Genomic DNA, 57,671 nt, shown 5'->3' on the forward strand with positions numbered 1-57,671 from the left:
CTACAAACTGTGGATGCGGATGTGACAACGGCTGTGGCTGCGATAATGGATGCGGTGTTTCCAACAACAACCTGTTCGGAAACAATGGCTGCAGTATTATCTGGATTCTGCTTCTCCTCTCCTGCTGCGGCGGATGTGGATGCGGAAACAACAACAATGGCTGCAATTCCGACTGCTGGCTCGTTCTGATTCTTCTGTTCTGCTGCGGCGGATGGAACAACAACGGCTGTGGATGCGGCAACAGCAATAACTGTGGATGCGGCTGCTGACCTTTTTTCAGTCCTCCCAGATGTTCGGGCAGAAAAAGCCCCGGGTGCGGATCAACCGCCCCGGGGCTTTTTTCACCAGAATTCTCTTTCAGCGAAACCGTTTCGGTTTCCGTGCTTCTCTTTCCCGCTTTTCCATCTCTTCTCTTTTTTCTTTTTTTCTCATACATTCCAGATCTATTTCATAAAAGGCATTCCCTTCGAGTACCTGTTTTCTTTTTGCTGTTTCTTTTCCATCCATTTTCCGGCGGTCTCCTTTTTCTTTCTTCCTCTTATCATATGTTTTTTCCCGCCTTCTGTCATTTTTTCCGGCCTGGAACATAAGATAAAGAGAAATAAAAAGACAAATGCAGGAATGCTGCCAGGAAGGATCTTAATTTGAATCAGGAACAGGAACAAAATGTGGAACAGATGACACCGCTGGACCAGATGATCGCACAGGATCAGCTTCAGATGCTGAAGGCTGCCATTCCCTACGCCTCCTTCGGCCTGCAGCCCTCCCTTGCGATTTTGAGCAAATGGCTCGAGCTCCAGCGGACCATTCAGCTTTTTTCCCGTCCGGCCGACCTTTCCATGATGTCTGTTGATGCCCCGCACGTCTCTCCGCTTGAGATGCTGCAGGATATTTCCCGTTTTGCCGCCGGTCCGCAGCGGGATCTTCTCTCCCAGATGTTTCAGACCATGCAGATGGTCCAGATGCTTCAGAATATAAATCCCGGAAATGAGGAGGATCTGCTATGAGTTCGGATGATAAGCAAAACGACTGGTCGCAGGACCCCTCTCTTTCCGGAATTGACTTTGCCCGGCTTCAGGCACTGCAGCAGATGGCCTCTCAGAGCCGTGGAAAATCCCAGGCGGAAATGATGCCGTTTCTTCTCTCCCTGATGCAGGGAAATCAGGGCGGCGCACAGTTTTCCGCCTCCGAGGCGGACCTGATCATCTCTGCCATCAAAGCCGGAAAATCCAAACAGGAAGCGGCAAAAATTGACCAGATGGTACGCCTCTTCCGCTCCGCTGCTTCCGGGAAAAAACGCTGAAAAACTACAAACCAAAAAACGCTGCCGGTCTGGAATCCCAAACCGGTCAGCGTTTTTATTCTGTGCTTTTTCCTGTCTAGTTCTGCATGGAAAGCACGTTTTTATTTTTTACCAGGTAATCAATCAGAGAAACAACGGTCAGAATCAGTGCAACCCAGATCAGCACGGTATTCAGCACGGAAAGTGCCGGAATGTCGGCGATCAGAAGAATGATCATAATCATCTGGCTGATTGTTTTCGATTTTCCCCACCAGCTTGCTGCGATGACAATTCCATTGTCCGAAGCAACCAGGCGGAAACCGCTGATGATAAATTCTCTTGCGATGATAATAATAACCATCCACGCCGGAAGCTTGTCCAGCTCTACAAAGCAGATCAGTGCAGAGCATACCAGCAGCTTATCTGCCAGCGGATCCATAAACTTTCCGAAATCGGTAATCAGATTGTCACGTCTTGCAATGTAGCCGTCCAGCGTATCCGTGATGCTGGCAGCGGCAAAGATTACCAGTGCAATCCATTTGGACGCGCTTCCGCCCACGCCAGACAGCAGGAAGAACACGAAAAACGGAATCATAATTACCCGCAGAATCGTTAATTTGTTTGGTAAATTCATTGGCTTATCTCTCCTATCAGATCATATTCCAGAGCGCCGGTAATTTTCACTCTTACGAAGTCGCCGGATACGAGTGTTTCCGGTGTATTGACAAATACATAGCCGTCTACACCCGGTGCGTCCGCCTGGCTTCTGCCCACATAGGCATCCTCATCCGCCACTTTGCCCTCGATCATAACAAGAAGCTCCTGGCCGATCCTGCGCTCGCCGAGTTCTGCAGAGATATCCTGCTGCAGCTCCATCAGTTCTGCCTGACGGTCCAGTTTTACCTCCTCGTCGATCTGATGCTCCATCGCAGCAGCCGGTGTTCCCTCCTCCGGAGAGTAGGTGAATACGCCGAGACGGTCGAACTCCATGTCGTTGATAAACTCGAGGAGTTCTTTGTGCTGCTCTTTTGTCTCTCCCGGGAATCCTGTGATCAGCGTGGTGCGCAGTGTGATATCCGGCATCTCGCTTCTCAGGAAATCAATTTTGTCGATCAGCTCCTGTTTGGATGTTCTGCGACCCATGCGGCGCAGGATCTCATCGTTGGCATGCTGAATCGGCAGATCCAGGTAGTGACAGACTTTCGGCTCTTCCTTCATCGTCTGAACGAGTTCCGGATAGATGTCCTCCGGATAGCAGTACAGAATCCGGATCCAGTAGAGCTCCTGAATTTTGCAGAGCTCTTTTAACAGAAGGTGGAGAGACGGCTTTCCGTACAGATCGATACCATAAATGGTTGTCTCCTGCGCAACGAGAACGAGCTCTTTGACACCCTGTTCTGCCATCGTCTTCGCTTCTGCTATCAGTTCCTCCATCGGAACGGAGCGGTACGGTCCGCGCAGCTTCGGAATGATGCAGTAGGTACAGTGCTTGTCACAGCCCTCTGCAATTTTCAGATATTCGTAATGGCCGCCTGTCGTTACAACGCGCTGTGCGTCAATTTTCGGCAGTCCTTTCAGATCGGCATACTCCTGGAAGCGGTCGCCGCCGAGGACATCCTGAATGGCATCCAGGATTTTGTCATAGCTGTTCGTTCCAAGTACGGCGTCAACCTCCGGAATCTCCTCAATGATTTCATCGCGGTAGCGCTCTGCCATACAGCCCGTTACCAGAAGAACCTTACAGCTTCCCGCTGTACGGTACTTCGCCATTTCAAGAATATTTTGAATGCTTTCTTCTTTGGCGTCGTGGATAAAGCAGCATGTGTTTATCACGATAACCTCTGCATCTTCCTCGGAATCGGTGATCTCGAAGCCATGCTCTACCAGAAGACCCAGCATATGCTCGGAATCTACCAGGTTTTTATCGCATCCAAGGGAAATAAACAGAATTTTCATATTATTCAATTACTGGCTCCTCTTTTGTTTCCTCTTCCGCTTCAACTTCAGATTCCGGAAGGATTGTAACCTCTCCTTTGTACATCTCCTCTACGGCGATGGAGAGCGGTTTCATGCCTTTTTTCACTTTTACAAGCGGTTCAGCTCCGCCGATGATCTGTCTTGCACGTTTGCTTGTTGCAAGTACCAGAGAGTAACGGCTGCTGACAACCGGTGCCTCGTCCAGATCCTGGCCCTCGTTAATAGTTGCAATCAGTTCCTGATAAGATGGATGAATCATAATAAATGCTCCTTTCTATTTTTCCAGACTTTTTTTCATCTGTTCGATAAAGTCTTTCTGGTTGCTGCTCATGAAATGCTGGCTCTGAATGGTCTCATGCATCTGTTTTACGCAGGTTTCGAGGTCGTCGTTGATCAGGACATAATCGTACTGGTCCATGCCCTGTGCTTCCTCTTTTGCACGCTCCATTCTGCCTTTGATAACTTCTTCTGTTTCCGTTCCGCGTCCCCGGAGGCGTCGTTCCAGCTCCTCGGCGGTCGGCGGTGTGATGAACACAAGAAGGGTGTCCGGACGTTTTTCCTTGACCTGAAGTGCTCCCTGGATTTCAATCTCAAGCAGAACATCTTTTCCGGCATCCAGCTGCTCCTCTACGTATGCCTTCGGCGTTCCGTAGGAATGTTTTACGTAACGCGCATACTCGAGGAAGGCATCCTCTTCTACCATGCGGTCAAACTCTTCTTCTGTACGGAAAAAGTACGATACGCCGTCTTCCTCGCCCGGACGCGGGTCTCTTGTGGTGACGGAGATGGACAGCGCATAGTTGTCGTACTCCTCCATCAGGCGTTTCATCAGTGTTCCTTTTCCTGCTCCGGAAAAACCGGATACTACAGTAAGTATTCCTCTACTCATTTTCAGATTCCCCTCGCTCTTTTTCTGTTTCCCAGCCGCCGTTGAATCTACGGCTGATCGTTTCCGGCTGCAAAGCCGAAAGGATGATAAATTCTTCTCCGGTGATGAGCACTGCTTTCGTGCGTCTTCCCTGCGTCGCATCGATGATGCGGTTGCTTTCCTTTGCACGCTGCACCATACGCTTGACGGGCGCCGCCTCGGGACTCACCACTGCTATTATTTTATCCGAATTTACGACATTGCCGAATCCGATGTTGATCAGTTTTGCCACAATCCGTCCTTTCCTGTACCTTCTGAAGTCTTTTTCAGAAAATACATCTACCCATACGGATTTATTATAATTCATTCAGAAAGCCTAGTCAAATCTTTTTTTCTGTATTATAATGAAAATACTAGAATTTCAAACAAAGGAGATATTTTCTATGGCTTTTGATGGAATTACCATTGCAAATATTGCACAGGAACTGAATCAGACCATCGTCGGCGGAAAGATCAACAAGATCGCACAGCCGGAAAACGACGAGCTGATGATTACAATAAAAAACAACCGTACCGTTTACCGTCTTCTCCTCTCGGCAAGTGCTTCGCTTCCGCTGATCTACCTGACGGACAACAATAAGCCCGGCCCGATGACCGCACCGAATTTCTGTATGCTGCTCCGCAAACACATCGGCAGCGCCCGCATTCTCTCCGTTACCCAGCCGGGACTCGAGCGTATTCTTATTTTTGAGCTCGAGCATTTGAACGAACTCGGCGATATCTGCCGCAAGAAGCTGATTGTGGAGATCATGGGAAAACACAGCAACCTGATCTTCTGTCAGGAGGACAATACGATCCTTGACAGTATCAAACATATTTCCGCCAACATGAGTTCTGTCCGTGAGGTTCTTCCGGGCCGCACCTGGTTCATTCCGCACACGCAGGATAAGAAAGATCCGCTCACGATCACAGAAGAAGAATTTTTCGATTTCGTCTGCACGAAACCGATGGCTGCCGCAAAGGCAATCTACACTTCCCTTACCGGCTTCAGCCCGCTGATGGCGGAGGAAGTCTGCTGCCGCGCCGGCATCGACGGCGGATTTGCGGTCAATGCACTCGAAGAAAATGCGAAGCTTCATCTGTTCCGCACCTTCTCTTATCTGATTGAGGATATCAAAAACGGCGCATTTACGCCGAACATCGTATACCAGGGCGATGAGCCGAAAGAATTTTCCGCACTGAAACTGACGCAGTATCAGGATTTGCGGGAGGAAACATACGATTCGATCTCCGGTGTACTGGAAACATACTATGCCATGAAAAACCGCATCACCCGCATCCGTCAGAAATCTTCCGATCTGCGCCGTGTCGTCAATACCGCACTCGAACGGAATGTCAAAAAATACGACCTGCAGCAGAAACAGTTAAAAGACACCGACAAGCGGGAAAAATACCGGATTTACGGTGAGCTTTTAAATACGTACGGCTACAGCTGCCAGCCGGGCGATACTTCGCTGAACGCCGTCAATTACTATAACGGCGAGGAAATCACGATTCCACTCGACGGAACGCTCTCTGCCGGCGAAAATGCAAAAAAATACTTCGACCGCTACGGAAAGCTGAAGCGGACCCGTGAGGCACTCGAGGAACTTCTTGTCGAGACGAAAGAGGAAATCGACCATCTCGAATCCATCAGCACGGCGCTTGATATTGCGCTCGATGAGGCGGATCTGGTGCAGTTAAAAGAAGAGCTGATCGAGTACGGCTACATCCGCCGCAAGGGACCGACAGGGAAAAAGCAGAAAATCACCTCCCATCCGTTCCACTACCGCTCTTCCGAGGGCTTTGACATTTATGTCGGCAAGAACAACTTCCAGAACGAGGAACTTTCGTTTAAATTCGCCTCCGGCAACGACTGGTGGTTCCACGCGAAAGGCCAGCCGGGCAGCCATGTCATCGTAAAGACGAACGGTAAAGAGCTGCCGGATTCCGTCTACGAAGAGGCCGCTGCTCTCGCCGCCTATTACTCGAAAGGCAGACAGGCACCGAAGGTGGAAATCGACTACACCTTAAAGAAAAACCTGCGCAAACCAAACGGAAGCAAACCGGGCTTCGTTGTTTATTACACCAATTACTCCATGATGGCGGAGCCGAACATCCGCAATCTTCAGGAAGTACAGGACTAAATTCAGAATACAAAAGACTTTTCGCACATTCCTATCTGTTCCTCTTTGCGAAAAGTCTTTTTTTCGTAAAATTTAATACTTCCTTCATTTCTTTTTCGATGCTCTATGGTATACTTCTTAGTATGGAAAAAGATTCCAGACGTGATCTTTTTCAAACAAACCACAGTGAGGCTGTCTCTTCTTTATCAGGACGGCCGGAGAGGAATATAACTGTTATGAACAAAACAATTCCCGAAATCATTCACCGCCGTGTTCCAACGACGCGTTATGAGGCAGACCCTTCCGAAGGCCTTTCCGCCGAGCAGGTTGCCGAGTACCGCGAGAACGGCTGGACCAACCGTGCGGTGGAACCTCCGTCCAAGACAACGGCCGAGATCGTAAAGAGCAATGTCTGTACGTATTTCAACCTGATTTTTCTGATTATTGCCATCTTTCTGATCCTTGCCGGTTCGTTCCGGGATCTTACGTTTCTGCCGGTCATCATCGCGAACACGCTGATCGGTATTGTACAGGAGATCAAGGCGAAAAAGACGCTGGAAAAGCTGTCTGTTTTAAACGCGCCGAAGGCTACTGCGATCCGTGACGGGGCTGAGGTAACACTCGCCGCGGAAGATCTCGTACTCGATGATATTGTTGTATTTACCGCAGGAAAACAGATCTGCGCTGATGCCGTCGTGCTTGAAGGTGAGGTACAGGTCAACGAATCGCTGCTTACCGGTGAATCCGATGAGATTACCAAGCGCCCGGGCGACGAGCTGATGTCCGGAAGTTTTATCGTCTCCGGAAGCTGCAAGAGCCGTCTGACCCAGGTCGGTGAAGATTCCTACATTTCCCGTCTGACCCTCGAGGCAAAGGCCATGAAAGAGGGCGAACAGTCCGAGATGATCCGCTCCCTCAACAAGCTGGTAAAGGTTGTCGGCATTCTGATCATTCCGATCGGTCTTCTGCTCTTCGGCCAGCAGTTTTTCGTCTCCCACGAAACGTTCCGTGAGAGCATTACCTCGATGGTGGCCGCCGTGCTCGGCATGATCCCAGAAGGTCTTTACCTGCTTGCAAGCGTTGCCCTTGCCGTCAGCGTTATGCGGCTGGCTTCGCAGAAGGTTCTCGTGCATGATATGAAATGTATCGAGACGCTGGCTCGCGTCAACGTGCTCTGTGTCGATAAGACGGGAACCATCACCGAGACAAATATGAAAGTACATGATCTGATTCTGGTCGGCTCCAGTTCAGTCCCTGATACAGAATCCGGCAAAAATGCTCCCGCACTGCAGAAAGAAGAGCTTTCCCTTGCGGTCGGTGATTTCGCATCTGCCATGTCAAACGACAACATTACTATGGCGGCACTGAAAGAATATTTTAAAGACAACAACGGCAAAACTGCCGTTTCGATGACTTCGTTCTCCTCGGAATTCAAGTATTCCAGTGTGACATTTTCGGATGTCTCCTACGTGCTCGGTGCCCCGGAGTTCGTTCTCCGCGATGATTTTGCACGCTATCAGAGTGAAATTGAAGCGTATACCTCAAAGGGATTCCGTCTCCTCGTCTTCGGCACATCCGAAACTGTACCGGATGGAAAAGCACTCTCCGGCCGTGTCACGCCGCTTGGCTACGTGCTTCTCTCCAATCCGATCCGAAAAGAAGCACCGGAAACGTTCCGCTACTTCGAAGATCAGGGTGTCCATGTCAAGGTCATCTCCGGTGATACTCCGGTAACGGTATCTGAGGTTGCCCGCCAGGCAGGGATTGCACACGCAGAGGATTATATTGATGCTTCCACTCTAAAGACACCGGAAGAGCTCGAAGAAGCAATCCTGAAATACACCGTGTTCGGCCGTGTCACACCAGACCAAAAACGCCAGTTTGTCCAGGCTTTAAAGAAAAACGGCAAGACCGTTGCGATGACCGGCGATGGTGTCAACGATGTGCTCGCATTAAAGGATGCCGACTGCTCCGTTGCGATGGCATCCGGAAGTGACGCTGCCGCACAGGCTGCACAGCTCGTTCTGCTGGACAACGACTTTTCGAAGATGCCTTCTGTCGTACTGGAAGGCCGCCGCGTTGTCAACAACCTGCAGCGCTCGGGAACGCTGTTCCTGGTAAAGAACATTTTCTCGTTCCTGCTGTCCATCTTCTCACTGATCTCGATGGTGACGTATCCGCTGGAGCCGTCCCAGATCTCGCTGATCAGTATGTTTACGATCGGTATTCCAGGCTTCCTGCTCTCGCTGATGCCGAACAAAAACCGGATCGCGGGCCACTTTATCACGAACATTCTGACACGGGCCCTGCCTGCGGCGCTGACCGACTTTTTGATGGTCGCAACACTCGTCGTCTTCGGCCAGGAATTTGCGGTCGGCTCGGAAGATATTTCGACCGCTTCCACCGTACTGCTCGCCATTGTCGGTTTTATGATTCTCTACCGGATCAGCAAGCCGCTCAACTGGATGCGCTGGACGATCCTGATCGGCTCGATTATTGCCTTCATTTTCTGCAGTACCTATCTGAACCAACTGTTCGCCATTTCTGATATGTCCAGAAAATGTATCATGCTGCTGGTCGTATTCTCTGTCGCAACAGAGCCGGTTCTGCGATATTTGAGCATCCTCGTGGATTCCATTTCCTCTTTTTACCGGAAGCAGAAAATTTTCTTCCTGCGAAAACGGGAAGCGAGAAAAGCGAAATAAAACGTAAAACCAACCATCAAAAATGCCGTACAGCGTTGGAAATTTTTCCTCCGCCTGTACGGCATTTTTTGATTTACAAATCACAGTTTCTTACTTTCTCATCTCCGGATCTTCCGCGTAATGCGTCCGCTCGCCGCCGATGTATTTCGGTCTTGTCCGCGCGCAGACAACGTGCGCATCTCCGATCGTTTTCTGCGATACCCGGACCGGAACGGCTACTGCCTTCAGCTGCATGCCGATCAGCACATCACCGATATCAATACCTGCATGCGCCTGCACACGCTCTACGGTGACAGCGTCCTCCAATCCATAGTATGCCGCCATCGCAAACGATCCGCCGCCATGCAGCCACGGTACCGCGCAGACCGGCTCGTAACCGTATTTTTCTGCCGCCGCACGCTCCAGAACAACCGCGCGGTTCAGATGCTCACAGCACTGCGCCGCCAGATACAGCCCATGCTCCTTCGTACACGCATACAGCGCCTCAAACACCGCCTGCCCGATCTCCTGGCTGGAATCCGTTCCAAGCTTACTGTTGTGAATTTCACTCGAAGAACATCCCACTACCAGAGTCTGTCCCGGTTTCATCTGCGCCGTCGTAATCAGCTCCTCTGCGACGGCACGCGCTTCCTGTCTGATTGTTTTAAGATCCATTTTGTATCCCTCCTTGCTAAACAGCAATATTTATGCAAAAGGAGACTGACTCTTTTTCCAAGAATCAGCCTCCTTTCTTCAGCTTACATAATTATTATTTCTGAACGATATTCACAATTCTTCCCGGTACGTAAATTTCTTTTACGATGTTTCCGGTCAGTTTGTCTGCAACTGCCTCTTTTGCAGCGGCGATTGCGGTCTCTTTATCTGCATCTTTGGCGATTTTGATCGTTCCGCGCATTTTACCGTTGATCTGAACAGCGATCTCGGCTACTGCCTCTACCGTCTTCTCCTCGTCAAACTCCGGCCATGCGGTCTGATACAGACGGCCTTCGTATCCAAGGTCTGCCCACAGTTCCTCGGTCATATGCGGTGCAACCGGATTCAGCAGGATCAGAAGGGTTTCGAACTCTTTTCTCGTTACTTTTCCGGCTTTGTAGAACTCGTTGACCAGGGTCATCATGGCTGCGATCGCTGTGTTGTATTTCAGGGACTCATAGTCGCTGGATACTTTCTTGATGGTCTGGTGCATTTTGGACTCCAGCTCTTTGGAGTAGGAATCTCCGTCTACCAGGCTGTCCTGCAGTTTCCATACACGCTCGAGGAAACGACGGCATCCTTTTACGCCTTCCTGAGACCAGGATGCACTTAAGTCGAAGGCACCGATGAACATCTCGTACGTACGCAGGGTATCTGCACCGAACTCAGCTACGATATCATCCGGGTTGACAACGTTTCCACGGGATTTACTCATCTTCTCGCCGTTCTCGCCGAGGATCATTCCGTGGGAAGTACGTTTCTGATACGGTTCCGGGCAGGTAACTACGCCCTGATCGTACAGGAATTTATGCCAGAAACGGGAATACAGAAGGTGAAGGGTGGTGTGCTCCATTCCTCCGTTGTACCAGTCAACCGGCAGCCAGTATTTCATAGCTTCTTTGCTTGCCAGAGCCTCTTTGTTCTTCGGATCGGTATAGCGGATGTAATACCAGGAAGAACCAGCCCACTGCGGCATGGTATCGGTCTCACGTTTTGCAGGTCCTCCGCAGCACGGGCAGGTGGTGTTGACCCAGTCTGTCATGGCAGCCAGCGGAGACTCGCCGTTATCGGTCGGCATGTAGCTCTCTACATCCGGCAGCTCCAGCGGAAGGGATTCTTCCGGAACCGGAACGTAACCGCATTTGTCGCAGTGTACGATCGGAATCGGCTCACCCCAGTAACGCTGACGGGAGAATACCCAGTCACGCAGCTTATAGTTTGTTTTTGCTTTTCCAACGTGGTTCTCTTCGAGCCACTCAAGAATTTTCTTTTTTGCTTCCGCAACGGAAAGTCCGTTCAGGAAACCGGAGTTGACAAGAGTTCCCTCTGCAACGTCGGTGTAAACTTCGTTCTGTACGTCGCCGCCTGCAACAACCTCGATGATCGGCATGTTGAATTTCTTTGCGAACTCCCAGTCACGCTCATCGTGTGCCGGTACTGCCATGATGGCGCCGGTGCCGTAGCTCATCAGTACATAATCGGAAATCCAGATCGGGATCTCTTTTCCATTAACCGGGTTGACTGCGGAAAGTCCGTCGATCATGACACCGGTCTTGTCTTTTGCAAGCTCGGAACGCTCGAAATCGGATTTTCTGGCTGCCATCTCACGGTATGCGCAGACCTCATCCCAGTTCTTGATCTCATCTTTGTACTGGTCGATGTACGGATGCTCCGGGGAGAGTACCATGTACGTAACACCGAACAGGGTATCCGGGCGTGTGGTATAGATAGTCAGCTTCTCCGGTTTATCTTTCAGGGAGAAATCAACCTCTGCTCCGTGGGAACGTCCGATCCAGTTTTTCTGGGAAGTTTTGACACGCTCAATATAGTCAACGCCGTCCAGACCGTCGATCAGCTTGTCTGCATACTCGGTGATCTTCAGCATCCACTCGCTCTTTACTTTGCGGACAACCGGGCTTCCGCAGCGCTCGCACACGCCGTTTACAACTTCCTCGTTTGCAAGACCTACCTTACAGGAAGTACACCAGTTGATCGGCATTTCTTTTTTATATGCCAGTCCGGCTTTGAAAAGTTTCAGGAAAATCCACTGGGTCCAGTGATAGTATTCCGGATCCGTCGTGTTGATCTCTCTGTCCCAGTCGAAGGAATATCCAAGAGACTGAAGCTGGTCTTTGAAGTGATGTACGTTGTTTTTGGTAACGATCTTCGGATGAATGTGGTTTTTGATCGCATAGTTCTCCGTTGGAAGACCAAATGCATCCCAGCCCATCGGATACAGAACGTTGTAACCCTGCATTCTGCGCTTTCTGGCTACAATGTCCAGTGCGGTGTACGGACGCGGATGACCTACGTGAAGTCCCTGTCCTGACGGATACGGGAACTCAACGAGTGCATAGTATTTTGGTTTTGTATAATCATCTGTGGCGGCAAAGGCTTTCTCGTCCTGCCAGATCTTCTGCCACTTTTTCTCAATGTTCTGTGGCTCATATCTTTTACTCATAGGTAACCTCCTGCATGTTCAAGTTCAAAGTTCTTTTTTCTCACACTGCCGCATAGGACAGCATGCACATTTGAACATATAGCTGTATTCTATCACTCTTTCCCTGTTTTTACAATTTATTTTTTCCTATATCCTCCGTTTTTCTTCAAAAACCGCAGAAAAATCCGGTTTCCGGGCAATTCTGCTCCCGAAACCGGATTTTCTCTGTTTTATCACACTATTTTATAAAGCTTTATTCTTCTGCTTTTTCAACCTTCGAAGCTCTTGCTTCAATCTCTTTTGCCTGGATATCGGACGGAGCCTGCTCATATCTCGCAAACTCATAGGAGAAATCACCGCTTCCGCCTGTCATGGAGCGGAGTGTTGTGCCGTATCCGTAGATCTCAAGTTCCGGAACATCAGCCTCGATAATCGTATGGCCCTTGTGATCCGGGTTCATGCCGAGCACACGGCCGCGGCGTTTGTTGAGATCGCCCATGATATCGCCGGTGTATTTATCGTCTACAGTGATCTTCATCGAAACGATCGGCTCAAGGAGAACCGGGGATGCTTCCATAAAGCCTTTCTTGAACGCCTGGATCGCTGCGGTCTTGAATGCCATCTCGGAGGAGTCTACCGGATGATAAGAACCATCATACAGAACGGCTTTGACGCCGACTACCGGATAAGCAGCCAGAGGGCCTTTCTGTACGGCTTCCTGGATACCTTTTTCAACAGCCGGGAAATAGTTCTTCGGAACGGCGCCGCCGACAACTTCCTGCTCGAAAACGTATGGTTTTTCGAGATCTCCGGAAGCGGAGAAGCGCATTTTTACATGACCGTACTGGCCGTGGCCGCCGGACTGTTTTTTGTATTTTGCTTCTACATCCGAATTTTTGCGGATCGTCTCGCGGAAGGCTACCTTCGGACGGGACAGCTCTACTTCTACTTTGTAGCGCTCCAGCAGCTTGCTAACGATAATATCGATGTGCTGGTCGCCCATGCCGTACAGCAATGTCTGATGGTTTGCAGAATCATTGACTGCCTTCATAGTCAGGTCTTCCTGCATCATCTTGGCAAAGGCCTGGGAGATCTTATCTACATCGGCTTTGTTCTTCGGTTTATATCGTTTTGCGGTGTACGGAGTCGAAACATCCGGTTTTCCGTAGCGGACCTGATTGTTCTTTGTCGCAAGGGAATCGCCTGTTCTTGCATCGCCGAGTTTTGCGATGGCACCGATATCTCCTGCATGAAGCTCCGGTACTTCGATCGGCTTGGAGCCTTCGAGCACGTACAGCTTGCTCAGTTTTTCTTCGGATTCCTGATCTACATTATAGAGCACATCATCGCTTTTAATAACGCCGGAGCAAACCTTAATCATTGAATATTTTCCAAGGAACGGATCCACGATCGTCTTGAAAATGGTCGCGCTCTTCGGTTTCGCGAAGTCGTAATTTGCCTCGAAAATTTCGTTCGTATTGAGATTGATGCCGGCACACGGACGGGTGGACGGATCCGGGAAGTATCCGCAGATATCATCCAGAAGGTTCGATACGCCCTGCAGATTGACCGGGGAGCCCATGCATACCGGAACGATGGTGCCGTCTCCTACGTTCATGGCAAGCGCTGCGGAAATCTCTGCTACCGAGAACTCTTCTCCGCCAAAGTAGCGGTCCATAAACTCTTCACTTGTTTCTGCCACGGATTCCATCAGGGTTTCACGGTACTTCTCCAGATATTCTACGGAGTAATCCGGAATCGGGCATTCTTCTTTTTTATCTTTTTCGATATATCTGCGGCCTTTGTTCTTTACAATATTGATATATCCTACAAATTTACCGTTTTCACGCAGAGGCATATGAAGCGGTGCGATTCGTTTTCCGTACAGTTCGGTGAGCTGCTCAACGACTTCTCGGTAGCTGACATCGTCCTGATCCATTTCCGTTACGAAGATCATACGCGGAAGATTGTATTTCTCGCAGAGTTCCCATGCTTTCTGGGTTCCGACCTGCACGCCGGCCTTTCCGGATACCACGATTACAGCGGCATCTGCTGCGGAAGCGGCTTCCTGTGCTTCTCCTACGAAATCAAACATTCCAGGAGTATCCAGAACATTGATCTTATTTTTTCCCCATACGACCGGGACAAGCGTTGTGGAAATAGAGCATTTGCGCTTGATTTCTTCTTTGTCAAAATCGCTGACGGTATTTCCGTCTGTCACTTTTCCGAGACGGTTTGTCATACCGGAAAGATAAGCCATAGCTTCGGTCAGACTTGTCTTTCCGGAGCCGCTGTGCCCCAGCAGCACCACATTTCTGATTCGGTCAGTTCTAAAAACGTCCATATGTAATACCTCCCATGTAAGTAAATTTGCAGATTGCAAGGCCGCTCTTATTCGCCTTTCTGCTTTTTATCAAGATTCACGTCTTCCGTTCCTCTTATCATAGTCACTATTCTACTAAAGTTTTTGCTTTTTTGCAAGTATATTATTCATATTTCACAATATATTTCTGAATTTTTAAATTTTGTATGTATTTTAGCTGGTTATTCTGCCCTTCTTCCGCTTTTCTATCTGGCTTTTCTGTGGAATCTGCCGGATTTTGCAAAACAAGCAAAATTGCTGCCTTTCAAAAATGCTTTGTCGCTTTAAAGCAAGAAATCTTTGACATTTGATTTCAGATGCTTTACAATGTCTTTTATACGATTTACCTACGAAAATTGTCAGAAAGGACTACTTGAATTATGTGTGATACATCCGAAAAAATCTGTATCGGCTTTATCGGCCTTGGCCTCATCGGCGGCTCCATTGCAAAAACCCTCAGAAAGGTTCACCCGGAGTATAAACTGATGGCCTACTGCCGCACCAAAGCGACGATCGAAGAGGCAATTCAGGAAGGCGTGATTGATATCGCGCTGGAAGAACGGGACGACCGCTTTGCCGACTGTGACTATATCTTCTTATGTGCTCCTGTCAGCACCAACATCTCCTATCTTCCGTTCGTAAAAGGCATCGCAAAACCGGGCTGTATCATCACAGACGTCGGAAGTGTAAAAGGAGAAATCCATCAGGCGGTTGAGACCCTCGGCATGACGCACCAGTTTATCGGCGGCCATCCGATGGCAGGCTCCGAAAAGACGGGATATTCCAGCGCCACCGATTACCTGCTGGAAAATGCTTACTATATGATTACACCCGGACCAGATGTTGAGATCGCGACAGTTTCCGCTTTCGTTGATCTTGTCCAGTCCTTAAAGGCGATCCCGATGGTTTTAACATACGAAGAGCACGACTACATCACCGCAGGTGTCAGTCATCTGCCGCATATCGTTGCCGCTACCCTGGTCAATGCACTCGCATCCCTGGACACACCGGAAGAGCAGATGAAAACCGTTGCTGCAGGCGGCTTCAAGGACATCACCCGCATCGCTTCCTCCTCCCCGGAGGTATGGCAGCAGATCTGTCTCTCAAACCAGAAGCAGCTCTCGAATGTGCTGGATTCCTATATCCGCCTTCTCGTCCAGGCAAAGTATCTGGTCGATAACAAAAAGGGGCACGAGCTCTACAATATGTTTGAAAATTCCCGCGAATACCGGAATTCCATGGAAGATTCTTCCTATGGACCGACAAAGAAAGAATACGTCGTTTACTGCGACCTGCTCGATGAAGCCGGCGGAATCGCAGCCGTTACAACAATTCTTGCCATCAACCAGATCAGTATTAAAAATATCGGCATTACGCATAACCGCGAGTTCGAAGAGGGTGCTCTCCGCATTGAATTTTATGAAGAGCAGGCAGGCATTCTTGCCCGGAAGGTCTTAAAAGACCATGGCTATACCATTCATATCCGCAATTAAAAGCGCGTATATCTTGACAGGAGGAAGTTACGTTATGCAGTTCCAGAAAGCAGTACGTCCTCTGCGCGGAGAAATCTCCGTGCCGGGCGATAAATCCATTTCCCACCGCGCCGTCATGTTCGGTGCCATTTCAGAGGGAACCACAGAAGTCACAAACTTTTTACAGGGTGCCGACTGTCTCTCCACCATCTCCTGCTTCCGCAGTATGGGCATTGAGATCGAGAACACGCCGGAGCGCATCCTCGTTCATGGAAAAGGCCTGCACGGGCTTTCGGCTCCGTCCGCCGTTCTCGACTGCGGAAACAGCGGAACAACGACACGCCTGATCTCCGGCATTCTTTCCGGCCAGAACTTTTCCAGTACACTGACCGGTGACACCTCCATTCAGAAACGGCCGATGGGACGCATCATCAATCCGCTGACCCAGATGGGCGCTTCCATCCGCAGTATTCTGGAAAACGGCTGTGCGCCGCTTGCGATCAACGGCCATCCGCTCCACGCCATCTCCTATCTTTCGCCGGTCGCATCCGCACAGGTCAAATCGTGTGTCCTGCTTGCCGGACTGTATGCTGACGGAAAAACAAGCGTTACCGAACCGGCTCTTTCCAGAAACCATACGGAGCTGATGCTGAAATTCTTCGGCGCCGACGTTGCCTCCGAAGGGCTGACCGCATCGGTTCTGCCGGACCCGGATCTCCATGGAAATCTCGTCCGTGTGCCGGGAGATATTTCCTCCGCCGCCTACTTCATCGCCGCCGCGCTGATAGTTCCAGGCTCTGAGGTGCTCCTGAAAAATGTCGGCATCAACCCGACCCGCGACGGTATACTCCGCGTCTGCCGCGCCATGGGTGCTGACATCACACTTCTGAATGAGCAGAACTCCGGCGGAGAACCAGTTGCAGACCTTCTCGTGCGCTATACGCCGTCTCTTTCCGGCACCGTCATCGAGGGCGAACTGATCCCGACCCTGATCGATGAAATCCCGATCATCGCGGTTCTTGCCGCCACAGCGAACGGTACAACCGTGATCCGGAATGCGGAGGAGCTGAAAGTCAAAGAATCGAACCGTCTTGATATCATGGTAAACGAACTCACCGCGATGGGTGTTTCCTTGGAAGGCACGGACGACGGCATGATCATTGAGGGCGGAAAACCATTCCACGGCGCCCAAATCGACAGCCGCCTCGACCACCGCATTGCGATGTCGTTTGCAATCGCTTCGCTTGCCGCAGAGACACCGACGGAAATCCTGCGCGCCGGCTGTGTGGATATCTCGTATCCGACATTCTACCAGGATCTGGCACGGCTGCAGGCATAAAAAACGTTTAAACAAAAAATGGATTGTGAAGATCATTTCCTCACAATCCATTTTTTTGCTTTTACCCTGTTCTTCCGGCCGTTCCAACCGTTTCTCCCTGCCGTACCCGCGTTTCGATTCCAAGCCGCGAATAATTCCAGATCCGTTTTTCCGGCACTGCGCTTCCCTTCTGTGCCAGAACGATCACTGTCGAACCACCGAAGGCAAAATAGCCTTTCTCTTCGCCGCGCTGTACACGTCTCGCCGCTCCGGCATTTTCATTGACAATCTTTCCGACCATCATCGCGCCGACCTCCATCTGCAGCAGTGTGCCGAAATTTGCGGACTGCAGCAGCGTGTAGGTTCTCGTATTTTCTTTATAGATCGGGCAAAAATCATTCGCCGCCGGATTGACCGTGTGGAGCACGCCCTCAATCCGCCGTTCCGTCGAGCAGATGCCGTCATCTACAAAGAGATACCGGTGATAATCGTCCACGGAAAGCCGGAACAGAAATAACGTTCCGCCCTCATACCGTTTTGCCAGCTTCCGGTCGCGCAGAAGCTGTTCCAGCGTATATTCTGTGTTCTTGATCTCAAACTTCCCGTTCTCATGAATCGGATAAACCGTAAGCCGCGCATCACACGGGCTGATAAAATCCTGCGGCGCATTGGAAAACGGACGTGCATCCATTTTCAACTTCCGCACAAAGAAATCATTGAACGAGATAAACTGCTTTGCGGTACATTCCTTCAGTGAAATATGATTTTTCTTTACAAACGGTGCAACCAGCGGCACCGATAAGCGGCTGTCCAGAAAGCAGCCTGCCGCACGAGATACAAATGGCTGAACCAGCGGCTGCATCGCGGCTCTTCCGGCGGCATGGCTGTACATCATGTGTAGAAAACGGTCCTGCATATCATTTTCCTCGCGGATCAGATCAAGCTTTGGATGATTTTTCCCCTGTTTTCGGTAAGGATAAGCGCAGAGTCTCAAATCGTTCTTCCTCCCTTCCAGATCAGAAGTCCGCGGAGCACAGCCACTCCAACGACCGCTACCAGCACAGCAAGCTCTTTATTCGTCGGCTTGCGGAAGCGGAAATCCGTGATAAATAGAACACCGACCGCCAGCACCAGCAGATGCAGCCAGATTAGAAAGTATCCGCGGCAGAGCGGCGCAAAGACGAACAGCAGCGGCAGAGCCACTGACATCGAGGTAATCGGCAGTCCCTGGTAATATTTCCGGTTCTCCGAAGTTTCATTCTGACGCTTCTCTTCCATTACGTTAAAATATCCCAGACGGATCACGCCCGCAAGACCGTAGAAAATAAGAATCGGAATGCTGTAAAAATGTGTCATGCCAAGCTCATAGCAGAGCACGATCGGAAAGACACCGAAACAGACCACATCGCAGAGCGAATCGATCTGAATGCCGAACCGCTTTTCATCTTCTGTCCTGTTTTTCTTCGTCCGAGCAATTTTTCCATCGAACATATCGCACAGTCCGGAAAAAGCAAGACAAAAAATCGCCCAGTTAAAGTGTCCCCGCGTTGCAAGAAAAATGCCGCTGATGGACGATGCAAAGCTGATATATGTTAATATTACGGTATAATCATAGAACCCTATCATATGTAGTTCCCCCTCTTTTTTCTCTTTTCGTATTCCCGATCGTAAGCTGTGCGACGATGGTAAAGACTGCACTCACCAGCAGTTCCCCGTAGTAGCCGAGCCCTCTGGAAAGCACCATTGCCGGAAGAAGCAGCGTGCTTCCAAAGACCGGCGGGAAAATTTTCAGGAACAGTGTCTCGCTGATTCCCATTCCTCCCGGAAGCGGCAGCATGTCAACCGATACGGAAATGACCGCCTGCAGCAGCACAATGGCAATAAAGGAAATGCCTGATAAATGAAAAGCGCGGTATACAAACCATGTTGCTGCAAATAAAGCAAACCTCTGTGCAAAGGTAATCGCAAGGACATTGACCAGCACCATTTTGTGGGTGCCAAGATACGCTGCCGTATTCTGGTAGACTTCCATGGAAGCTTCCAGTTTTTTCAGGCGGCTTTCTTTTCGTTTCATCAAATGCAGTTTTTCCACGATTTTCAGTCCCAAAACCAGAATTGTCCGCGCAAGCGCCGGATGAAAAACCAGAATAAGCATGGCTGTGACACAGAAGACATTCAGACCGATTCCCAGATAGAAAACCGGAAGGATTTCCGTCAGATACCGGTGCAGGAAGCCCTGTCCGAACAGAACAAGCCCAAGTCCCACCACGACCAGCACCGCTTTGTAGGTGATCGTGACGATCATCAGAATCACCGTTGATACCGGAAGAGATATTTTCTCCTTTTTCATATAGTAGAGCTGCATCGGCTGGCCGCCGCTTGCGGACGGTGTGATACAGCTGAAAAAGAATCCGACGGAAGAAAACAGAAAACATGTCCGCTTCTTCACCGGAATCTGGAAGGAATGCATCATGTACCAGATGATGATCGATTCTCCCCAGATAAAAAACACGACACAGAACAGTCCCGGCAACAGCCACCGCACATCTGCCCGCCGCATTGCTTCCATCATTGCGCCAAGGTCTTCGCCGTGGAAAACACCGTATATCGTCAACGCAAAAATCACAACGAGAAAAACGGTATTCACGATCATTTTTTTCTTACTCTGCACGGCGTTTCCACCTCCTTCGTTCCAATATCATGCCATACCATGCACCAAGATGCGTGCGTCCCGCGATCTGCCACGTCACTTCTGCCAGAAGCGCTCCGCCAATCACATCTGCAATCACATGCTGCTTTGTTGTCAGCGTAGAGACAAACACGGCAAGTGCCGCCCAGAAAGAGAACCGCTGATACCAGCGCGGAATCTCCCGTCTTCCACGGACTGCGATATAGCAGAACCAGCTGTTCAGGCAGTGAATCGATGGGAACAAATTGTCCGCCGCATCCATCTGGTAGAGCAAGGCAAGCATCTGATTCCAGAATCCCTGTTCCGGGATCGACGGCCTTACGTTCGTTGTCGGCAGCAGCAGATAAAATGCCATACAGACAAGCCGCGCCAGAACATCTGCTGCAAAGAACCGCCAGACAAATTCTTTCTCTCTGCTTGCGGCAATCAGATAATTTACAATCCAGACCAGATAACAGCCAAAATAAATCACGATCGTCCACGGGATCACCGGGATCTGCTGGTCCAGCACCGTTTCTATATTGTAATGTTTCCACGAACTGGTAAACGGCCGCGTTCCAAAATAAGCGATAAAATTCGCTGTCAGCGTCAGAATTAGCGGCAGGATACCATAGTATGGAAACTTTCTTCTCTCGTCTCTCTTCAAAATCCGTCCTCCCTTGTCTCAAACACGTATCAGTATACGCAAAAACATTCCCTGACACAACCCAGTTCCGCTCGTTTTCAGAAACCTTAATAAAATCTTCTGTTTTTCGGCAGGGAAAAAGAAAGATTTAGAAGATTCGCTGGACAAAAAGCGACCATATAGGGCTTCGCGGGTGTTCCTATATGGTCGTTTTCTTTCAGCATCGTATTTTTGTCATAAACGAATTTTTTATTCAATCATCATGGCATCGCCGAAGGAGAAAAAGCGGTATTTTTCTCTTACAGCCTCTTCATAAGCTGCCATAATATGCTCTTTTCCAGCCAGTGCCGATACCAGCATCACCAGTGTGGACTCCGGCAGATGGAAATTGGTGATCAGTCCGTCGATCATCTTGAAGCAGTAACCCGGATAGATAAAGATCTCGGTCCAGCCGCTTCCGGCTTTTAAAATGCCGTCCTCGCCGGTTGCCGACTCCAGAGTACGGCAGCTCGTTGTTCCGACTGCGATCACACGGCCGCCTGCTGCTTTCGTATCGTTGATCAGTTTTGCCTGATCTTCTTCTACCACATAGAACTCAGAGTGCATGTGATGCTGGGTGACATCCTCCACTTTCACCGGACGGAAGGTGCCAAGGCCGACATGCAGGGTAACGTGTGCAATTTTCACACCGGCATCCTGCACCTGCTGCAAAAGCTCTTTCGTAAAATGCAGTCCGGCGGTCGGAGCTGCTGCGGAGCCTTCGTGTTTTGCGTATACCGTCTGATAACGGTTCTTGTCCTGCAGTTTATGTGTGATATATGGCGGCAGCGGCATTTCACCAAGCTGATCCAGAATTTCTTCAAAAATGCCTTCATAGTGAAACTTGATCAGGCGGTTTCCTTCATCCACGATATCGACTACTTCGCCTGTCAGAATTCCGTCTCCAAATGAGATTACGGTTCCGACCTTGCATTTTTTGCCCGGTTTTACCAGCGTTTCCCAGATGTCGTTTTCTTTTCTCTTTAAAAGAAGAATCTCAATTGCCGCATCCGTTCCGACTTTGGAACCATAAAGACGCGCCGGAATTACCTTCGTATCATTGATGACCAGACAGTCGCCTGGTTTCAGATACTGCAGAATATCACGGAAATGACCATGCTTATATTCACCTGTCGTTTTATCCAGATGCATCAGGCGGGAAGCGCTGCGGTCTTCCAGCGGATCCTGTGCAATCAGTTCTTTTGGCAGATCATAATAAAAATCTGATGTTCTCATTTGTTTCCTCCATTCTATGGCAGCCGGCATGATTCGCCGGATTTGCTCTGTTCATTCAACTTTTTTTGCCCAACGGATCCATTATAGCATTTTCCGTACTTTCTGACAAGGAATTCTCTCGAATCCCAATCATCTCCTGTGTGGTCTACTCGATCACTGCCCGGCTTCCTACACCATCCCGGCTTCGATTTTTCGTCACAATGATTTTTTTCTCAATCCGCTCTTTTAACTTGGGCACATGAGAAATAATTCCGACCAGACAGTTTCCATCCGCCAGACCTTCCAGTGCTTTCACCGCCTGATTCAGGGACTCTTCATCGAGAGAACCAAAACCTTCGTCCACAAACATGGAATCTAACCGGATTCCTCCTGCATACGACTGAATTTCATCTGACAGGCCAAGTGCCAGCGAAAGCGATGCCTGAAACGATTCGCCGCCGGAGAGCGTGCGGACACTCCGCTCCGTTCCGTTATAATGGTCAATCACATTCAGTTCCAATCCGGCTTTTTCTTTCTTATTCGTGCCGTCTTCCTGCCGTTTCAGCTCATACTGTCCCTGGCTCATCGTCAGGAAACGCACATTGGCTTTTCGCAGAATCCGGTCAAAATACGCCATCTGCACATACGTTTCCAGTTCAATCTTTTGCTTTCCGCTCACATTTCCACATGCGGTATCCGCAAGCGCATTGACCCATTTGTACTCTTCTTCCACGGTCTGCATCTGACTTTGCTGATTCCGAATGGCATCATATGTGTTCTGATTCGTATTTGCCGCGTGATACTGCTCGTTATAACGCTGATCCAGAACCTGTTTCTGTTCGGAAAGTCCCCTTAAATCTTCCTGTAATTCTATTTCTGACGGGAGCGGCTGTTCCTGTGAATCCGCTGTTTCTAACGCCTGAATCGCCGTAAGCGCCGCCTGTACTTCCATCAGTTTTTTCTGTATGGCATCCAGTTCCTCTTTTGCTGTTTTCTGTGCTTCTTCCAGCCGTTCTTTCTGTGCTTCCCAGGCTGCAATATGTTCCAGAAGTTCTGTTTCTTCTTTTCCCGCAAGCTGCGCCTCTTTTTCCCGGATCCTTTCCAGCAGTGCTTTTCTTTCAGCCTTTTGTTCCGTTTCCCGCAGCTCTTTTTTGCGAATTTCCTGTTCTCTTTGCTCCGTTTTCTGTGTTTCCTCCTGGATTTCCTGTCGGATCTTTTTCAGTTCCTCCTGTTCTGCAAGAATACATTGCTTCTGTTCTGTCAGTTCTTTTCGCTTTTGTTTCAGCCAGTGCTGTTCCCATACAGACCGAATCCACAGTTCTCTTTCTGCATCTGCAAGTTTTTCTGCGATTTCCGATCCCGTAAATTCATTTATCTGTTTTTTCACCGTTTCTGCACTTACCAGATCCTTCAGCTGCTCCTTCCCTTCTCTAGGCTTGCCTTCGGATTTCGCTCCTGTTTTCTGCTGATCCTGTTCTGCCCAGATCGCTCTCTGCTCTTCCAGATTTTCCAGCAGTTTCTCTTCTTGTTCCTTCCATCTCTTCCGATCGCTTTGCAGTACTTCAAGACGGCTCCGCACCTTCTGCAGCCGCTCATGATCCTCTTTCCGCTCAGCTTCCGCTTTTTTCTGCCGTGCGATACATTCTGCACGGCGGCTCACCTTTGCCCGCGTGGCAGCAATCTCTCCCTCACACTGTTTCTGTCTGTTTTTCCGGAAGGAAATCACCTGGGCAATCTGATCAGCCAGGGATTTTCTGTCCTCGCTCTCCCCCGGACCCTTTCTTTGCGCAGGATTCTTTTTCTCCATAAAAGCAGTCGTTTTTTGCGCCTCCGCAATTTCTTTTTCCAACTGTTCTTCCAGTGCTCTTTTGGTTCCTTCTGCCCGGCCAAGCTGTGTCTGTTCCGCTGCAATGGTCTTTTTTATGCTTTCCAGTCTTTTCTGCCGTTCTGTCTGTCTTTTTTCCAGTTCCGCATATTCCATCTGACGTACTTTCTGTGTTTCTTCTTCCTTCCGAAGCTGCTCTGCCTTCTCGACCGCTTCCTGTTGAAATAAAACATCCGGCATCTGTGAAAGTCGCTTCTGTTCGTGTTCTTTCTGACTCTCGGGCAGTTCTCTTAACAGCCATTCCGTTAGCTGTGCACGTTTTTCCTTTACCTGTCTGCGGCAGCTGCCCGCAGCCTCGCTTTGTCCCGCAGCTGCTTCCTCCTGCATCCGAAGTTCTTCTTTCTTGTGATCCAGCGTTTCTTTATCTGGCGTATGTTCTGCTCGTCTGGCAGGCTGCGGATGATGAATAGCGCCGCAGACCGGGCATGGTTCTCCCTCTGTCAGTTTTTCTGCCAGAATTCCCGCCTGTGCATCCAGAAATAAAGATTCCATCGCCTGATATGTTTCCCGTAAAGCATCTCTCTTTTTGATTTCACGCTGGTATGCACCTTGCTTTTCTTCCAGTTCTTTGCGTCCCTGCTCCCAGCTTTCCAGCAGATTTTCCAGCGTTTCCAGCTTCTGGTGGTATTTTTCCTGCAGCAGCGCGGCTCCGTCTCTTTCGGCCAGATGTTCTGCCGTTGTCGCGATATCCGCCTGTAAGTTCTCTTCTTCCTTTCGCAGTTGTGTCACCTGCGCGGCAATCTGCGTCCTTTCAGCCGTCGTTCTCTCCAGCTGTTTTTTCGTTTCTTCTAAAGTGTGGATTTTCTGTTCCAGATTTTTCTTTTCATCCAGCAGTTTTTCGCAGACCTGATCCTGCCCGGCCAGCCTTTCTGCCTCTTCGGCTGCCCTGGCCGCTGTCTCCTCTGTTTCTTTTATTTTTTTACAAAGAACGCTTTCCTCTTCTTTGTTTGCCGTTTCCTCTTTGACTGCGCCTGCAATTGTCTCGCAGTATGCTTCCATCTGCTGTATCTGCTCTGCGGCATACGCTTCTTTTTGTTCCGTCCGTGCAAGTTTCACCTCCGCATCAGAGAGACGTTCTTCCCGTGCTTTCTTCTGTTCCAGGACTTTTTTTGCACGCTCCTGCTCTGTCTGAAGCTGTTCTTTTGCTTCTGTTGCTGCCTGCAGTTCCTTTTGCAGCTGTGTCATGGCACTTTGCTCCTGCTGCACTTTTCGCAGCAGTTCCAGACACACTTTTTCTTCCCGAATCCGCTCTTCCAACTGCTTACAAATCTCTGCCTCTTTCTCTGCCTGCTCACTTCTCTTTTTCTTTTCTTCTTCCTTCGGAAGCAGAGTCTCCCATTCTTTTTCTTTCTGCTCTTTCTCTTTTTGTCTCGTCTGTCGCTCTTTTATTTTTCCCAAAAGCTGGTTTTTCTTTTCGATCTCTTCATTTAGCGTACTCTGCTCGTCTTGCAGCGCCTTTAATTTCTCATCGTCCCATTCGATGCAGCGTGCAAGCAGTTCCATACCGCGCATAACCTGGCCGTCGAATTTATTTTTCTTCAGCCGGTCAAACTCTGTTTTCCATTCTGCCTCTTCCGGGCAGACAACATTTTCCAGATACTGGCTGATGCTGCGTTTCTTTTCATCGTATATTTTCCAGCGCTCCTTTGCTGCTTCCCGCAGACGCTTCTGCAGCTCCTGATAAATCTCTGTGTGAAACATTTTCCGGAAAATTTCACTCCGATCCGCTGTTCCTGTCAGCAGAAGCTTCTGGAAATCTCCCTGCGCAATCATCGCAATCTGTCGGAACTGACGCTGATCCAGCCCGAGAAGTTCTGTCACTTTCTTTGTCACTTCCGAAGTTTTCGTAACCGGCTGCCGCTCATCCGGAAAAATCAGTTCTGCATTCGCTTTCTCCATCGTCATGCCCTGTCCGCGGTCCTTCGGGCGCAGATATTCCGGGTTTCTCTTTACCGTATAGTCCTTTCCCTGATACGTAAACGTAAGCTCTACGAAGGTACGCACCTCCGGTTTTGCATACTTACTGCGGAACATTTCGCCTTTCCGGATTTCACCGCTCGCTTCCCCGTAAAGCGCAAACGTGATGGCATCAAAAATCGTTGTTTTTCCCGCGCCGGTGTCCCCCGTAATCAGATACAGACCGCCGCCAAGCCGGTCAAAATCAAGTTCCATCCGGTCCGCATACGGTCCGAATGCACTGATGACTAATTTCTTTGGTTTCATGCCTTCATCCCCCGTAACAATTCTTCCACCAGCGCTTTCTGCTGTGCGGTCATGCTCTGATTATTCTGTAATTCATAAAATTCCCGGAACAGTTCCAGTTCTGATTTTTCCTCCACTCGTTCCGCCGTGCCAATGTCTGCAGCAGACCGGGTTCTTTTGTTATCGTACTCCAGGCGCATCAGGTTCGGATAGATCGTTCGGAGTTTTGCCATTCCATCCGGCACATCTTCTTCATCCGTCAACGTCACCAGAAGGTAATCCTCGCAGTCGCTGTTCTCATAAAATGTTTTTGCCGTGACTTCCAGATACGTCCCCCGGATTTTCCTGAGATCGTGCAAGGGCTTTAATGGAATTGTTCTAAGCTCCACCGTTCCTTTTTCTTTTAATTCGATCACCGTAATCGTTTTTTCCTGTCCTGCTTCCGAAAAAGAATATTTCAGCGGCGAACCGCAATAGCGAACCGTATCTCTTTCCACCTTCTGTGGGCTGTGGATGTGCCCCAGTGCAGCATAATCAAACTTTTCAAACAATTCTGCCGGAATCTGATCCAAGTCGCCAACCTGCAGTTCTTCTGCATCACATCGTTTTGCCCCGGTTACGAACTGGTGGGCCAGAATCACATTTCGATCCTGTTCATCAACCAGATCCTGTTCCAGTGCAATCCGAACTGCATCCGCTGTACACATTACTTCTTCCGCACGCTCCGGCAGGGCATGACGCACCACCGCAGGCCGTAAAAACGGAAGCAGATGAATCCACACCGTGCCATACGCATCCTGCAGCGGAATTTTCTCTATCGTTCCATTGTATACCTTTGAAAAATAGATCCCGCTTTTTCCCATCAGGCTGGATCCAAATGCCAGACGCTCGGCGGAATCATGGTTTCCACTGATGATAAAAGTGGGAATCCGATTGGTGGAAAGCTCTGTCAGAAACGCATCAAAAACCTGAACCGCTTCTGCACTTGGAATCGTACTGTCGTAAATATCTCCGGAAAGCAGTACGCCATCTGGTCTCTCTCTTTTTGCAGCATGCAGAATCTGCGACAAAATGTACTTCTGATCCTCGATCATCGAAAATTCATTGACTCGCTTTCCGATGTGGAGATCGGATAAGTGGAATAATTTCATAAGCGCCTCCCTGTCATTTTCCATGGTATTGTAATCTGCAGGGCCCGCCACTGGCAGCCCCCTCCGAACGTAAAACAACAAAAGCCCCTGCTTTCGCAGGAGCTCTCTCTTTCGTAGCGAGAGGGGGATTCGAACCCTCGACACCGCGGGTATGAACCGCGTGCTCTAGCCAACTGAGCTATCTCGCCATACTATATTTTTAGAAGTATGGGGCCTACAGGGCTCGAACCTGTGACCCTCTGCTTGTAAGGCAGATGCTCTCCCAGCTGAGCTAAGACCCCATATCTGTTTTCTAGCAGTTCTTACGTCCTGCTGACAATATGTATATTAGCACGCTTTGTTCTGTTTGTCAACGATATTTTTTGAAATTTTTCAAATTTTTTCTTTTGTTTCTACAATACCAGCGATTTCATGTCCTTCCGGCATACGCTGTCTTTAACTGTCCAAAGTTATTTTTTCTATGCATCTTTCCGCTTTCTCATCTCTTTCAGTTTCTGGTTCATGCTTTCCGCCACCATATGGTCATTTACATATACGATCAGATTCACCGTAACATAAACTCCAATAATCAAAACCTCCATCAGCACGACCATTTTAGCTTTGCTGAAGTAAAACCATCCGAATGCTCTGCCAAGTCCCAGGACAGCACAATTGGCATAGATAAAATAGATGATCTGCCGTGCAATCATGCCCTGTTTGGATACTTCTTTTCCTTCCTCATCCGGGTACATCAGAATCGGGATGGAGCATACAGCGGAAACCAGAAGAATCTGCCAGAGAATCATGACACTGATCTGGGCATCCAGACCGCACATCACAGTAATATAGATCGCGGACGCAAGCAGAACGCACACGGTAATTTTCGAAAAAATATTTGCAAGAATTTTTATTTTATTCATCATTGTTTTCGCCTCCCTACAATCCCAGTCGTTCTTTCAGAACCGGCACATACTGCCGGGAAATAATCACTTTTTCCTCATTTTCGAGTAACGCTTCAAATCTGCCGCCAAAAGCAGGCGACAAATGCCGGATTTTGTCCAGATTTAGAATCATGGATTTGGAGGCCCGCATAAATGGAAAAGACACCAGCTGTTCTTCTAACTGATACAGTTTTTCTTTAACTTCATAAACATTCTTTTGTCCATAGGCAAAGACCTTATTGTCCGTTGCCTCAAAATAGAAAATATCCGGAAGTGCCAGAAGAGTAATTCCTTTTGCATCGTATCCCGTAATTTTTCGATCCCCGTTTTTCAGTTTGCAGATCAGATGGTTGATGTCCTCCGTCAGCACACGGCATTTGATGATGATTTCTTCCTCTTCGTCCGGAGATGGATTGATGATCGTTATCTTCACATTGGTTCCCTCTTTTCTTTTCCCTATCCTCTTTTATATCGGATTTTCTTGGAGATGTCTATCCCTTGTATGGTATGCTGTATAAAAATTTTCGAATCAGTTTCAACTTTTTTGCTGTATACGGCTGATAGCGGATCGGAAAATCCATCCATGTCTTTTTATCCACGATGCTGCGCTTATGTGTGAATTCCGCAAATCCGGCCTCACCGTGATAGCCGCCCATACCGCTTTCTCCTACACCGCCAAACGGCATCTCACTGGTAGCAAGATGAATCAGTGTGTCGTTGATGCAGCCACCGCCAAACCGGCACCTCTCCAGAACCGTTTTCTTCACCTTTTTGTTTTCCGTAAAGCAGTACAGGGCAAGCGGTTTGGGGCGTTGATTGATCCAGGAGAGTGCATCCTCAAGTTTTTCATACGTCAATACTGGCAGGATGGGACCAAAAATCTCCTCCTGCATGACCGCATCTTCCCATTCTACGTGATCCAACACAGTAGGTTCGATCCGTAGTTGATAAACTTTCCAAAGACAATTCGTCTTGCCGCAAGCCGGATCTTACTGCTTTTTTCTACAATGCATGGGCTTTTTCCGCCAAGTTCCAGTGTCACGGGCGTCAGATGTCTTGCAGCACTTTCCATGACCTGCTTTCCGACCGCTACACTTCCTGTGAAAAAAATCTTATCAAATTTTTCCTGTAAAAGTGCCTGATTTTCCTCCCGTCCGCCTAAAACAACGGCAACATATTCTGGTGGAAAACATTCTTCTAACAGATCTTTCAGGACATTTGCACTGGCCGGTGCATAAGCACTTGGCTTTACCACCGCAGTATTTCCTGCCGCAATGGCATCTACCAGCGGTTCTAACGTCAGCAGAACAGGGTAATTCCACGGGCTCATAATCAGCACATTGCCATAAGGAGAAGGGCTTTGATAACTTTTCGCAGCGAACTGCGCCAGCGGTGTTCTGACATGTTTTTGTCTGCAAAGCCGCCCTAAGTGCTGCTTCATCCAGCGGATTTCCCCCTGCACCAGTCCAATCTCACACATCACACTCTCCGTCTTGCTCTTTCCAAGATCCGTATGCAGCGCTTTGCAGAGGATCTGCTCCTGTTTTTGCAAGGCCATTTCCAATCTGCTCAAAGCCTCCATCCGCACATACAAACGCCCATTTAATGCGGTACGAACCGAAACAACACGATCCGCATTTACAATCGTTGTCTTTGATGCACGCTACATACATTTTCTTGTTATTTTCTCTTCCAGCTGATACAGTCTGCTTTTAATTTCATAAAACTTATTTGACGTATAAGCAAACACCTTGTTTTGCACTGCCTCGAAATATAAAATATCTTCTGTTCTTATGGAAACACATTATTTCTTTTCTGTGTATCCCCGGATAGATTCCCCTTTGCTTCTTACATACTCTTTTATTTCTGCAAATTCTTTCGTAAAATTTACATATTCGAGTATAACGCCCTCTTTTTCCGGGTCATCGATCTCTCTTTCTGTAATATTCATAACTGTCTCTTTTCTCATTTTTTATTCATTCTATAGTCGAAGGATATATTTACTTCCCATCTTTCTCCGGAAGAGCTGTCATGCACAAAAAAATAATTCCAAATACCACAACACATCCAACCATAAGCATCACCATCTGATTTACACTTACTACAGACCCCTGGAACTTCGGGTTACAATCCAGTGTATCACGAATCGCAGTAATCATTTCTTCTGGCAGCTGATTGTTCTCCATCTCTTCGAAGATTCCACGGAGCATATGATTTTTCAGCAGAGAAGTTCCGTAGGTACTTGGCAGATACGACAGTACTTTCTGCAGGCCGCTGCCGAAATTTGAAATCGGCATGTAAGCTCCGCATAAAAATCCATACCCGGCACTTACGATCGTTCCCACTGCGGATAACTGACCCTGGGTTGTCAGTGGAAAACTGACGATGCTTGACAACGTGCTTCCAAAGAGTACCAGTAAAATTTCATCGAGAAGAACCCAGAATACATCTACAGCGCTCATATACCAGCCCATTTTGTACATATAGCCAAGGCATAATACAAGCGCAAGCCCATTCACCAGCAGGGAATTGACTACAGTAGATAAAAAATACCCAAGATAAAGCTGTGCTTTGCTGATTGGCGATACATTAAAATCTTTCCTTGTTCCGTTTGCCCGGTCCTGTACCATCGTAAGATTCACGCAGAATGTCACAGTCACACAGCTGACTGCCAGAAGAGCCGCGGCAAGCTGTGCGGCCACCGTTCCATCGATCAGTTTGTCTGAGATTGTAATCATGTCCGGGATCGCGGACACAAAGGAATCTCTGTATACGTTTGCCAGAAATGTAGCATACAGCAAAATCAGAATTCCCGGAGTAATTAAAGCCGAAAAAAACATTCCTCTGTCTTTAAAAAACAATTTTCTGTTTCGACTTATAAGTGCAAATACTGCCTTCATCTGTGCTCACCTCCCAATGTTTTTCCTGTTACAGCAAGAAATACATCATCCATTCTGCCCTTTACCACTTCATAATCACGGAATATTTCCTGATGTTCCACGATCAGCCGGGTAGCCTCTGCGGTATTTTTTACTTTTAACTGATAGCCATCCCGGATCTTTTTATACTCTCTGCCCAGTGTTTTGATTTCTTCTCCTGTCACACCATAAACAGACATAGTGTCCTGCACATACTCATTTTTCAGCTCAAAAGGAGTTCCTTCTGCCACGATGCTTCCTTTATCCAGAATCACCACATAACCGGCATTTGCAGCTTCTTCCATGTAGTGCGTAGTCAGAAAAACTGTCAGCTTTTCTTCCACTCGAAGTTTTTCAATGATATCCCAGATCAAAAGCCGCGTCTGTGGGTCAAGTCCTGTCGTTGGTTCATCTAAAATCAGAAGTTCGGGCCGATGCAGCAAGGCTCTTGCAATATCAATTCTTCTTCTCTGTCCGCCGGACAGTTTTCCGACCGGCCGGTTCAGATAATCTCCGAAATCAAAAATCTCCACCAGTTCCCGCAATCTTTTTTCAAACGCTTTTCCTGTTATTCCATAAAGCGCTGCTCTGTTTTTCAGATTTTCCCTGACGGTAAGTGGCTTGTCCAGCACACTGTCCTGAAATACCACGCCAAGCATTGTTCCAACTTTCCTTCCGATCTTATCCAGATCTGTGCCCTGGATCTGAACCGTTCCGCTGTCTTTGCGAAGCTGCCCGCAGATGATCGAAATCGTTGTGCTCTTCCCTGCCCCGTTTACACCAAGGAATGCAAAGAGCTCTCCTTTTTTCACCTGAAAACTCAGATCATTGACTGCTTTTACATCACCAAAGCTTTTCTTTAAATGAGTGATTTTAATCATATCTGTTTCCATTACGCCTGCCTTCTCCTTTGATTTCTTTGCTGTTCCACATAAAAAATATCAGACAATTTCAATTGATACAAAACGTGATTTTTATATCCACATACCGATGTTTGTCCAAATACAGCTTCCCGAACATTCTGCACCCAGGATGCTTCCCTGTTGTGGCAATATACCATAACATGTTCTTCCTGCTTTGGATCAATCTGTTCCACCTCACATTTCATCCATCTCACCCCCAGTTATTCCTATTTCTTTTATATATGATTTTACAGCATTCGTCCAGTCTGCATGATGTAAAATGCAGAAATTCGCGGGTAAGATGCCAATTTCTGTTGTCTGCTCGTCTGGCGCATAGGAATTCATAAAAATAAGTGGAAAGCCATGTCAATGGACATGAAACTTTCCACTTATTCATTTTCATAAATTTTTTAATCACTTGAAACTCCACGTCATGAATTTCCGCTTATCTTAATACTTCATCTTTGATCTGTTGTCCTTCCATCTTTTCAACATTCCTCTTCTCAAAATGAGTTATGAATACGAAATCCTAAAATAGTCTAAATATGCCTTATACCGATCCTGCGCTGTCAGACAGGTATCCATCAGATAACCTTTTTCATTATTCCATTCTTTCAGACCACGATAATAAAACATCTTCAGATCCTCTTCGATCATGAACGGAACGATATTGTACTTCAGGCATTCCTTGAACATAAGCAATCGGCCTACACATAATTTCTTCTCATCTTCAACAACTAATAATCTCCATTTATTTTTCTCCATTTTCTTAACAGGAATTTTACGCCCTCTATTGTATAATGCAAACATCGAAAGGTCAATAAACGGACTTTGAACATTGAAAGGAGTATTTTAATGAAATCTGAAAAAGCAACACAGATTCTTTTACTTGCAGCCGGTCTGGTGTTTTTCCTTGTCGGGATCTTCCGCGGAGAAGCAGCGGTTGTTCTTAGCAAGGCAATAAAATTATGTATGGAGTGTGTAGGAATTGGATAAGAAAATGAAATCAAACAAAAACTTTCTGGCCCGCTTCCGCGGATGGATTCAGGCAGCTGCTACACTGCTGACCAACATTCACATCCCGAATCTGTTGAAAGGGAAAATTTATCAGGGAAATGTAAAAACGATGTGCGTCCCGGGACTAAACTGTTACTCTTGTCCTGCCGCCACAGGCGCCTGTCCGATTGGAGCTTTTCAAGCCGTGGTCGGTTCTTCAAAATTCAAATTTACCTACTACATCACCGGATTTTTCATCCTGTTAGGTGTTCTGTTAGGGCGGTTTATCTGTGGATTTCTCTGTCCGTTTGGATGGTTCCAGGATCTGCTGCATAAGATTCCGGGCAAGAAACTTTCCACCGCAAAACTGAAGCCTCTGCGGTATCTGAAATATGTGATTCTGGTCGTCTTTGTTATACTGCTTCCGGCATTTGTAACCAATTCACTTGGTATGGGAGATCCTTTCTTCTGCAAATACATTTGCCCACAGGGCGTACTTGAAGGCGCAATTCCGCTGGCACTTGCCAACTCAGGAATCCGTGCCGCACTCGGACATTTATTTACATTTAAGTTCACAATCCTTGCGCTTTTCATCATCCTGAGCATCTTGTTTTACCGTCCATTTTGTAAATGGATCTGCCCGCTGGGTGCTATTTACTCACTGTTTAACAAGGTATCTTTTCTTAAGATTCAGGTTGATCATGAGAAATGTGTTGGCTGCCAGAAATGTAGTCGTGTCTGTAAGATGGATGTCAATGTAGTAGACACACCAAACCATCCGGAGTGTATCCGATGCGGAGAATGTATGAAAGCCTGCCCGACTGATGCAATCTGCTATCATTACGGATTTTCAACTAAGAAACAGGCTGAAAATAAAAACTAATAAAACGTAATTTAAAGGAGATTTAAAATCATGAAAAACAAAACACTTAGAACAAACTCAATGAAATTAAAAAAGGTAATTGCTGCATCCCTTGCCATTTCTGTACTTTTTGCGTTTACAGGCTGCGGAAATTCCTCCTCAACAGACAATACAAACACAAAACAGGAATCTTCTTCCACAACAGAAACGGGCAGCGCAGACGAGCTGAACAAAAAACGGGATGACCTTTACCAGCAGGAAAACCAGCTTTTTGCTGATCACAAAGATGCATGGGACAAAGCCTTTGGTCTTATGAACAAGAACGCTGCCGGTGATGCCATGAGCGAAAACTATGCTGATACCCTCGCAAGCACAGTGGAATCTAACAAAGACTCTTTCTCTAAAGAAGAATATGAAACTCTGTGCAAAGACATCGAGACAATCCGCGGAATTGAAGAAGAAATTGCCAAGCTTGAGAAAGAGATTGCTGCATCCGATTCCTCTGACAGCTCTTCCTCCAAATCAAACGAATCCACAGCTGTATTCAAAGGTTTCAAAGGAAAAGATCTGGATGGAAACGATGTAGATGACAGTCTTTTCGCTAAAAATAAAGTTACAGTTGTAAATTTCTGGTTCAGTGGATGCAAGCCATGTGTCGGAGAGCTCTCTAAGCTGAATGAATTAAATGAGAAACTCAAAGAAATGGGTGGCGAAGTTGTTGGTATCAACATGGATACTTTAGACAACAATGAAGCCGGAATCAAAGAGGCAAAAGAAATCATGAAAGCTCAGGGCGCTTCCTACAAGAACCTGACTTTCGATTCTAATTCAACAGTTGGAAACTATGCTGGAAAAGGAAACATCATGGCATTTCCTACAACCGTTCTTGTAGATAAAGACGGAAATATCGTTGGGGAACCTTTCATGGGTGGCATTGACGATCAGTCAAACTACGATCAGCTGATGAAGCAGATTCAGTCCGTACTGGACCAGAAATAATTCACATAAATATCCTAGTTAGGGGGCAGTTACTGTTTGCAGTAACTGCCCCCTAACATTCAGCAGAATTTCACTGCACTGCTCGATGCTCCTGAAATCACTTGTTTCTTTTTTCCGTCTTGCTCGCCTCTGCTGCTTCTTTTGTATCGCAACAGCTGCTTTTTCTTCTGGAGTTTTCTTATGTTTTTTTGCCATAAGTGTTTCCAGTGTAATTCCATTCTGAATGTCTCTCAGGATACGTTCTTCATAACTCTTTTGACGCTTTTCTACAATTTTATAACTTTCTTATAATATCTTTTATCCCACCAATTTATGAATTACTTTTATCAGTAATTCCACATCAACTGGCTTAGCAACATGTTCATCCATCCCTGCTGCTTTTGCTTTTATTCTGTCCTCCGTGAACGCATTTGCTGTCATTGCAATGATCGGTACCTCCTTTGCATCCTCTCTGTCCAGAGACCTGATTATCTTTGTGGCTTCATAACCATTCATTACAGGCATCATAATGTCCATAAGAATGACATCAAATTCACCAGGTTCACTTTTTCTGAACAGCTCAACCGCTTCCTGCCCATTCCACGCTTTAATCACGTCCGCGCCCTCATTCTGAAGCATAAATTCAGCGATTTCCATATTCAGCTCATTATCTTCCGCCAGAAGAATATGCAATCCCTTTATAGATTTTTCGGATACCTTCTTCTGTTCTTCACGTTTATCCGCATCCGGATCTATTTTAAATGGAACCCGGATCACAAATGTCGTCCCTACGCCTTTTTCACTTTCAAAAGTAATGGTTCCACCCATTTTCTCGACCAGCTTCCTTGCAATGGCCATTCCCAATCCGGTTCCGACAAACTTTGTGCGGCTTCCTGTATGTTCCTGTGCAAATGGTTCAAAAATATGTTTCTGGAACTCCTCAGTCATTCCGATTCCTGTATCCCGGCAGATAAATTCCATTGTCGTCATTCCTGGCTGTTCGGATGGGATTTCCATGCAGCTAAGATAAATATGTCCATTTTCTCTGTTATATTTCACTGCATTGGACAGGATATTCATCATCACACGTTTTACATACCCCGGACTTCCAATAAGATCACGGTGTATGATTTCTTTTTTCTCCCATACAATCCGGATATTCTGTTCTGCAGCAATCTGTTCAATTACAACAAGCACTTCCTCAGAGATTTTGCTCAGATTAAATGGACTCTCTTCCAGAACAACTTCACCCGACTCCAGCTTACTCATGTCCAGAACACCATTTACCAGTTCCAGCAACAGATTGGATGCCGCTTTAACCTTTGTTCTGTATTCCTTCTGCTTCTCCATATCATCTGCATAATGGTCTGCCATATTGATCAAACCGTAGATTCCATTAATCGGAGTCCTGATATCGTGGCTCATACGATGAAGGAACTCTGTTTTTGCCTCATTGGCGGCTTCTGCCTTTTTTGCTGCTGTCAGAAGTTCTGCTTTATATTTTTCATCTTTTTCAAATTCTTGTTTCCGGTGCGCCAGATTGGTTCTGTATGTCCAGAACCAGAATATGCCGAACATCAGAAAATAAAGAAAAATAACACCTATAACACTTAATGGAAGATTACGAAACACTTCCGTATCCGGAAGATATGCGTAGATATAATAATCACGCTGTTTCAGCATGATTCCATAACATCCAATTCCTTCCTTCCTAAAATGATAGATATGCTGACTGTCTGTATGCTTTTTCATTGCCTGAACAACTTCGTTGTCGGCTGTATTCTGTCCCAACAGGCTCTCATTATTGCTGGCAACAACGATTCCGTCGTCTGCAACGATAATCGTTCCATCTTTCTGGATACTATAACCATTTAAAAGCCCCTGTATCGTCAGCGTATAGTTTCTGGCAAATTCAGGAGATGTGTAATAATAGATTGCAACGATACCCGGTGCATCTTTTCTGGCGCAGGCTGCAATGTCAATAAAGGATCCATCTTCCCTGGTAAACCGTTCCGAATAGCTTCTTTCTTCATATCCGGCAAAATCCATGATAATTTCTTTTTGCAGATACTCCGTAATCTCATTAGCCAGAGACTCATCCGTGCTGTATTCACAGTCCGTCTTTCCTTCTGCATCCAGTACAATGATACCATCCACCCATAGAGTCTGCAGGTTTTCCTTCAGGAAATCCCGGCTTAGCTGACCGCCGTTTTCTATTTCCATATCGATATTCGTACTCATCTGTCTGGCACTTTCAATCGCACGGAGAAGACTTTTGGATTCCGAAGATTCATTATAATGGGTGTAGGTGGAACACTGCACTTTGACATAATTTACAATCTCTACCATTCTTTTCTCTGCTTCCGCTTTCTCCGCATGAAAGAAATAAAACAGAGAAACTACAGCCACACAGATTCCAATCAGACCACCGAATAGCTGGATTCGTTTTTCTTTTTTCTTTCTCTTAATATCCAAGATCATCCACCTCCAGATACTTCTGGGGATCATCCAGATATTTTTCAATAATTTTCAGGGATGTGCCATCCTGGCGCATTTCTTCCAGTGTCTGATCCATCTGCTCACAGATTCCCCTGTCATCCTCTTTTGCAAAAGCAACTCCTATCCCCACAACCATCAAAGGTTCTTCAAGGATGCGGAAGCTTGTATCATAATCCTTCATATACTGGACAATAGATTCCTCATGTGCGGCGACTGCATCTACATATCCTTTCCCAAGAAATGTATAGATCAGCTCCCTGTGTCCCAGACTGATCAGATTGCCCAGCTTGGGGATTCTCTGATCCGTCCGGTTCAGAAAGATGCCTTCCGGTTTGGTTGTGGACTGAACAGCCAAGTTCTTACCCTCCAGATCACTCAGTTTATAGATATCACTATTCTCATTTACAGCAACCACCTGACGGCTTGCTATATATGGTCCCGCCCAGCGGTAATCGTCAAGGCGTCCTTCCATGGAAAAGCAGCCCATGATACAGTCAATCTCTCCGCTCTCCACCAGTTCTTTTTTCTTCTCCCAGTTGATCTGGACAACCTCCACCTGATATCCCATTCTTTTGAAAGCTTCCGCAGCCAGTTCTACATCGATTCCCGTCGGTACACCATCCTCATTCAGATAATTGTATGGTGGATAGCTGTCGCTGCCGAGGGTAATAACAGGCTTTTCGGTTTTTTCTTTCGTGTTATCTGTGTTTTTACACCCTGCCAGGGTGACTGCTAAAATTCCCGCAAGCAGAATGCCTGCAATCATTCTTTTTCCTTTCATTTTCTGTCCATCCCTAACTATCCTTTTTGATTCTTCTATGTCCGGTTACTTTCCATTCGTCACTGTACAGTGACCTGTGGTTCGGTACCCCCCCGCCTGATTTTATACTTCTTATCGTCTTTTCCAGCACCTTCATCTCAACCGGTTTTGAAACATGTGCATTCATGCCAGCCGCAAGGGAATGCTGAATGTCTTCTGAGAATGCATTGGCAGTCATGGCAATAATCGGAATCGTTTTTGCCAGTTTATGGGAACTTTTGCGGATTGCCTTCGTTGCCTCATAACCATTCATAACAGGCATCTGCACATCCATCAGGATCATGTCATAATCACCTGGAGCAGACTGCTCAAATGCTTTCAAAATCTCTTCGCCATTTTCACAGATGGTACATTCCGCACCTTCAATCTTTAACAGTTCCGTCAGGATCTCTGCGTTCAGCTCATTATCCTCTGCACACAGGAATCTCATTCCTTGAAGGATATTACCATCCTGCTCATCTGTTTCTTCTTGTGCCGCCAGAGTAACCGTTCTATCCTCTGCAATTTTCAGATCCAAGAGAACCTCAAAACAGCTTCCCTGTCCCAATTCACTCTCCACATCAATGGTACCTCCCATTGCCTCAACCAGATTCTTAGTAATCGCCATTCCAAGTCCTGTTCCCTGTATTTTATTTGTAAGGGAACTTTCCGCACGGGTAAACGCATCAAAAATTGTATCCTTGAAATCTGCCGACATTCCCATACCATTATCGCTAACTAAGAAACGGTACTTTGCATAGACAGATGACTTTGTCTCACATTCTTCTACAAAGAACTGAATTTTCCCACCTTCCTGGGTATACTTCACTGCATTGGAAAGCAGGTTGCTGAAAATCTGCATCAGGTGAACCTGATCCCCATTCACCCACTCATGCTGAATATTTTCTTTTATGATTGTAAGGGTCTGCTGCTTTTCATATATTTGAGTATGAAATATAGTGTTAAGTTCCTGTACAAGATCCAGAATAGAAAAGTCAGAATATTTGAAGACTGTTTTTCCTGCCTCAATCTTGCTCATATCCAGAACGTCATTGATAATTCCCAACAGATGCTGTGATGAAATATCTATTTTATCTGCATACTCTATAACTTTTGCTTTATTACCTGCATCATGTCTGATCAAAGATGTGATACCAATGATTGCATTCATAGGTGTGCGAATATCATGTGACATATTAGACAGGAAATCCGTTTTCGCCTTATTTGCATTTTCAGCTGTCTGTAAAGCCTCTGTTGCAACGTTCTTTGCCTTTTTCAGTTTTTGATTGACTACTTCCATTTCCTTCATTGTTTGTAAATGAAGTTCATTATTTCTTTTTTCATATTCTGCTTTTTGATCTGCAAGACTAAGTCTGGAAATACTGTAGAATAATCCGGCAAAAAGTAAAAGTATAAAACCTGCCATGAGTATTGTTGTAAACAACACCGTTTTCTGGTAATCCATCAGCACATTGTCCACAACTCCCTTGGCCACAATGCACACCAAAATGGTGTTGTTGCTTTCTATCGGACAATACCCCAGATAATAAGGGTTCTGTTTTCCCAAAAGTGCAACTCCGGATTCTCTGTTATCAAACTTCTTTTTGAACAAATCAGCCTCTTCTTCTGTAATAGCCTGTTCCCCTTTTAAATGTTTTAACAAAGAATAATTACGCAGGTATTTATCTCCACTCTGGTTCGTATACGTAATATTTCCGTCATGATCCAGCATGAACAAATATGCTTTTCCATGATAACCTTTCAATTTTAACATGGAATCCAGTTTCGAATGATCATACACAGTTCCAATTGCCGTATAAGTTTCTCCATTGATCGTGTATTCCTGACATGGAATCGCAACCAGATAACCGTCTTTTTTCTTCTGATCATAATCAAGACGCACCAGTTTTCCAATATTGTATCCGTTCTTTAAGTCCAGCAGAAGTTTACTTGGCATATCAATCCGCATTTTTGTTCCACCTGCTGATATTGCCTGACCATTTTCCTGAAGGAATATAAGAGTACTTTCCGATTCTTTTTCCCATGCTTCAAAGAAATTTTTGTTCGTATCCGTTTCAAGAGACAGTTCCCTCTCATGAAGTAAGAATTCCTCAACCAACTGCAGCTGGCTGTAGTATCCACTCACCTGAAGATCATAGGTCTGCTGTATCTGTTCAACAACAGCTCCCATACTGCTTTTTCCATTTTCGCTGATATACTTATTAGACTTACTTATAAGATACTTGATACAAACTAAGCTTAAAAGAATCATAAGTAGTATAAGCAACAGCCTTGTTATTTTTTTTCTTTTATTTACCTTTTGTTCTATCTCCACTTTTACTGTTCAACCTCTATATAGTCTTCCGGTGCTGACGGCTGCTGTCCTTTTGACATTGCTTCGGTCCATGCACTTGATAATGTTGTATCTTTAAGCTGCTCAATCTCACATTTCGGATTTATTTTTTTCAAAACGGACATTGTGGTGTCTGTAAGAAGAATCGAGTATTCCTTTTCTTTGTCTATTTTCTTATCATTAACTGTTAAGTCCTTTAACGAAAATCCACTTTCCGCTTGACTGACGATCATTTTCATACCAGATGCAATTGGTAATTCGTATTCATTGGTTACATAAAAATTCTCATCAGCTTCGGCGAGATAATTTTCCACGAGTTCACAAACCTGTTTACCATTGATTTTTGCAACATATAATGCTGTATCTGAACTCTTCGCTGTCATCATGCCAACCCGGCTATTGGTGCATTCTCCTTTGTACATAGAAGAAGTGAAATAATAATATGGTGCCAGAGCCAGCTGTGCATCATTTTCTTCTCTGATCGTAGTTAAAATGGAAGATGCTGCATCACGGCCATTTCTATCGTTCAGTGAAATGGAATATTCATTTTCAAAATTCACCGTTGCTTTTTCTTCTGGATCTTTACGATTCATTACACTGCGAAAAGTATCATAAGCCTGTGTTTCATCCATTTCCCCTGACAGTAATCCGTGAACAGCCTCAAGACTTGCATCAAATGATTTTTGGGCGGAATATCGGATATAAACAGCATTATTATTAATTTCCTCTTCCAGTCCAGGCACATCCTGCATCATGGTTGGAACATCTGTATTCAATGAAATAACACCGCTTCCATCCGCAATCAGCTTTTGCCCCTCTTCTGAAATCATACAATCCAGCACATCCAGTGCAGTATCCAGTTTCTCCCGATCTTTTTCCAGGTTTTTGTTAAATGCAATGTTTAAGGACGGAGTCATGTACACATAGGATTCATCCGATGTCTGTGAAAAGTAAGGAATACGGATCAGCTCCGCATCCATCTGTTTCTGCAGCTGCTGCATAACCGTCGGATGTCCATGAAACATTGCTGATTTTCCTTCGACAAACATCTGGGTTCCTGTATTGATGTCAATATTGATATCTTCTTTACCAAAATGCGAGTCCTTAAGAAACTGACTGGTTTCTGAAAAAATACGTTTCCATAATACATCATCAAACTTTACTTCATCCGCTGCAGTCTCTGCACCGTTTCGCCATTCAATACCATCCAGGCTTGTAAACTCACCGATTGCCGCCGCCTGGATGATTTCATTATTAGACCAGTCTTCCCCAAGATCCATGGAATACGGTTTTATGCCATTATCATAAAACTGCTGACAGGCCTGTACATATTCCTCATAATTTTCTGGAATCTTTACGCCATACTGATCAAACAGTGTTTTGTTGGCAATGATCGTCTGCGGAATACCACAGATTGGCAGCCACTGGATTTCATCTTCCGCATTCTTATAATATTGCACCGCATAAGAATAATACTTGGAAACAACATCATAAGAAGCAAAATCCATAAGATAAGGCTGTAAGTCCTGTGCATCTGTTCCAGAAAATCGACGTACTGTTATAATATCCGGTAATTCATCATGTTCTTTAAAATAACTGTATAAATCGGTATCATTGTTACCTATAATAAATTCAATATCCTGATCTGGAAACTGTTCATGGATATAGGGTGCAATATTTTTCATCAAACGATTTTCCCACAGATAAACGGTAAGATGATCATCATTTATAGATACTTCTTTCTTTGACTGTCCACATCCAGACAAGACAGCAGATGCTACAAGTACACCTGACACCACTGCTATCAGACAACGTTTTGCCTTTTTCATACTTTTATTTTCCTCATTCTTTCCTGATAAAATCATTATTGTTACGTCTATGAAATAACACCGTAAAAAAGCACCGTCAGACAGACAGTGCACCTCATTTTATGCAACTGGCTGCCATTTTAAAGGCCCTGTAGCTTTGCGTCCCAGACTTTCATCTGGTTTGCCAATTTCCTTATTATAGCTTTAATCTTATGTAAAAAACTGATTTTATTATACTTTAGTGTTCTACTATACACAAGAAAAAAATTAACATTTTAACGTTCAAAAACAAAAAAAGAACAGCCGATACATATACTCGAACTGTTCTCTTACTTCCGAAGTCCACGCAGCATTGACATTACTGTTTCCTGCTCATTTGTACTCAGATCATTCCATATCCCTAGAACTTCTTTCTGTTTTTCTGTCAGATTCTCTGAATTATCTTCTCAAAAAAACTGCGATAATGTCACGCCCAAAGCTACACATATTTTTTCAAGTGTGATCAGCGACGGCAGGTTTTCCTGCTCTGGTTCATATGGTACTTACAATTCCACGTTGTATGTGATAAACTATTATTGTCCATTTAGACTACCTTTACAATCCTTTTTACAGCAAGTATACTTATTATATCGAAAAAATAATATGAAAATATCTGCAGAAATTATTAAGATATTGCCAAAACATAGAAAACAAATCACGGAGATAACAGAAACCACACTTCCCATCGGACAGATCGCCCTGCAGACCGGCTTCAGCCAGCAGTCCTATTTGGGAAAATGTTTCCGTGAAAAAATGAACTGCTCCCCACGGGAATACCGCAAGAACAGAACCGAATGCCGCTTTGTATAAAATGGCATCCGGTTCTGTTCTTTTTATTTCGCTGCGGCACTTGCCCAAAACGCTCTGTTTCTTCCCGCAACCCATTTATTTTCTTTCACACAGTAGCTTCCTCTTAAACGAATATCTTCTGAAGAACTTCCGACCTCTACTGCATATCGTCCTTTTTCCACTTTCCAGTGCATATCAATGTCCAGAAAAGCCATTTGATTCGTTTTCACCTCAAAGCATACCGTTTTCTTTTCGCCCTTTCGCAGGTGAATGCGCTTAAAACCTGCCAGTTCTTTTACTGGTCTTGTCAGGCTGGCATATTCATCTCGTAAATAAAGCTGGACGACCTCATCTCCTTCACAGCTTCCCGTGTTCTCAACAGCGCAGGAGATCTGAACCGTATCTGCTGCCTTTTCATTTCCCATCGAGATATGTAAATCCGAATATGTAAATGTTGTATACGACAGTCCGTATCCAAAATAATATCTCGGTCTGTGCGGCATATTCACATAATTGGCAAAACCGATACTGCCGCTCTGATCCCAGGAGGAACCATATGGATGATTGTAATAAACCGGCAGCTGTCCCACTCCATAAGCAACGGTAACCGGAAGTTTTCCTCCCGGATTATATATTCCGGTTAAAATATCAACTACTGCTTCTGCTCCTGTTTCCGATGGACTCCATGCTTCCAGAATAGCATCTAAATATTCCTCTGCAGCATCACTGGAAATCGGTCTTCCATCAAAGTGAACGCCAACCAATGGTTTTCCAAGCTGCGCAGCCTTGCGAATAAATGCATCCTGACATTTTGGAAGGTTAATATCAGTACTGTCAATTCCTTCTCCCATTGATGCCATGGAACACGTTCCGTGCTTACCGCCAAGCGTCAGTATCACAATGTCTGCCTGCTTTGCTGCCTGCAGCGCTTCTTCAAAATGACTTTCGTCGTTTCCTGCAATCGGATAGCCATATGCATATAAAATCTCACTTTCCGGAAAGCGGATTTGGAATTCTTCATACAGATTTCTGCATTGCGGTTTCTGTCTTTTCAGGATCTGATCAAACTGCTCTGTCTCATCAGACTGAATATTGGTTCCCGGAACCGTAATAATCTCATCTGCATCTGCCTGTACAACTCCGCTTACACCTGCAATAGAATTGGCAATCGCATAGGTAGACTCCATCATGCACATATGTGTGTATCCACCAAACATTTTTCTGGCATACCCGGCATGCGGTCCGATCACCGCGATTTTTTTCCCTTTTGCCGCAATCGGCAATACGCCGTCATTTTTCAGTAGTACCATGGATTCTCTGGCCGACCGCAGGGAAGTGTTCCTGTCTGCTTCCTGCATTACAAGAGCATGAAGCTCTTTTCCTTCCAGCGCATAGGGATTTTCAAATAAGCCCATTCTGAATTTTCCTTCCAGAACCCGCAAAACCGCTGTATCCAAAATATGGATATCCAGTTTTCCACTTGAAAACATCTCTTTTAATTTCTCATTATAGCCAGTACAGGACGGCATCTCGATATCCATTCCCGCATGAAGACACATCGCACCGGCTTCTTCAAATGTTTCTCCAATATGATGTACACTATGCGCATTTCCCACTGCACCGTAATCGCTGATGCACATGCCGTCAAATCCCATTTTTTCCCGAAGCAGTTTCGTAAGCATGTTATGAGAAGCAGATACATCTTCTCCATTCACAGAGCAATAACAAGGCATAATACCTTTCAGATCTGACTCTGTGATTGCTGCCTGGAAAGGTTTTGCAAACACTTCTTCTAAAAGTCGCGTCGGCGTTTCGCTGTGTGTTCCATGAATTCCACCCTGCGAATTATGAAAAGCCACAAAATGTTTTGCCACACTTTCTGCTTTTCTTGAAGCAACTGTATTCTTTTGTATTCCTTTCGTATACGCTGCCCCCATCGCACTCACAAGGGAAGCATCTTCTCCATAACTTTCTCCAAAACGGCCCATACGCGGATCTCTTGCCACATCCAGAACCGGTGCCAGTATATGGGTAATACCACAGGCCGTTTCCTGTCTGCTCACAATTTCTGCAATCTGTTCTTCCAGCTTGGGATCAAAGCTTGCTCCCCTGCCAATCCCAGACGGAAAACTGGTGGAGTCCTGAATGAAGGCCCCGCACAATCCTTCCATATGAAAGATTGCCGGTATTCGATGGGCACTGTTTTCCATCACAATCTTCTGCACTTTTCTCTGCCATGCAGCCACTTCATCAAGTGTCTCCATCCTGCGCATTTCCAGCGTGCTTACTTCTCCCATTCCGTATTTTGTCTCCTGTTGAATTTTTTCAAAGTTATAGGCATCCTGATCAAAAGGAAAAACACAGTTAATCTGTGCCATCTTTTCATCAAGGCTCATTTCTTTGAGCAGAAGAGAGGCTCTTTCTTTGGCACCCAGTGTATAATCCCTATATGATTTCATTTAAATACGCTCCCCTTTCTCAAATAACTTCAGAACATGTAACAATCTTGCAACACTCCTTTCCAGATCTTTTCTGGTAATCCGTCTCTCCTGATAGGCCTGCAAAATCTGCCGGATCACCGGCGGGCCACCCGGCATCACGATATCATTTCCCGCTGCCACAGCATCGCCGCCATCTGCGACAATATCCATATCGCCCCAGTCAGTAACGACAACACCATCAAAGTTCCATTCTTCCCGTAAAATATGCGTACACAAATCTCGATTTCCAGCTGCAAGAACCCCATTAATTTTATTAAACGATGTCATAATAAAAGATACTCCGGCATCTCGAACCAACATTTCAAAAGGTTTCAGATAAAGTTCCCGCAATGCACGTTCCGTAAGGATGGAATCTACCGCATCGTACCGCTTCTTCGCACTTCCTCTTCGATACGTTTCCTGTTCATTCACGGCAAAATGTTTGGGGCAGACGCGGACAGGATGATTTTCCTGAACGCCCTTTGTAATCTGGACCGCACAGATTCCGGTCAGATAAGGATCCTCCGAAAAATATTCAAAATTTCGCCCGCAAAGCGGATTCCGGTGCAGATTGACTGCTGGTGCCAGCCATACGTCAACCGCTTTCTTTTCGCACTCTGTGCCAACCGCATTTCCAAACGCTTCCCACAGCTCTTTATTGAATGCGCAGGAAATCAGCATAGCCGTTGGCCAGGCCCCCGTTCCCACACCTGCCGGTCCATCTTTATAAAAAATGGAATGAATACCTTTTTCTGGCATAGCCGGGGAGACATATCCTTTTGCTCCGACTGGATGATCGTTTTGGGTCAGTGGATTTCCCTGACCATCCAATATAGTTTCCGGCTGTTCCTGTTTGCTGAACGCTGCAAATGGAATTCCAGGTCCATACCCCACACACAATGCAGCCAGCTGTTCGATACTGAAATTTTTTACTTGTTCCATTTCATCCCGTAAAAGATCATATCTTTCCTGCTCTTTTAAACCATCGGTCTCTTCTTTTTTCTTTTCATGCATTCGGACCTTTTTTCGTCCTTCTCTTGCAGATAGTACCTGCAAATGCTCTACATTGCAGTTTTGCACGCAAAGACGATTCACACATTTTTTAATTACGTAATCTTCTCTTATCTGGATTTCTCCTGCAAAAATTGTCTCACGGGATGAATTTCCGATAAAAAACTGATATTTTCCCTTTTCCAGGATATATGATGCAGATGTCTCAACATATCCTGCCAGATCCTGCATGGATATTCGGATCGAAATATTCTGCTTCTCCCCCGGAGCAAGAAGTCTCGTTTTTGCAAAGCCTTTTAATTCTTTTTCCGGTTTTTCCGACTCTGTACCAGAACAGGACAAATAAAGCTGTATCGTTTCTTTTCCTGCATAATTTCCGGAATTTGTTACCTCCGTAATAAATTCCAGCTCTTCTTTTTCCTGTTTCATCTCTTTCGGAAGAATCGTAAACGATGTGTAAGACATTCCATATCCAAAGGGGTACAATACCTGTTTCCGAAAGGTATCAAAATAGCGATACCCCAGATAAATGTCTTCCTGATACACTGTTACCGGGCTTTTCGTATATCCTGTACTTCCATTTGCCTTTGCATCCAGTCCATAATTTTCGTAAGTTAAAATTTCATCTTCCTGTTCTTTATTCCAAGTGAAATTTTCTGCTGTCGGGTAGTCTTTGAAAGACTCTGCCATGGAAAAACTTAATTTGCCAGATGGATTCACAGCCCCCGTCAGAATATCAGCTAATGCTCCGCAGCCTTCTTCGCCCGGAATTCCCAGAAACACCACGGCCTTGATTGCGGAATAGGCGTTCACCCACTGCATATCGATCATTCCATTAATATTCAGTACAACGATCACATGTGGAAAAACACAGCACACCTGTTCCAGCAGTTCTTTTTCGGATTCGGTAAGTTCATAATCACCTTCGATGTGTCTGTCACATTCTTCCCCACCGGAATTCCTTCCCAGCACAAAAACAGCGGTATCGGTAAACTCCCTGGCTTTCTGCATCAGCTGCTCCGGAATGTGATACTCTGTCCACATCGGCTGATATTTTCCAAAGATCTCATACATAAAACCACAGTTCATATTTTCTACATTTGTGATATCAATACCGTCAATCACAAACTTTTCCGATTCGTTTTTTTGATGGCTGGTGTAAAATTGTTTTAACCCTGCTTCTGCACAGATTCCTCTTTTTTCACATTCACATAAGAGATTCTTGTTTGCAAGGGATTTGGATGCTCCCGAACCGTTTCCCGAAAAAATGGTTTCTATCTGTGCCCGTCCCAAAAAAGCCACCTTTTTTTCTTTTAATGGCAAGATCTGCTCTTCATTTTTCAAAAGAACAATTGATTCTTCCACAAGTTCCTGAAAAATACTTTTTTTCATCTCTTTTCCTTTCTTTCTGCTGATGTCTTCCTAAACAAGCCTCTTTTGTCTATTTACGCAATATAACATGGACTTCATGCATTTTTCCATCCTTGAAATCAGGCAGCACAAACCCATCTGCTTTGTCGGACATATCGCAAACTGCTCCATCTGTCTTAATTTCAAGCACTCCTTTTTCCAGATGATCTGGATTTTCGATGATTACATGATAATCAGCACCTCGAAAATGTCTGGTCACTTCTGCCTTTTCCCATTCTTTCGGCAGACACGGATCGATCCGCAGTCCATCGTAATCCCGTTTGATTCCGAGGATTCCTTCGTACAATCCCATCATGCACCACGCAGAAGTTCCCGTTGTCCAGGACTGGTAGGATCTTCCATAATATCCGGGATTAGTAGAATAACAGTTTGTAAAAACATATGGTTCTGCTCCGGATTGCATGGATGGATTTTTATCACTGTCCGGCATAATTTTTTTCAGTGTTTCGAATGCTTTGCTTCCTCTCCCCACCTTGCAGTCCATCAGAATTTTAAACCCTGTAGCATGACAGTATACGCCACCATTTTCAAACAATCCTGGCAGCATGCCGGACATTCTCCCTACATTGGGCGAATACTTCTGATACGGCGGAAGATTTAACGGAAATCCAAAATCATGCTCCATGGAATCCACTGCTTTTAATATCTTTGGTAATTTCTCTGCATCTGCAACATCTCCTAAAACAGCCCATGTCTGCGCGTTCAGATAAATTTTGCTTCCTTCGCTGTTTTTGGAACCAATATTCTCCACATCACTTAACGCCCGCATGTACCACGCTCCATCCCATGCATATGCATTAATGCTGTTTCGTAAGATACGATATTCCTCTGCTATTTTTCCGGCATATACCTGATCGCCTTTTTTCTTCAGTAATGCTTCTAATTCCTTCAGTGCTAGGCAGAACTGATGGGAAAGCATTACGGATTCCGCATATTCATCCGTTGTAACATTGAGTGCATCATTCCAGTCTGCAAAATAAATCCGCACCAGTCCATGCTTTCCTTTATCCTGCAGCAATCGATTCACAGCCGCTTTCACATGATCCAGAACAGCCGCCTTCCCTCCATCCTGCCATTCAATCTCCAGATCCAGGATAGAAAAGTCTCCCGTTTCTTTTATCAGCTGGCAGACAGCCCATATGATCCAGAACGGCTGATCGGAATACCGGGTATCATCATAAGGATACCACGTAAGAACTCCATGACCATCCCGAAACTGATGGCGAAGACATTCCAGAATCTCTTTTTTTGCTGTTTCCTGCCGATAGTTTAACAGGCCAACTGCAATCTGAAGATTATCGCGGACTCCTTTTTTCCCGACAATGCAAAAATCTACCTGTTTTTTCACCCAGTTATTCATCATGTGATTGATTTTTTCATCCGGCGTTTCCACGGTCAGCGAACGATATTTTTCCAGATAATGCGTTTCTGCTTTTTCAAGTTCCTTTTCCACAGCTGCAGAATTGGAAAACTTTTCCGATACCGCCCTTGCCTCTTCAAGTGATTCACTGATTCCAAATACAAACTGTAATTCTTTTTCTTCTCCTGGCTGTAGCACAATTTTATGCTGCAGCACACCGCCCAGAATAAAAAGGGCCGCTTTGGAATTTGTACAGTCTTTTCCCTTTACGACAATGTCCGGTCTCTGGAAAAGCGCGCTTGCTGATGCATCCAGCCTTGTTATGGTACTGGTTGTCCCGCAAAATGCTTCCAGATTTCCATCATATGCGTATGCCGGCTCTGATGCTGCCAGAAATGCGTTGTATCTTTTGTGCGGTGCGAAAGGATGTGCGGATCTGCAATATACACCCTTTAACTTTTCATCATAATCTGTTTCCATACAACGATACATTTCATAATATCGCGGATAAGAAAAGCCCTCCAGATAAAAGCTGACTGCTGAAAATATGCTGAGATGGCGCTGTCTTTCCCCTGTATTTTTTATTTTCAAAGTCCACACTTCCTGGTATCCTTCTTCCGGTACAAACAGCCGCCAGGAACTTGCAATATTCTGATAAGAAGACTGGATTCTGGAAGATCCAATGCTGTGTACGCACTGATAATTTTCTACTTCCGTATTTAATGGACCTTCGCCGATATTCCAGCATTCTTTGCTTTTCTCGTCTCTTAGATAGATATATCTTGCATCGTCCTGATTCATCATACACATATCTGCTTTTTCACTGAGGTAATAGCTGCGCCCATGTCCTGTCTGGGAAATCTGCGCACAGTAATGATTTTCATTCCACAGATAATTATACCAGTATCTTGGTGTTCTGGTGTCTGTTATAATGCAGGAATTTCCATCTTCTGAAAATGTATAAGATTTCTTTTTTTCATTGCATAATGTATCGCTCATTTTCAATTCTCCTTATTTTTAACCTACAGAGCCTGCCACTGGCAGTTTCTGTAAATTGAATGACAACTGCAAAGTCGGTACAGTCTTTCCTGTACCGACCTTGTAGTTTCTCCGTTTATTTTTTCTCTTTTCTCGCAAGTACTTCTTCCCGCATCTTTGGTAATTTTTCTTCCAGGTCAAATCTGGTAAAAATCAGGAACATAGCCAGGTTTACAACCAGCGGAAGATAGTTGGAAAATCCATAAATCGAATATCGCATGGAAGCAGTTGCACTTTCCAGCGATGCCTGATATCCGCCAATGGCAAGAAATGCGGATAAGATAACAGATCCAAGGCCGCTTCCCACTTTACTTCCAAATCCTATGGCTCCGCCCGACATTGCAACTAATTTCTTTCCATATTTCCATTCGTTATAATCTACCGTCATTGCTGTTAATACGCCGTACAGACACATCAGTGGAATCTGGATAAAGCTCGCCACAAGGCTGGTTGCTGCATAAACCATAAAGTTTTCCGGAATAAAGCAGCGGATCAGGGATGGAATGGCAGCTCCCATTAACCCAAGCTGAATTGTTTTTGTAACACCCAGCTTCGAAATGATCGGCTTGGAAACCACAAATCCGATTACCGTTGCCAGCATACCTGCCGCTCCTATGACTGCAACAAGATTATCGTTGCCAAAAATCCATTTTGCATAGTATGTACCCGAGGCTGCTGCCACTGCAGCGGTAATATTGGTAATCAAATTGAACAGAAGAACGATCACCCAGTATTTATTCTGCAATAACATTTTTATAGCATCTTTAAATGGAACTGCTTCCTCTTCTTCTGTTTCTGTCGGTGCTGTTTCTGATGCGTTTTCCGATTCGCTTTCATAATCCGAAGCAAATTTTGCTTTTCTTCCATTGTTGTAGCAGATCAGGAAAAGTAATAAAACGCCAAGTGCAAGCGCAACACCATATTTGATCCATGCACTCTGTGTACCACCCAGCATATTGGTTACCGGAATTGTGATAATAGCAATGATTGTTCCGGCACCGTAGTTTCCAACTGCACGGAACAGCCCCATATTGCTTCGCTCACTCTGGCTGTGGGTACGCACAATCATAACCGCTGAAAACGGTGTGGCAATCATAGTATAAATAACTGCTGTTAAAAGAAGATTGGTAACCAGTACATAAATCAATGCCGCTGTCTGTCCTGCCTGAATCGGGACCGTAAACATCATAATGATGATGACTGCTGCAGGAATCGCCATTTTCAGCATCCAGGAGTAATATTTCTTATTCCCACCTTTGGAGTGGTCAATCATATTTCCCACCAGAACGTCCGTCAGTGCATCTATAATCTTAGCGATCATCATCGCAATTCCGACTCCGCCTACCGCCATGCCGACTTTATCTGTATAAAAGTAAGTAAGCTGGCCAACCAGATTGGCCATCACGCCTATCGCTAACTGACCTCCCATATCAGCCATATAATCTCTTTTTCTCATAACTCTTCTTGCCCCGTCTGCATCATAGAGGACTTTTTGTTTCTTTTTTCCCATATCTTTTTCTCCCATCGTTTTTTACAGCCGCTGTTTTATACTTGTATTCTATCAAGTATTTTGTTTCTTTTATTACATATAGCAATTTAATATTATATATTTGGGCATTCTTTTTTTATTTTTAAATTATATTGAACACTTGGAAGATTGCCTGACAGAAGAAAACATACTCCTTTTTCTGTCTCTTTTCCTTCTATTCTTCCAATTTCATTTCCCGTTGGATCTAATGCTGTAAGAACGGCCTCCTTAGCTTTTACGTAGATTCTTCCTTCCAGCGTTTCGGCATATAATTTTCCATGAAAGTGTACTGCAGTAAACGGAAAGCCCATCATCTGTGCACCTTCCTGATACGTTGTCTTGTCCATTCCCGTTGTTCCCATCGCAGTGATCACAAATTCCTCTGCCTGCTCCAGTTTTTCCTTTCCCACTGGAAGAAGTGCCAGCGTAATCCGCTCATTTTCTGACTGGATCTCAATTTTTTCAGACAGCTGCAGACTTTCTGCTGGGCTTCCACTGAAATATCCGCAATACGGTGTATGAATTGCGAACCGGGCATGTGCCGGATCAAACACCAGCTCTTTTGTATCAGAAATCAATTTTCCATCTACCAGACCACATTCCTCCGAAAGTATCTTCCATTCTTTCATTGCCCGGTCAAGAATTGCAGCAAATTCACGATAATCTCCTGTGCCTGCGATTTTCTGAATTTCATCAAAGACAAGTGCCTGTGCTCCCAGATACACGCCTTCTCGTATCTCTTCTGCATTCTTCGCTGCCTGTTTCAGCCTGTTGTGGTCTTTATATTTCCGCCATGCGTCACGATACGGTGACCATGCATAATACACACCGTGTTCTGCCTCCGAGAGATCTGCCCCATTCAAAAATCCTGCGTTCACTGCAACAGCCGCGTCTCCCTGATAGGTATCCCCTCCGTCCAGGAATACATTTCGCATACATGTGATGTAAGGTAAAAAAGTAGTTGGCATTGCGTGCATTTTCGGCAGTGTTTTCAAATCGTTCTGTGTATATACGACATCTACACGGTTTTTAGCCGCCGATACCAGCCCTTTGAGAAATACAGATGCTATAAATCCCCACTGGCAGATAACCGCCGGATCATTATATACATCAAAAACACTCCAGATTTCATCGTCCGGCTGATCGTCCGCCTTTTCCGACGTATGATAATTGTATAAAATCAGTCCGTCCCAGTCGTTCAAGCATGCATAGGCAACCGTGTGCACATATGCTGTCGAATGGAAAGGATGTTCCCCATATTCGTTCCACTCACTGAGCATGAAAGGTTTTCCTTTTACAATGGCAACGGAAGCAAGATTTAAAAGTGTTGTTGCCATAGAACCAACTCCTGTCTGCATGGTCAGCGGGTTCGTTGACACATATTCGGCCGGCCCTGCAACCAGATAGGTATTTGCCTCCTGGATCGGAAGCAGCGGGTGATTAAAATAGCTGTTATTTTCCATAAAATCCCCGTCGGTATGGCCATATACATCCGCTGCACCGGCAACCAGATTGCTTGTCACGATCGGAACTTTTACTCCAAGGGAATGAAGATAATCTTTCATATCCTGATAAAAATTACGATTCATCGTAATGCCAAATTCCATAAAATCAGCATAGCGGGCCGGACTTTCATTTTCTTCCCATTTTCCCAAAGGGTCGCATTCCGGCTGATAGAAATTACCTGCGGCTCCCTGCACAGTTCCTTTCTCCGGATCTTCTTCCTCGCCAAGCGCACATTTTCCTTCAAACGTCCATGCTTCTTTCAGACGCTCTCTTGTTCCATATTTCATCAAGAGGAAGCTGTTAAAACGATTTTGTACCTCATCCCGATATGGCTGCATCTCTTCCCGCTGATCCGTTTCCATCGTTCCTTTAATCGCAGAATCTTCATTATTGATCTGAACCGTGATCACCGCCGGATCGTCAATCAGTGCAAGACCTGTATAAGGATTCACATGACAGAGAATCTTTCTGGCATATTCTTTTTGCAGCTCTATCATCCGTTTATTGTACATGGGAAAACGTTTGATGCAGCTTCCCGCATTTTCTGGGTAGTCCAGTCCATCTCCTTCTACAAAATCTCTTGCAACGATAAGATCAATGTGAAGGTAAATACCCCGCTCTTTCAATTTTGCGACAAAATAGTCAAATCGATCCAGACCTTCCGGATGAAATTCTCTCCCGTTTCCTTTTTCATAATCTAAAAGTGGAGCTTCTTTACAGCTGGACCAGCTGCGTGGTTCTTCGCTGATTGGGGCATCTGCTGCATGGAGCCGAATCACATTCACGCCCAGGCTCGCAAAACGTTCCGCCAGTTTCTCTGCGGTTTCATGATCCGGGGTATTTGATCTTGCAGCCACATTAAACCCAAGAAATTTTGCCCTTACACCATCTTCAAAATAAAAATGGCCATTCCTTGTCGTTACAAATCCATGTTTTCCAGCTGGTGCATCCAAAAGATAAGAATAATCGAGAACACCTTTATTTGGATTCGTTTTATTAATTTTAATTGGTTGTCTCATACGTATGATCCGCCTTTCCTTTTTTCTAATCGCACTTTATCAAAAATGAAAGGAAAGATATTACATAAAAACATACAAAATTATATGTTTTCGTATTGTTATTTTTCTTTTTCCATTTTATACTTTAAATTTGGAAGTGAAGGAATCGTGAATTGCTTTGCAGAAACTTTCAAACGAAAATTTGATCCACTGCATCCCACAGATACCAGGAGAATATCATATGAATTATGTTACTTTTTGTAAAAATTACTATGCCGTTACAGGAATTCCTACGAATCTAATTACTGAAGCAGGAGCTATTTACTCTGCTTTATCAGAACAGCTCCACATCTCAACCGAGAGCCCTTATCCGCTTTATCCATCCGATTATAATCCCGAATTTCGTTTTGCATCTCCCGACATTGTATATGGCTCTGTCCAAATTGAAACTACTGGTGAATATATCATCTTAGGCCCGGTTTTTTCCGTTCCTGTGACAGATGAGCTCGTCCGCAGTTATATGCATGACTCTGCCACGCCCCTGAAGTACAAGGAAGTAATCGCTGAGGCTCTCGCCTCCATTCCCCGGTTATCACATATCCAATTTTGTCAGCATCTTGTTTTCCTGCATCAATGTGTGAACCACAAGGAAATCAGTGTGTTGAAATTATTGGGACAGCGTGCACCCCAGCAATTGCGGCAGAGCCAGCAGCATTTGAAATCCATTACAGAAAATATGGAAAATAAAAAGATGCATAACACTTACCAGTTTGAATGCGAACTTTTTCAGTTTGTTCAAAACGGAAATGTAAATGCTTTGCAGAATTTTTTGAAGAATAATACATTACAATTAGAAGAAGGCAGACTTGCAAAAACCCCGATTCGCCATGCCAAAAATCTTTTTATCGTGACAGCAATCAAAACCGCTGTTCTTGGCGCCATTCCGGGAGGAGTAGATATTGAAAAAACATATCAGCTTCTGGATCTTTATATTCAGGAATGCGAGGCACTGCAGTCACTGGAAAAAATCCAGGCACTGCAATACTCCATGATTCTGGATTTTTGTCAGCAGGCAGGTGAAACCAAAATCCCTGCTGGAATCTCAAGAGAAGTTTATACCTGTATGAATTTTATCCGTACACATACAAACGAATCCATCTCTGTGAATGATGTCTCGGATTCCATTCAGAAAAGTACTTCCTACACGATGAAAAAATTCAAAACTGAGCTCGGCTTTACCATAGGTGCTTTCATTACAAGATGTAAATTAGAAGAAGCTAAAATGCTTTTAACCTACAGTACAAAAAGTCTGGCTGAAATCAGCAGTTATCTCTGCTTTTCCAGCCAGCCTCATTTTCAGAGTTTATTCAAAAAACAGTATCATATGACTCCTTTAGAATACCGGAAAAAATCCGGTGTAATGGATACTATACGGCTTTAGTTTATCCTTTCCAGAGGCCCATTACAAAAACCTCACCTGCCGTTTTATCTTTTGTATGAAAACAGCAGATGAGGTTTTTGCTAAGAATGAACATCAGTGCAGATGATAAACCAGTTTCACAAACGCCGGATCATCATGGTTTACAATTTCACTGTGTCCGAGATCTTTGTAAAACAGAACATAAAAAAAGCTTTCAATCCTTGTTTCAATCCCTCTGAGTTCATCATACAATCTGTCGTTTTACCCCTTATTTTCTGACATTTCTGTGGAAATATACTTTTTTCTTCCTCCTTCATTGCGAATCTTTCCGGGAAATGCTATAATAGCCAAAGTTGAAAGCGCGAAATCCGAAGCATTTGCAAGCTGCTTCGGAAAAAAAGACCATCCCCCGGACAAAAAGAGAGGGGATATGTCCATCCTACGGGACATAAGAAAGGAGTTATTCTATGCCTTATGATGACGTACAAAAATTTTCAGAGGCAGCCGTAAACAAAGCAAGGCTGCTGAAAGAACACCCGGGGAAATACTTTCTCCGTGCAGTCATGGCCGGTTTCTTTATCGTGGTTGCCATGATTTTCTCCAACGTGGTAGGCAATACGTTCCAGAGTACAGATCCTGCCTGGGGAAAACTGCTTGGCGGTATTGTGTTTGCCATTGCGGTTCTGCTGATCGTTTTTATCGGTGCAGAGCTTTTCACCGGAAACAATCTTGTTATGGCATTTGGGGCCTATGACAAAAAAGTCTCCTGGGCACAGGTTGGAAAAGTATGGCTGGTAAGCTACATCGGAAACTTTGTCGGATGCCTGATTCTCTCCGTAATTTTCGTACTGGCAGGTGCTTCCGGTACTGCCGATTATTACGCAGGATTTATTGGAAATAAACTTTCCATTCCTGCCGGAGAAATGTTTTTCCGTGCCATTCTCTGCAACTTCTTCGTCTGCCTTGCCGTTGCCTGCGGCATGAAATGCAAAAATGAAGTTGCCAAATTTTTCATGATTATACTTTGCATCGCCGGATTCGTTGTTGCCGGTTTTGAACACTGCGTTGCCAATATGGCCACCTTTGTTACCGCTGCACTTCTGGTCCCAGGCGGCATTTCTCTGACTGCCGCATTGAAAAGTATGGTCATTGTAACTATAGGAAACGCAATAGGAGGCGGTGTGCTCCTTGCCTGGCCGCTTCGAATGATGAGTGCAGATAAATGACAAAATCTTTATACATTGCGGAAAAACCGAGCGTTGCTCAGGAGTTCGCAAAAGCGTTAAAACAGAATATGCAGCGCAGGGATGGATACTTAGAGTCGGATCAGTCCGTCGTAACCTGGTGCGTCGGTCACCTGGTTACGATGAGCTATCCGGAAAAATATGATCCTGCGTTAAAAAGGTGGAGTCTCGAGACCCTGCCTTTTTTGCCTGAAAACTTCAAATATGAAATTATCCCGGAAGTAAAAAAGCAGTTCACCATTGTGAGTAACCTGCTCCACCGGGAGGATATTGAAACCATTTATGTCTGTACCGACTCCGGGCGCGAGGGAGAATATATCTACCGCCTCGTCGCACAGATGGCCGGTATCAAAGACAAGAAACAAAAGCGTGTCTGGATCGACTCGCAGACAGAAGAAGAAATCCTGCGCGGTATCCGCGAAGCGAAGGACGAAAGTGAATACGACAATCTTTCGGCATCCGCTTATCTCCGCGCCAAAGAAGATTACCTGATGGGCATTAACTTTTCCCGTCTCCTCTCGCTCAAATACGGAAGCGCTGTCGCATCGTATCTCGGCACTAAATATCAGTCTATTTCCGTCGGCCGTGTTATGACATGTGTGCTCGGCATGGTCGTACGCCGGGAGCGCGAAATCCGCAGCTTTGTGAAAACACCATTCTACCGTGTCATCGCCGGTCTTTCCTTAAATGGACGCAATTTTGAG

At 45.7% G+C, this 57,671-nt stretch carries 47 protein-coding genes, 2 tRNA genes, 2 pseudogenes and 1 riboswitch (2 of these 52 cut by a window edge); of the genes and pseudogenes, 14 read left to right on the forward strand and 37 right to left on the reverse strand.

Annotated features, from left to right (window positions below; genetic code table 11):
- A protein-coding gene (locus DXB83_RS12000) for a hypothetical protein (RefSeq protein WP_055228247.1) crosses the window boundary here: on the forward strand, positions 1 to 269 show its 3' portion. It extends 16 nt beyond the left edge of the window; 269 of the gene's 285 nt are visible here — the last part of the coding sequence; the start codon falls outside the window, past its left edge; it ends in the stop codon at positions 267 to 269.
- An 88-nt stretch (positions 270 to 357) separates the two neighbouring features.
- On the opposite strand, the gene DXB83_RS16690 is transcribed toward DXB83_RS12000, so the two are convergent.
- On the reverse strand, positions 358 to 507 hold the full coding sequence (locus DXB83_RS16690) for a hypothetical protein (protein ID WP_172680771.1): 150 nt from the start codon (positions 505 to 507) through the stop codon (positions 358 to 360).
- 137 nt (positions 508 to 644) lie between these two features.
- On the opposite strand from DXB83_RS16690, the gene DXB83_RS12010 reads away from it, so the two are divergent.
- Both DXB83_RS12010 and DXB83_RS12015 read left to right on the forward strand, forming a co-directional pair.
- Positions 645 to 1,007, forward strand: coding sequence for a hypothetical protein (locus DXB83_RS12010; protein ID WP_055217741.1), 363 nt, complete (start codon positions 645 to 647; stop codon positions 1,005 to 1,007).
- A complete protein-coding gene (locus DXB83_RS12015; protein WP_022461427.1) occupies positions 1,004 to 1,303 on the forward strand; it encodes a hypothetical protein in 300 nt (99 codons plus the stop codon). The genes DXB83_RS12010 and DXB83_RS12015 overlap by 4 nt, the downstream gene beginning before the upstream one ends.
- A gap of 76 nt (positions 1,304 to 1,379) precedes the next feature.
- On the opposite strand, the gene pgsA is transcribed toward DXB83_RS12015, so the two are convergent.
- Genes pgsA through DXB83_RS12040 form a run of 5 tightly spaced genes read right to left on the reverse strand, consistent with a single transcriptional unit; the run spans position 1,380 to position 4,419 of the window.
- Entirely contained in the window at positions 1,380 to 1,916 is a 537-nt protein-coding gene (pgsA, locus tag DXB83_RS12020; protein WP_055228244.1) for a CDP-diacylglycerol--glycerol-3-phosphate 3-phosphatidyltransferase, read from the reverse strand.
- Positions 1,913 to 3,238 carry a 30S ribosomal protein S12 methylthiotransferase RimO gene (rimO, locus tag DXB83_RS12025; RefSeq protein ID WP_055217739.1) on the reverse strand — a complete coding sequence of 442 codons (1,326 nt, stop codon included), beginning with the start codon at positions 3,236 to 3,238 and terminating at the stop codon, positions 1,913 to 1,915. The genes pgsA and rimO overlap by 4 nt, the downstream gene beginning before the upstream one ends.
- Position 3,239: 1 nt before the next feature.
- A complete protein-coding gene (gene rpoZ, locus DXB83_RS12030) occupies positions 3,240 to 3,518 on the reverse strand; it encodes a DNA-directed RNA polymerase subunit omega (RefSeq protein ID WP_022461424.1) in 279 nt (92 codons plus the stop codon).
- A 15-nt stretch (positions 3,519 to 3,533) separates the two neighbouring features.
- Entirely contained in the window at positions 3,534 to 4,148 is a 615-nt protein-coding gene (gmk, locus tag DXB83_RS12035; RefSeq protein ID WP_022461423.1) for a guanylate kinase, read from the reverse strand.
- Complete coding sequence (locus tag DXB83_RS12040) at positions 4,141 to 4,419, reverse strand: DUF370 domain-containing protein (RefSeq protein ID WP_055218332.1); 279 nt, start codon at positions 4,417 to 4,419, stop codon at positions 4,141 to 4,143. The genes gmk and DXB83_RS12040 overlap by 8 nt, the downstream gene beginning before the upstream one ends.
- A 151-nt stretch (positions 4,420 to 4,570) precedes the next feature.
- On the opposite strand from DXB83_RS12040, the gene DXB83_RS12045 reads away from it, so the two are divergent.
- Both DXB83_RS12045 and DXB83_RS12050 read left to right on the forward strand, forming a co-directional pair.
- Entirely contained in the window at positions 4,571 to 6,313 is a 1,743-nt protein-coding gene (locus DXB83_RS12045; protein ID WP_117761560.1) for an Rqc2 family fibronectin-binding protein, read from the forward strand.
- A gap of 215 nt (positions 6,314 to 6,528) precedes the next feature.
- Positions 6,529 to 8,997: a cation-translocating P-type ATPase gene (locus DXB83_RS12050; protein ID WP_117761561.1), complete on the forward strand. Its 2,469-nt coding sequence runs from the start codon at positions 6,529 to 6,531 to the stop codon at positions 8,995 to 8,997.
- 90 nt (positions 8,998 to 9,087) lie between these two features.
- Here DXB83_RS12050 and DXB83_RS12055 read toward each other — a convergent pair whose 3' ends face one another.
- From DXB83_RS12055 to DXB83_RS12065, 3 genes are all read right to left on the reverse strand, one after another.
- Positions 9,088 to 9,651: a TIGR01440 family protein gene (locus DXB83_RS12055; protein WP_117761562.1), complete on the reverse strand. Its 564-nt coding sequence runs from the start codon at positions 9,649 to 9,651 to the stop codon at positions 9,088 to 9,090.
- A 94-nt stretch (positions 9,652 to 9,745) separates the two neighbouring features.
- Positions 9,746 to 12,151, reverse strand: coding sequence for a leucine--tRNA ligase (gene leuS / locus DXB83_RS12060; protein ID WP_117761563.1), 2,406 nt, complete (start codon positions 12,149 to 12,151; stop codon positions 9,746 to 9,748).
- A 232-nt stretch (positions 12,152 to 12,383) separates the two neighbouring features.
- Entirely contained in the window at positions 12,384 to 14,474 is a 2,091-nt protein-coding gene (locus tag DXB83_RS12065) for an elongation factor G (RefSeq protein WP_022461417.1), read from the reverse strand.
- Between the two features lie 398 nt (positions 14,475 to 14,872).
- Here DXB83_RS12065 and DXB83_RS12070 point away from each other — a divergent pair, with 398 nt between their 5' ends.
- Complete coding sequence (locus DXB83_RS12070; protein WP_117761564.1) at positions 14,873 to 15,985, forward strand: prephenate dehydrogenase; 1,113 nt, start codon at positions 14,873 to 14,875, stop codon at positions 15,983 to 15,985.
- Between the two features lie 34 nt (positions 15,986 to 16,019).
- Positions 16,020 to 17,303 (forward strand): 3-phosphoshikimate 1-carboxyvinyltransferase, encoded by a 1,284-nt coding sequence (gene aroA / locus DXB83_RS12075; protein WP_117761565.1) that lies wholly within the window; start codon positions 16,020 to 16,022, stop codon positions 17,301 to 17,303.
- A gap of 61 nt (positions 17,304 to 17,364) precedes the next feature.
- Here the strand turns inward: aroA and DXB83_RS12080 are convergent, their stop codons facing one another.
- The 18 genes and pseudogenes from DXB83_RS12080 to DXB83_RS12160 all read right to left on the reverse strand — a co-directional run.
- Entirely contained in the window at positions 17,365 to 18,276 is a 912-nt protein-coding gene (locus tag DXB83_RS12080; protein WP_227094094.1) for a phosphatidylserine decarboxylase, read from the reverse strand.
- Positions 18,273 to 18,908 (reverse strand): CDP-alcohol phosphatidyltransferase family protein, encoded by a 636-nt coding sequence (locus DXB83_RS12085; RefSeq protein WP_022461413.1) that lies wholly within the window; start codon positions 18,906 to 18,908, stop codon positions 18,273 to 18,275. Before DXB83_RS12085 ends, DXB83_RS12080 begins: the two co-directional genes overlap by 4 nt.
- Positions 18,892 to 19,953, reverse strand: a complete 1,062-nt coding sequence (locus DXB83_RS12090; protein ID WP_117805346.1) for a lysylphosphatidylglycerol synthase transmembrane domain-containing protein — start codon at positions 19,951 to 19,953, stop codon at positions 18,892 to 18,894. Before DXB83_RS12090 ends, DXB83_RS12085 begins: the two co-directional genes overlap by 17 nt.
- Entirely contained in the window at positions 19,943 to 20,617 is a 675-nt protein-coding gene (locus DXB83_RS12095; protein ID WP_022461411.1) for a phosphatase PAP2 family protein, read from the reverse strand. The genes DXB83_RS12090 and DXB83_RS12095 overlap by 11 nt, the downstream gene beginning before the upstream one ends.
- Positions 20,618 to 20,845: 228 nt before the next feature.
- A complete protein-coding gene (gene queA, locus DXB83_RS12100) occupies positions 20,846 to 21,871 on the reverse strand; it encodes a tRNA preQ1(34) S-adenosylmethionine ribosyltransferase-isomerase QueA (RefSeq protein WP_117805345.1) in 1,026 nt (341 codons plus the stop codon).
- Positions 21,872 to 22,016: 145 nt separating this feature from the next.
- Positions 22,017 to 25,958 carry an SbcC/MukB-like Walker B domain-containing protein gene (locus DXB83_RS12105; protein ID WP_117805344.1) on the reverse strand — a complete coding sequence of 1,314 codons (3,942 nt, stop codon included), beginning with the start codon at positions 25,956 to 25,958 and terminating at the stop codon, positions 22,017 to 22,019.
- Positions 25,955 to 27,088 carry an exonuclease SbcCD subunit D gene (locus DXB83_RS12110; protein ID WP_055228284.1) on the reverse strand — a complete coding sequence of 378 codons (1,134 nt, stop codon included), beginning with the start codon at positions 27,086 to 27,088 and terminating at the stop codon, positions 25,955 to 25,957. The genes DXB83_RS12105 and DXB83_RS12110 overlap by 4 nt, the downstream gene beginning before the upstream one ends.
- 114 nt (positions 27,089 to 27,202) lie before the next feature.
- A tRNA-Met gene (locus DXB83_RS12115) sits at positions 27,203 to 27,276 on the reverse strand.
- 20 nt (positions 27,277 to 27,296) lie between these two features.
- Positions 27,297 to 27,369: transfer RNA gene (locus DXB83_RS12120), tRNA-Val, on the reverse strand.
- A gap of 177 nt (positions 27,370 to 27,546) precedes the next feature.
- The gene (locus DXB83_RS12125; RefSeq protein ID WP_117805343.1) at positions 27,547 to 27,990 is read right to left on the reverse strand and encodes a DUF3021 family protein; all 444 of its coding nucleotides are present in this window, start codon (positions 27,988 to 27,990) and stop codon (positions 27,547 to 27,549) included.
- A gap of 13 nt (positions 27,991 to 28,003) precedes the next feature.
- The gene (locus tag DXB83_RS12130; RefSeq protein WP_118594520.1) at positions 28,004 to 28,441 is read right to left on the reverse strand and encodes a LytTR family DNA-binding domain-containing protein; all 438 of its coding nucleotides are present in this window, start codon (positions 28,439 to 28,441) and stop codon (positions 28,004 to 28,006) included.
- A 58-nt stretch (positions 28,442 to 28,499) separates the two neighbouring features.
- Positions 28,500 to 29,653: pseudogene (locus tag DXB83_RS17290) on the reverse strand (aldehyde dehydrogenase family protein).
- An 18-nt stretch (positions 29,654 to 29,671) separates the two neighbouring features.
- Positions 29,672 to 29,803, reverse strand: coding sequence for a LytTR family DNA-binding domain-containing protein (locus DXB83_RS17390; protein WP_117802413.1), 132 nt, complete (start codon positions 29,801 to 29,803; stop codon positions 29,672 to 29,674).
- A gap of 9 nt (positions 29,804 to 29,812) precedes the next feature.
- On the reverse strand, positions 29,813 to 29,959 hold the full coding sequence (locus tag DXB83_RS16515) for a hypothetical protein (RefSeq protein ID WP_158565937.1): 147 nt from the start codon (positions 29,957 to 29,959) through the stop codon (positions 29,813 to 29,815).
- A 49-nt stretch (positions 29,960 to 30,008) separates the two neighbouring features.
- A complete protein-coding gene (locus DXB83_RS12145; protein WP_117761570.1) occupies positions 30,009 to 30,908 on the reverse strand; it encodes an ABC transporter permease in 900 nt (299 codons plus the stop codon).
- Complete coding sequence (locus DXB83_RS12150) at positions 30,905 to 31,819, reverse strand: ABC transporter ATP-binding protein (RefSeq protein ID WP_118697679.1); 915 nt, start codon at positions 31,817 to 31,819, stop codon at positions 30,905 to 30,907. The genes DXB83_RS12145 and DXB83_RS12150 overlap by 4 nt, the downstream gene beginning before the upstream one ends.
- Positions 31,819 to 32,034 carry a hypothetical protein gene (locus DXB83_RS12155; RefSeq protein WP_118697680.1) on the reverse strand — a complete coding sequence of 72 codons (216 nt, stop codon included), beginning with the start codon at positions 32,032 to 32,034 and terminating at the stop codon, positions 31,819 to 31,821. Before DXB83_RS12155 ends, DXB83_RS12150 begins: the two co-directional genes overlap by 1 nt.
- A gap of 307 nt (positions 32,035 to 32,341) precedes the next feature.
- A pseudogene (locus tag DXB83_RS12160) lies at positions 32,342 to 32,539 on the reverse strand (cell filamentation protein Fic); the annotation flags it as partial.
- Between the two features lie 144 nt (positions 32,540 to 32,683).
- On the opposite strand from DXB83_RS12160, the gene DXB83_RS12165 reads away from it, so the two are divergent.
- Genes DXB83_RS12165 through DXB83_RS12175 form a run of 3 tightly spaced genes read left to right on the forward strand, consistent with a single transcriptional unit; the run spans position 32,684 to position 34,685 of the window.
- Positions 32,684 to 32,824 (forward strand): CD1871A family CXXC motif-containing protein, encoded by a 141-nt coding sequence (locus DXB83_RS12165; RefSeq protein ID WP_020435933.1) that lies wholly within the window; start codon positions 32,684 to 32,686, stop codon positions 32,822 to 32,824.
- On the forward strand, positions 32,817 to 33,707 hold the full coding sequence (locus DXB83_RS12170) for a 4Fe-4S binding protein (protein ID WP_118697681.1): 891 nt from the start codon (positions 32,817 to 32,819) through the stop codon (positions 33,705 to 33,707). The genes DXB83_RS12165 and DXB83_RS12170 overlap by 8 nt, the downstream gene beginning before the upstream one ends.
- Before the next feature lie 30 nt (positions 33,708 to 33,737).
- Positions 33,738 to 34,685, forward strand: a complete 948-nt coding sequence (locus tag DXB83_RS12175) for a TlpA disulfide reductase family protein (protein WP_118697682.1) — start codon at positions 33,738 to 33,740, stop codon at positions 34,683 to 34,685.
- Positions 34,686 to 34,703: 18 nt separating this feature from the next.
- Here the strand turns inward: DXB83_RS12175 and DXB83_RS16520 are convergent, their stop codons facing one another.
- From DXB83_RS16520 to DXB83_RS12195, 5 genes are all read right to left on the reverse strand, one after another.
- Positions 34,704 to 34,880, reverse strand: a complete 177-nt coding sequence (locus DXB83_RS16520) for a hypothetical protein (RefSeq protein ID WP_158581113.1) — start codon at positions 34,878 to 34,880, stop codon at positions 34,704 to 34,706.
- Between the two features lie 102 nt (positions 34,881 to 34,982).
- The gene (locus DXB83_RS12180; protein ID WP_118697683.1) at positions 34,983 to 37,145 is read right to left on the reverse strand and encodes an ATP-binding protein; all 2,163 of its coding nucleotides are present in this window, start codon (positions 37,143 to 37,145) and stop codon (positions 34,983 to 34,985) included.
- On the reverse strand, positions 37,129 to 37,944 hold the full coding sequence (locus tag DXB83_RS12185) for a substrate-binding periplasmic protein (RefSeq protein ID WP_118666776.1): 816 nt from the start codon (positions 37,942 to 37,944) through the stop codon (positions 37,129 to 37,131). The genes DXB83_RS12180 and DXB83_RS12185 overlap by 17 nt, the downstream gene beginning before the upstream one ends.
- Positions 37,945 to 37,957: 13 nt before the next feature.
- Positions 37,958 to 40,234, reverse strand: coding sequence for an ATP-binding protein (locus tag DXB83_RS12190; protein WP_243108926.1), 2,277 nt, complete (start codon positions 40,232 to 40,234; stop codon positions 37,958 to 37,960).
- A 65-nt stretch (positions 40,235 to 40,299) separates the two neighbouring features.
- Positions 40,300 to 42,144 carry an ABC transporter substrate-binding protein gene (locus tag DXB83_RS12195; protein WP_118697685.1) on the reverse strand — a complete coding sequence of 615 codons (1,845 nt, stop codon included), beginning with the start codon at positions 42,142 to 42,144 and terminating at the stop codon, positions 40,300 to 40,302.
- A gap of 99 nt (positions 42,145 to 42,243) precedes the next feature.
- A riboswitch (cyclic di-GMP riboswitch) is annotated at positions 42,244 to 42,319 on the reverse strand.
- Positions 42,320 to 42,765: 446 nt separating this feature from the next.
- Between DXB83_RS12195 and DXB83_RS17395 the strand changes: the two genes are divergently transcribed.
- Positions 42,766 to 42,972 (forward strand): helix-turn-helix domain-containing protein, encoded by a 207-nt coding sequence (locus DXB83_RS17395; RefSeq protein ID WP_118697686.1) that lies wholly within the window; start codon positions 42,766 to 42,768, stop codon positions 42,970 to 42,972.
- Positions 42,973 to 42,995: 23 nt separating this feature from the next.
- Here the strand turns inward: DXB83_RS17395 and DXB83_RS12210 are convergent, their stop codons facing one another.
- The 5 genes from DXB83_RS12210 to DXB83_RS12230 all read right to left on the reverse strand — a co-directional run bounded on the left by DXB83_RS12210 (position 42,996) and on the right by DXB83_RS12230 (position 54,324).
- The gene (locus tag DXB83_RS12210; protein ID WP_118697687.1) at positions 42,996 to 45,410 is read right to left on the reverse strand and encodes a glycoside hydrolase family 3 N-terminal domain-containing protein; all 2,415 of its coding nucleotides are present in this window, start codon (positions 45,408 to 45,410) and stop codon (positions 42,996 to 42,998) included.
- A complete protein-coding gene (locus DXB83_RS12215; RefSeq protein WP_118697688.1) occupies positions 45,411 to 47,834 on the reverse strand; it encodes a glycoside hydrolase family 3 protein in 2,424 nt (807 codons plus the stop codon).
- 49 nt (positions 47,835 to 47,883) lie between these two features.
- Complete coding sequence (locus DXB83_RS12220) at positions 47,884 to 50,232, reverse strand: GH36-type glycosyl hydrolase domain-containing protein (protein ID WP_118697689.1); 2,349 nt, start codon at positions 50,230 to 50,232, stop codon at positions 47,884 to 47,886.
- 115 nt (positions 50,233 to 50,347) lie between these two features.
- On the reverse strand, positions 50,348 to 51,781 hold the full coding sequence (locus DXB83_RS12225; RefSeq protein ID WP_238032763.1) for an MFS transporter: 1,434 nt from the start codon (positions 51,779 to 51,781) through the stop codon (positions 50,348 to 50,350).
- A 92-nt stretch (positions 51,782 to 51,873) separates the two neighbouring features.
- Positions 51,874 to 54,324: a beta-galactosidase gene (locus tag DXB83_RS12230; protein WP_118697690.1), complete on the reverse strand. Its 2,451-nt coding sequence runs from the start codon at positions 54,322 to 54,324 to the stop codon at positions 51,874 to 51,876.
- A gap of 220 nt (positions 54,325 to 54,544) precedes the next feature.
- Here DXB83_RS12230 and DXB83_RS12235 point away from each other — a divergent pair, with 220 nt between their 5' ends.
- The 3 genes from DXB83_RS12235 to DXB83_RS12250 all read left to right on the forward strand — a co-directional run.
- Complete coding sequence (locus DXB83_RS12235) at positions 54,545 to 55,744, forward strand: helix-turn-helix domain-containing protein (protein WP_118697691.1); 1,200 nt, start codon at positions 54,545 to 54,547, stop codon at positions 55,742 to 55,744.
- 446 nt (positions 55,745 to 56,190) lie between these two features.
- Positions 56,191 to 56,949 (forward strand): formate/nitrite transporter family protein, encoded by a 759-nt coding sequence (locus DXB83_RS12245; RefSeq protein ID WP_118697692.1) that lies wholly within the window; start codon positions 56,191 to 56,193, stop codon positions 56,947 to 56,949.
- Positions 56,946 to 57,671, forward strand: partial view of a DNA topoisomerase gene (locus DXB83_RS12250; RefSeq protein ID WP_118697693.1) — the start only. 1,377 nt of this gene lie beyond the right edge of the window; 726 of the gene's 2,103 nt are visible here — the first part of the coding sequence; it begins with the start codon at positions 56,946 to 56,948; its stop codon lies beyond the right edge, outside the window. Before DXB83_RS12245 ends, DXB83_RS12250 begins: the two co-directional genes overlap by 4 nt.

It is taken from the genome of Blautia sp. OM06-15AC (assembly GCF_003481425.1).
Classification (GTDB): domain Bacteria; phylum Bacillota; class Clostridia; order Lachnospirales; family Lachnospiraceae; genus Fusicatenibacter; species Fusicatenibacter saccharivorans.

Excerpts from the sequence above, each read along its gene's own strand:
- DXB83_RS16690 (WP_172680771.1), bottom strand. The coding sequence starts at position 507 with ATGGATGGAAAAGAAACAGCAAAAAGAAAACAGGTACTCGAAGGGAAT.
- DXB83_RS12015 (WP_022461427.1), top strand. The coding sequence starts at position 1,004 with ATGAGTTCGGATGATAAGCAAAACGACTGGTCGCAGGACCCCTCTCTT.
- pgsA (WP_055228244.1), bottom strand. The coding sequence starts at position 1,916 with ATGAATTTACCAAACAAATTAACGATTCTGCGGGTAATTATGATTCCG.
- rimO (WP_055217739.1), bottom strand. The coding sequence starts at position 3,238 with ATGAAAATTCTGTTTATTTCCCTTGGATGCGATAAAAACCTGGTAGAT.
- rpoZ (WP_022461424.1), bottom strand. The coding sequence starts at position 3,518 with ATGATTCATCCATCTTATCAGGAACTGATTGCAACTATTAACGAGGGC.
- gmk (WP_022461423.1), bottom strand. The coding sequence starts at position 4,148 with ATGAGTAGAGGAATACTTACTGTAGTATCCGGTTTTTCCGGAGCAGGA.
- DXB83_RS12045 (WP_117761560.1), top strand. The coding sequence starts at position 4,571 with ATGGCTTTTGATGGAATTACCATTGCAAATATTGCACAGGAACTGAAT.
- DXB83_RS12050 (WP_117761561.1), top strand. The coding sequence starts at position 6,529 with ATGAACAAAACAATTCCCGAAATCATTCACCGCCGTGTTCCAACGACG.
- DXB83_RS12055 (WP_117761562.1), bottom strand. The coding sequence starts at position 9,651 with ATGGATCTTAAAACAATCAGACAGGAAGCGCGTGCCGTCGCAGAGGAG.
- leuS (WP_117761563.1), bottom strand. The coding sequence starts at position 12,151 with ATGAGTAAAAGATATGAGCCACAGAACATTGAGAAAAAGTGGCAGAAG.
- DXB83_RS12065 (WP_022461417.1), bottom strand. The coding sequence starts at position 14,474 with ATGGACGTTTTTAGAACTGACCGAATCAGAAATGTGGTGCTGCTGGGG.
- DXB83_RS12070 (WP_117761564.1), top strand. The coding sequence starts at position 14,873 with ATGTGTGATACATCCGAAAAAATCTGTATCGGCTTTATCGGCCTTGGC.
- aroA (WP_117761565.1), top strand. The coding sequence starts at position 16,020 with ATGCAGTTCCAGAAAGCAGTACGTCCTCTGCGCGGAGAAATCTCCGTG.
- DXB83_RS12085 (WP_022461413.1), bottom strand. The coding sequence starts at position 18,908 with ATGATAGGGTTCTATGATTATACCGTAATATTAACATATATCAGCTTT.
- queA (WP_117805345.1), bottom strand. The coding sequence starts at position 21,871 with ATGAGAACATCAGATTTTTATTATGATCTGCCAAAAGAACTGATTGCA.
- DXB83_RS12105 (WP_117805344.1), bottom strand. The coding sequence starts at position 25,958 with ATGAAACCAAAGAAATTAGTCATCAGTGCATTCGGACCGTATGCGGAC.
- DXB83_RS12110 (WP_055228284.1), bottom strand. The coding sequence starts at position 27,088 with ATGAAATTATTCCACTTATCCGATCTCCACATCGGAAAGCGAGTCAAT.
- DXB83_RS12125 (WP_117805343.1), bottom strand. The coding sequence starts at position 27,990 with ATGATGAATAAAATAAAAATTCTTGCAAATATTTTTTCGAAAATTACC.
- DXB83_RS16515 (WP_158565937.1), bottom strand. The coding sequence starts at position 29,959 with ATGAATATTACAGAAAGAGAGATCGATGACCCGGAAAAAGAGGGCGTT.
- DXB83_RS12145 (WP_117761570.1), bottom strand. The coding sequence starts at position 30,908 with ATGAAGGCAGTATTTGCACTTATAAGTCGAAACAGAAAATTGTTTTTT.
- DXB83_RS12150 (WP_118697679.1), bottom strand. The coding sequence starts at position 31,819 with ATGGAAACAGATATGATTAAAATCACTCATTTAAAGAAAAGCTTTGGT.
- DXB83_RS12155 (WP_118697680.1), bottom strand. The coding sequence starts at position 32,034 with ATGAAATGTGAGGTGGAACAGATTGATCCAAAGCAGGAAGAACATGTT.
- DXB83_RS12165 (WP_020435933.1), top strand. The coding sequence starts at position 32,684 with ATGAAATCTGAAAAAGCAACACAGATTCTTTTACTTGCAGCCGGTCTG.
- DXB83_RS12175 (WP_118697682.1), top strand. The coding sequence starts at position 33,738 with ATGAAAAACAAAACACTTAGAACAAACTCAATGAAATTAAAAAAGGTA.
- DXB83_RS16520 (WP_158581113.1), bottom strand. The coding sequence starts at position 34,880 with ATGGCAAAAAAACATAAGAAAACTCCAGAAGAAAAAGCAGCTGTTGCG.
- DXB83_RS12180 (WP_118697683.1), bottom strand. The coding sequence starts at position 37,145 with ATGATCTTGGATATTAAGAGAAAGAAAAAAGAAAAACGAATCCAGCTA.
- DXB83_RS12185 (WP_118666776.1), bottom strand. The coding sequence starts at position 37,944 with ATGAAAGGAAAAAGAATGATTGCAGGCATTCTGCTTGCGGGAATTTTA.
- DXB83_RS12190 (WP_243108926.1), bottom strand. The coding sequence starts at position 40,234 with ATGATTCTTTTAAGCTTAGTTTGTATCAAGTATCTTATAAGTAAGTCT.
- DXB83_RS12195 (WP_118697685.1), bottom strand. The coding sequence starts at position 42,144 with ATGAAAAAGGCAAAACGTTGTCTGATAGCAGTGGTGTCAGGTGTACTT.
- DXB83_RS17395 (WP_118697686.1), top strand. The coding sequence starts at position 42,766 with ATGAAAATATCTGCAGAAATTATTAAGATATTGCCAAAACATAGAAAA.
- DXB83_RS12210 (WP_118697687.1), bottom strand. The coding sequence starts at position 45,410 with ATGAAATCATATAGGGATTATACACTGGGTGCCAAAGAAAGAGCCTCT.
- DXB83_RS12215 (WP_118697688.1), bottom strand. The coding sequence starts at position 47,834 with ATGAAAAAAAGTATTTTTCAGGAACTTGTGGAAGAATCAATTGTTCTT.
- DXB83_RS12220 (WP_118697689.1), bottom strand. The coding sequence starts at position 50,232 with ATGAGCGATACATTATGCAATGAAAAAAAGAAATCTTATACATTTTCA.
- DXB83_RS12225 (WP_238032763.1), bottom strand. The coding sequence starts at position 51,781 with ATGGGAAAAAAGAAACAAAAAGTCCTCTATGATGCAGACGGGGCAAGA.
- DXB83_RS12230 (WP_118697690.1), bottom strand. The coding sequence starts at position 54,324 with ATGAGACAACCAATTAAAATTAATAAAACGAATCCAAATAAAGGTGTT.
- DXB83_RS12235 (WP_118697691.1), top strand. The coding sequence starts at position 54,545 with ATGAATTATGTTACTTTTTGTAAAAATTACTATGCCGTTACAGGAATT.
- DXB83_RS12245 (WP_118697692.1), top strand. The coding sequence starts at position 56,191 with ATGCCTTATGATGACGTACAAAAATTTTCAGAGGCAGCCGTAAACAAA.